The organism is Salidesulfovibrio brasiliensis JCM 12178 (assembly GCF_001311825.1).
Classification (GTDB): domain Bacteria; phylum Desulfobacterota; class Desulfovibrionia; order Desulfovibrionales; family Desulfovibrionaceae; genus Pseudodesulfovibrio; species Pseudodesulfovibrio brasiliensis.
In genome coordinates, this window is record NZ_BBCB01000002.1 from 1 (window position 1) to 56,945 (window position 56,945).

48 protein-coding genes, 2 tRNA genes and 6 pseudogenes (1 of these 56 running past the window's edge) are annotated in these 56,945 nt (G+C 57.8%); 25 read left to right on the forward strand and 31 right to left on the reverse strand.

The features are described from left to right. Positions 1–1,219, reverse strand: a 1,219-nt coding sequence (locus JCM12178_RS01175; RefSeq protein WP_054648316.1) for an aldehyde ferredoxin oxidoreductase N-terminal domain-containing protein, incomplete at its 3' end; no start/stop codon positions are given. A 185-nt stretch (positions 1,220–1,404) separates the two neighbouring features. On the opposite strand from JCM12178_RS01175, the gene JCM12178_RS01180 reads away from it, so the two are divergent. Together JCM12178_RS01180 and mtnA are read left to right on the forward strand one after the other, a co-directional pair. Continuing rightward, complete coding sequence (locus JCM12178_RS01180; RefSeq protein WP_054648160.1) at positions 1,405–1,920, forward strand: hypothetical protein; 516 nt, start codon at positions 1,405–1,407, stop codon at positions 1,918–1,920. Between the two features lie 115 nt (positions 1,921–2,035). Further along, positions 2,036–3,075: pseudogene (gene mtnA, locus JCM12178_RS01185) on the forward strand (S-methyl-5-thioribose-1-phosphate isomerase). 224 nt (positions 3,076–3,299) lie between these two features. Here mtnA and JCM12178_RS01190 read toward each other — a convergent pair. The 11 genes and pseudogenes from JCM12178_RS01190 to JCM12178_RS01235 all read right to left on the reverse strand — a co-directional run bounded on the left by JCM12178_RS01190 (position 3,300) and on the right by JCM12178_RS01235 (position 10,837). Continuing rightward, a pseudogene (locus JCM12178_RS01190) lies at positions 3,300–5,059 on the reverse strand (Na(+)/H(+) antiporter subunit D). Beyond that, positions 5,049–5,294 carry a hypothetical protein gene (locus JCM12178_RS01195; protein WP_054648161.1) on the reverse strand — a complete coding sequence of 82 codons (246 nt, stop codon included), beginning with the start codon at positions 5,292–5,294 and terminating at the stop codon, positions 5,049–5,051. Before JCM12178_RS01195 ends, JCM12178_RS01190 begins: the two are co-directional and overlap by 11 nt. Positions 5,295–5,308: 14 nt before the next feature. Then, positions 5,309–5,521 (reverse strand): hypothetical protein, encoded by a 213-nt coding sequence (locus JCM12178_RS19095; RefSeq protein ID WP_245628544.1) that lies wholly within the window; start codon positions 5,519–5,521, stop codon positions 5,309–5,311. A 62-nt stretch (positions 5,522–5,583) separates the two neighbouring features. Then, entirely contained in the window at positions 5,584–6,387 is an 804-nt protein-coding gene (locus JCM12178_RS19100) for a proton-conducting transporter transmembrane domain-containing protein (RefSeq protein WP_245628545.1), read from the reverse strand. Further along, entirely contained in the window at positions 6,350–6,784 is a 435-nt protein-coding gene (locus JCM12178_RS19105) for a proton-conducting transporter membrane subunit (protein ID WP_439646676.1), read from the reverse strand. The genes JCM12178_RS19100 and JCM12178_RS19105 overlap by 38 nt, the downstream gene beginning before the upstream one ends. Beyond that, positions 6,785–8,158, reverse strand: a complete 1,374-nt coding sequence (locus tag JCM12178_RS01205; protein WP_245628562.1) for a proton-conducting transporter transmembrane domain-containing protein — start codon at positions 8,156–8,158, stop codon at positions 6,785–6,787. A gap of 100 nt (positions 8,159–8,258) precedes the next feature. After that, positions 8,259–8,639, reverse strand: a complete 381-nt coding sequence (locus tag JCM12178_RS01210) for a cation:proton antiporter subunit C (protein ID WP_054648163.1) — start codon at positions 8,637–8,639, stop codon at positions 8,259–8,261. Continuing rightward, the gene (gene mbhE / locus JCM12178_RS01215; protein ID WP_054648164.1) at positions 8,640–9,401 is read right to left on the reverse strand and encodes a hydrogen gas-evolving membrane-bound hydrogenase subunit E; all 762 of its coding nucleotides are present in this window, start codon (positions 9,399–9,401) and stop codon (positions 8,640–8,642) included. Next, positions 9,398–9,970, reverse strand: a complete 573-nt coding sequence (locus tag JCM12178_RS19110) for a monovalent cation/H(+) antiporter subunit G (RefSeq protein WP_245628546.1) — start codon at positions 9,968–9,970, stop codon at positions 9,398–9,400. Before JCM12178_RS19110 ends, mbhE begins: the two co-directional genes overlap by 4 nt. A 3-nt stretch (positions 9,971–9,973) precedes the next feature. Next, the gene (locus JCM12178_RS01230) at positions 9,974–10,270 is read right to left on the reverse strand and encodes an MrpF/PhaF family protein (RefSeq protein WP_054648166.1); all 297 of its coding nucleotides are present in this window, start codon (positions 10,268–10,270) and stop codon (positions 9,974–9,976) included. A 6-nt stretch (positions 10,271–10,276) separates the two neighbouring features. Beyond that, entirely contained in the window at positions 10,277–10,837 is a 561-nt protein-coding gene (locus JCM12178_RS01235) for a Na+/H+ antiporter subunit E (protein WP_083465671.1), read from the reverse strand. A 333-nt stretch (positions 10,838–11,170) separates the two neighbouring features. Between JCM12178_RS01235 and JCM12178_RS01240 the strand changes: the two genes are divergently transcribed. Next, positions 11,171–12,952: an SLC13 family permease gene (locus tag JCM12178_RS01240; RefSeq protein WP_054648168.1), complete on the forward strand. Its 1,782-nt coding sequence runs from the start codon at positions 11,171–11,173 to the stop codon at positions 12,950–12,952. A gap of 433 nt (positions 12,953–13,385) precedes the next feature. Here JCM12178_RS01240 and JCM12178_RS19115 read toward each other — a convergent pair whose 3' ends face one another. Beyond that, positions 13,386–13,916, reverse strand: coding sequence for a YyaL domain-containing protein (locus tag JCM12178_RS19115; protein WP_054648169.1), 531 nt, complete (start codon positions 13,914–13,916; stop codon positions 13,386–13,388). Further along, positions 13,913–15,513: pseudogene (locus tag JCM12178_RS19120) on the reverse strand (thioredoxin domain-containing protein). Before JCM12178_RS19120 ends, JCM12178_RS19115 begins: the two are co-directional and overlap by 4 nt. Positions 15,514–15,753: 240 nt before the next feature. On the opposite strand from JCM12178_RS19120, the gene JCM12178_RS01255 reads away from it, so the two are divergent. The 4 genes from JCM12178_RS01255 (at position 15,754) to JCM12178_RS01270 (ending at position 19,605) form a co-directional block, all read left to right on the forward strand. After that, entirely contained in the window at positions 15,754–17,145 is a 1,392-nt protein-coding gene (locus JCM12178_RS01255) for a sugar porter family MFS transporter (protein WP_218185617.1), read from the forward strand. A gap of 219 nt (positions 17,146–17,364) precedes the next feature. Continuing rightward, entirely contained in the window at positions 17,365–18,855 is a 1,491-nt protein-coding gene (gene der, locus JCM12178_RS01260) for a ribosome biogenesis GTPase Der (RefSeq protein WP_054648171.1), read from the forward strand. Positions 18,856–18,934: 79 nt separating this feature from the next. Continuing rightward, positions 18,935–19,028, forward strand: a tRNA-Ser gene (locus JCM12178_RS01265). Positions 19,029–19,317: 289 nt separating this feature from the next. Then, positions 19,318–19,605, forward strand: a complete 288-nt coding sequence (locus JCM12178_RS01270; protein ID WP_054648172.1) for a hypothetical protein — start codon at positions 19,318–19,320, stop codon at positions 19,603–19,605. 97 nt (positions 19,606–19,702) lie between these two features. On the opposite strand, the gene JCM12178_RS01275 is transcribed toward JCM12178_RS01270, so the two are convergent. The 7 genes from JCM12178_RS01275 to JCM12178_RS01305 form a co-directional block, all read right to left on the reverse strand. Beyond that, on the reverse strand, positions 19,703–19,888 hold the full coding sequence (locus JCM12178_RS01275) for a hypothetical protein (RefSeq protein ID WP_054648173.1): 186 nt from the start codon (positions 19,886–19,888) through the stop codon (positions 19,703–19,705). Next, positions 19,885–20,274 (reverse strand): ATP-binding cassette domain-containing protein, encoded by a 390-nt coding sequence (locus JCM12178_RS01280; protein ID WP_054648174.1) that lies wholly within the window; start codon positions 20,272–20,274, stop codon positions 19,885–19,887. The genes JCM12178_RS01275 and JCM12178_RS01280 overlap by 4 nt, the downstream gene beginning before the upstream one ends. Next, positions 20,228–21,862, reverse strand: coding sequence for an ABC transporter transmembrane domain-containing protein (locus JCM12178_RS01285; RefSeq protein ID WP_172677051.1), 1,635 nt, complete (start codon positions 21,860–21,862; stop codon positions 20,228–20,230). The genes JCM12178_RS01280 and JCM12178_RS01285 overlap by 47 nt, the downstream gene beginning before the upstream one ends. Next, positions 21,775–22,560: a hypothetical protein gene (locus JCM12178_RS01290; protein ID WP_054648176.1), complete on the reverse strand. Its 786-nt coding sequence runs from the start codon at positions 22,558–22,560 to the stop codon at positions 21,775–21,777. The genes JCM12178_RS01285 and JCM12178_RS01290 overlap by 88 nt, the downstream gene beginning before the upstream one ends. A 2-nt stretch (positions 22,561–22,562) precedes the next feature. Continuing rightward, on the reverse strand, positions 22,563–24,737 hold the full coding sequence (locus JCM12178_RS01295; protein ID WP_218185618.1) for an NHLP family bacteriocin export ABC transporter peptidase/permease/ATPase subunit: 2,175 nt from the start codon (positions 24,735–24,737) through the stop codon (positions 22,563–22,565). Between the two features lie 6 nt (positions 24,738–24,743). Then, positions 24,744–26,006, reverse strand: coding sequence for an NHLP bacteriocin system secretion protein (locus tag JCM12178_RS01300; RefSeq protein ID WP_054648178.1), 1,263 nt, complete (start codon positions 26,004–26,006; stop codon positions 24,744–24,746). A gap of 69 nt (positions 26,007–26,075) precedes the next feature. After that, positions 26,076–26,516: a Nif11-like leader peptide family natural product precursor gene (locus JCM12178_RS01305; protein WP_054648179.1), complete on the reverse strand. Its 441-nt coding sequence runs from the start codon at positions 26,514–26,516 to the stop codon at positions 26,076–26,078. 225 nt (positions 26,517–26,741) lie between these two features. Between JCM12178_RS01305 and thiM the strand changes: the two genes are divergently transcribed. From thiM to JCM12178_RS01320, 3 genes and pseudogenes are all read left to right on the forward strand, one after another. After that, positions 26,742–27,497, forward strand: a complete 756-nt coding sequence (thiM, locus tag JCM12178_RS01310; RefSeq protein ID WP_369404441.1) for a hydroxyethylthiazole kinase — start codon at positions 26,742–26,744, stop codon at positions 27,495–27,497. Positions 27,498–27,540: 43 nt separating this feature from the next. Continuing rightward, positions 27,541–28,184: pseudogene (thiE, locus tag JCM12178_RS01315) on the forward strand (thiamine phosphate synthase). A 108-nt stretch (positions 28,185–28,292) separates the two neighbouring features. Then, on the forward strand, positions 28,293–29,300 hold the full coding sequence (locus JCM12178_RS01320) for a PilZ domain-containing protein (protein ID WP_054648318.1): 1,008 nt from the start codon (positions 28,293–28,295) through the stop codon (positions 29,298–29,300). On the opposite strand, the gene JCM12178_RS01325 is transcribed toward JCM12178_RS01320, so the two are convergent. After that, positions 29,297–29,734, reverse strand: a complete 438-nt coding sequence (locus JCM12178_RS01325) for a Fur family transcriptional regulator (protein ID WP_054648180.1) — start codon at positions 29,732–29,734, stop codon at positions 29,297–29,299. The genes JCM12178_RS01320 and JCM12178_RS01325 overlap by 4 nt on opposite strands. Before the next feature lie 133 nt (positions 29,735–29,867). Between JCM12178_RS01325 and JCM12178_RS01330 the strand changes: the two genes are divergently transcribed. Next, a tRNA-Ser gene (locus JCM12178_RS01330) sits at positions 29,868–29,959 on the forward strand. Between the two features lie 1,249 nt (positions 29,960–31,208). Here the strand turns inward: JCM12178_RS01330 and JCM12178_RS01335 are convergent. Then, positions 31,209–31,745, reverse strand: a complete 537-nt coding sequence (locus tag JCM12178_RS01335; RefSeq protein ID WP_054648181.1) for a ZIP family metal transporter — start codon at positions 31,743–31,745, stop codon at positions 31,209–31,211. Between the two features lie 29 nt (positions 31,746–31,774). Continuing rightward, the gene (locus tag JCM12178_RS18545; protein ID WP_054648182.1) at positions 31,775–31,999 is read right to left on the reverse strand and encodes a hypothetical protein; all 225 of its coding nucleotides are present in this window, start codon (positions 31,997–31,999) and stop codon (positions 31,775–31,777) included. 231 nt (positions 32,000–32,230) lie between these two features. Between JCM12178_RS18545 and JCM12178_RS01345 the strand changes: the two genes are divergently transcribed. Then, positions 32,231–33,388 carry an ABC transporter substrate-binding protein gene (locus tag JCM12178_RS01345; RefSeq protein ID WP_054648183.1) on the forward strand — a complete coding sequence of 386 codons (1,158 nt, stop codon included), beginning with the start codon at positions 32,231–32,233 and terminating at the stop codon, positions 33,386–33,388. A gap of 68 nt (positions 33,389–33,456) precedes the next feature. Here JCM12178_RS01345 and JCM12178_RS18915 read toward each other — a convergent pair whose 3' ends face one another. Beyond that, the gene (locus JCM12178_RS18915) at positions 33,457–34,098 is read right to left on the reverse strand and encodes a hypothetical protein (RefSeq protein ID WP_218185619.1); all 642 of its coding nucleotides are present in this window, start codon (positions 34,096–34,098) and stop codon (positions 33,457–33,459) included. Here JCM12178_RS18915 and JCM12178_RS01350 point away from each other — a divergent pair. Beyond that, on the forward strand, positions 34,081–35,421 hold the full coding sequence (locus JCM12178_RS01350; RefSeq protein WP_218185620.1) for a PAS domain-containing sensor histidine kinase: 1,341 nt from the start codon (positions 34,081–34,083) through the stop codon (positions 35,419–35,421). The two genes, JCM12178_RS18915 and JCM12178_RS01350, sit on opposite strands and share 18 nt — an antisense overlap. On the opposite strand, the gene JCM12178_RS01355 is transcribed toward JCM12178_RS01350, so the two are convergent. The 4 genes from JCM12178_RS01355 to JCM12178_RS01370 form a co-directional block, all read right to left on the reverse strand. Further along, positions 35,406–36,380, reverse strand: a complete 975-nt coding sequence (locus tag JCM12178_RS01355) for a 4Fe-4S binding protein (protein WP_054648185.1) — start codon at positions 36,378–36,380, stop codon at positions 35,406–35,408. The genes JCM12178_RS01350 and JCM12178_RS01355 overlap by 16 nt on opposite strands. A 520-nt stretch (positions 36,381–36,900) precedes the next feature. Continuing rightward, entirely contained in the window at positions 36,901–37,188 is a 288-nt protein-coding gene (locus JCM12178_RS01360) for a hypothetical protein (RefSeq protein ID WP_054648186.1), read from the reverse strand. A 269-nt stretch (positions 37,189–37,457) separates the two neighbouring features. Then, the gene (gene mazG, locus JCM12178_RS01365; protein ID WP_054648187.1) at positions 37,458–38,255 is read right to left on the reverse strand and encodes a nucleoside triphosphate pyrophosphohydrolase; all 798 of its coding nucleotides are present in this window, start codon (positions 38,253–38,255) and stop codon (positions 37,458–37,460) included. A gap of 11 nt (positions 38,256–38,266) precedes the next feature. Further along, on the reverse strand, positions 38,267–38,863 hold the full coding sequence (locus tag JCM12178_RS01370; RefSeq protein WP_054648188.1) for a CvpA family protein: 597 nt from the start codon (positions 38,861–38,863) through the stop codon (positions 38,267–38,269). Between the two features lie 190 nt (positions 38,864–39,053). Here JCM12178_RS01370 and rfbC point away from each other — a divergent pair, with 190 nt between their 5' ends. From rfbC to JCM12178_RS01415, 10 genes and pseudogenes are all read left to right on the forward strand, one after another. Then, a complete protein-coding gene (gene rfbC, locus JCM12178_RS01375; RefSeq protein ID WP_054648320.1) occupies positions 39,054–39,629 on the forward strand; it encodes a dTDP-4-dehydrorhamnose 3,5-epimerase in 576 nt (191 codons plus the stop codon). Next, positions 39,626–41,074, forward strand: coding sequence for a mannose-1-phosphate guanylyltransferase/mannose-6-phosphate isomerase (locus tag JCM12178_RS01380; RefSeq protein WP_054648189.1), 1,449 nt, complete (start codon positions 39,626–39,628; stop codon positions 41,072–41,074). Before rfbC ends, JCM12178_RS01380 begins: the two co-directional genes overlap by 4 nt. Before the next feature lie 157 nt (positions 41,075–41,231). Further along, positions 41,232–41,990: a cytochrome c3 family protein gene (locus tag JCM12178_RS01385; RefSeq protein ID WP_054648190.1), complete on the forward strand. Its 759-nt coding sequence runs from the start codon at positions 41,232–41,234 to the stop codon at positions 41,988–41,990. Positions 41,991–42,004: 14 nt separating this feature from the next. Then, complete coding sequence (locus JCM12178_RS19130) at positions 42,005–42,829, forward strand: molybdopterin-dependent oxidoreductase (RefSeq protein WP_245628549.1); 825 nt, start codon at positions 42,005–42,007, stop codon at positions 42,827–42,829. An 832-nt stretch (positions 42,830–43,661) separates the two neighbouring features. Then, on the forward strand, positions 43,662–44,030 hold the full coding sequence (locus JCM12178_RS19135) for a molybdopterin dinucleotide binding domain-containing protein (protein ID WP_245628550.1): 369 nt from the start codon (positions 43,662–43,664) through the stop codon (positions 44,028–44,030). A gap of 11 nt (positions 44,031–44,041) precedes the next feature. Then, positions 44,042–44,847: pseudogene (gene qrcC, locus JCM12178_RS01395) on the forward strand (menaquinone reductase iron-sulfur cluster-binding subunit QrcC). Positions 44,848–44,861: 14 nt separating this feature from the next. After that, positions 44,862–46,105, forward strand: a pseudogene (gene qrcD / locus JCM12178_RS01400) (menaquinone reductase integral membrane subunit QrcD). A gap of 226 nt (positions 46,106–46,331) precedes the next feature. After that, positions 46,332–47,012, forward strand: coding sequence for a CerR family C-terminal domain-containing protein (locus JCM12178_RS01405; protein WP_054648191.1), 681 nt, complete (start codon positions 46,332–46,334; stop codon positions 47,010–47,012). Next, complete coding sequence (locus JCM12178_RS01410; RefSeq protein ID WP_054648192.1) at positions 47,012–48,097, forward strand: efflux RND transporter periplasmic adaptor subunit; 1,086 nt, start codon at positions 47,012–47,014, stop codon at positions 48,095–48,097. The genes JCM12178_RS01405 and JCM12178_RS01410 overlap by 1 nt, the downstream gene beginning before the upstream one ends. A gap of 1 nt (position 48,098) precedes the next feature. After that, positions 48,099–51,185 (forward strand): efflux RND transporter permease subunit, encoded by a 3,087-nt coding sequence (locus JCM12178_RS01415; protein WP_054648193.1) that lies wholly within the window; start codon positions 48,099–48,101, stop codon positions 51,183–51,185. A gap of 79 nt (positions 51,186–51,264) precedes the next feature. Here the strand turns inward: JCM12178_RS01415 and JCM12178_RS01420 are convergent, their stop codons facing one another. Both JCM12178_RS01420 and JCM12178_RS01425 read right to left on the reverse strand, forming a co-directional pair. After that, complete coding sequence (locus JCM12178_RS01420; protein ID WP_054648194.1) at positions 51,265–52,233, reverse strand: YbgA family protein; 969 nt, start codon at positions 52,231–52,233, stop codon at positions 51,265–51,267. A 37-nt stretch (positions 52,234–52,270) separates the two neighbouring features. After that, positions 52,271–52,540 (reverse strand): FeoA family protein, encoded by a 270-nt coding sequence (locus JCM12178_RS01425; protein WP_054648195.1) that lies wholly within the window; start codon positions 52,538–52,540, stop codon positions 52,271–52,273. A gap of 216 nt (positions 52,541–52,756) precedes the next feature. On the opposite strand from JCM12178_RS01425, the gene carB reads away from it, so the two are divergent. Together carB and purF are read left to right on the forward strand one after the other, a co-directional pair. Then, entirely contained in the window at positions 52,757–55,990 is a 3,234-nt protein-coding gene (gene carB / locus JCM12178_RS01430; protein ID WP_054648196.1) for a carbamoyl-phosphate synthase large subunit, read from the forward strand. Positions 55,991–56,011: 21 nt separating this feature from the next. After that, on the forward strand, positions 56,012–56,945 hold the 5' portion of the coding sequence (gene purF, locus JCM12178_RS01435) for an amidophosphoribosyltransferase (protein WP_054648197.1). 491 nt of this gene lie beyond the right edge of the window; only the first 934 of its 1,425 coding nucleotides appear in the window; the start codon lies at positions 56,012–56,014; its stop codon lies beyond the right edge, outside the window.

Consider the following 56,945-nt stretch of genomic DNA (forward strand, 5'->3'; position numbering starts at 1 on the left):
CAACGCCGAACGCGCCGCCGGCGAAGTCCACGCCGTTGGCGATGATGCGGCCGAGGTGGTCGCCGGTGCCGACCTTGTTCAGCAGTTCGATGGCGGCTGCACCGTCACCCCAGGGGATGATGCCGCCTTCCATGGCGATGGCGATGGTGTTGCCCATCTCGATGGTGTCGATGCCCTTTTCGTCACAGATGCGGTCCATCTGTGCGATCTGGTCGATATCCTTGATAAGGCAGTTGGCGCCGAAGGCCCAGACGGTCTCGTATTCGAAACCGGAGGTCAGGTATTCGCCGTCCTTGTCGTTGTACTGCTGGGAGCACTGGATGATGCACCCTGCGTGGCAGCCTTCCTTGGTCTTGCCGCTGCGTGCCTCGATGGTCTCGGCGATTTTTTCGCCGGAGATGTCAGCGGCGGCTTCGAACTGGCCGGTGCGGAAGTTCTTGGTGGGCAGCGCGCCAGCTTCGTTGACGATGTTCACGAGGATGGCGGTGCCGAAGCCGGGCAGGCCCTGGCTGGTGACCGGGTGGCCCTGCAGTACGTCGACCCAGGTCTTGCGGGCGGCCTTGAAGGCGTCGGCGTTGGCCGGAGTGCTTTTTTCGTTGGCTGCCGGATCAAGGACGATGGCCTTGATCTTCTTGGAGCCCATGACCGCGCCCATGCCGCCACGGCCAGCGGAACGTGCCGGGCGCTTGTAGGGATCGGTGAACTGGATGGTGGAAGCCTTGCCGCAAAGCTCGCCGCCGGGACCGATCATGCCCGCAACGAGCTTGTCGCCGTATTCTTCGAGCAGTTTTTCGTGAGCCGGGTAGGTGCTCATGCCAGCGATGCCGGAGGCGTCCTTGAACTCCACGCCGTCCTTGGTGATGAACAGAGTCTGGAACGGGGCGTCGGCTTCGGGCTTGTCTTCAAGCACGATGGCCAGCAGGTCCAGCTTGGGCAGCTTGTGGGCGAACAGGCCACCGGAGTTGGATTCCTTGATGCCGCCGGTGAGCGGGGATTTGGACCCCACGGAAAGACGACCGGAGTTTGCAACCGTGGTGCCCGCGAGCACGCCGCCAGCGAAAACGAGCTTGTTTTCTGCGGACAGTGCGTGGCAGTCTGCAGGCACTTCCTTGTTGACGAGACGGGAAGTCAGGGCGCGGCCGCCGAGACCGGCGTATTCTCCCAGTTCCTCAAATTTGAATTCCTTGGTCCGAGTGTTGATTCTCAGAATGCGGGGCATGATGCACCTCATTTTTTGGAAGTTATATGTCACCGCGATGGCGGTGATGAACATCTGTTTGACAAAACGTCCATAGTATAGCCACTGTGAAGAAAATATGTCAAAGAAAACAGCTAATTATGCTCACTCGGACATAGTGCTTCCGAGGTAGGACTTGATTTGACGTGCCACATGATGAGGTAAGCATGCGAAAAAACGTACGTACCGTGATCGTTTCATCCGATGCGCCCGGACTTGGGACACTGCTGCAAAAGGGCGTGGGTGTTCGTGGCAGGGGGGGCGAGAGCGTCCGCCACTTTCTGGAGCGGGAGGTCGGGCTTGCACCGGAATACGTGGAACAGTCCGTGAGGACCATTTTTCTGAACTGCGCTCCGGCGGACGATATTGATGCGTTGACGGTGGCGGATGGCGACGTGCTGTCGCTCTCGGCGGCCATGCCGGGGCTTGTGGGAATCGCCATGGGCCGTAATACACTGGTAAGCGGTTTCCGTAGCGGCATCAGCGCCAAGCCGGGCGAGGTCCGGGAAGGTGACGCGCTGCTCACGGTCAAGATGTTCAACCTCGTGGCCCGCGACGCCGGGCCGGAGTTGCTGGGTCGCGGTGTATTCCTGAAGGCCGGACAGATTCGTGTGGCACTTGGGGAAAACGCCCCGGACAACCTGCCGGACGACGATGAAGAGGTTCTGCTCCAGACGCAGTGAGACACCTGCGTGACGCCGGGCGCAAAGCATTGACTCCCGGCCCCCCGGCAAGTACCTATGTCGGTGATTTTTCGCCGGACCCCGGCATATTTCCATCCGCATGAAAGGAGCCGACATGACCGAGCATATTCAGTATTCTCCGGAAAAAGACGCGTTGGTGCTGCTTGACCAGCGCTTTCTGCCGAACCGTGAAGACTGGTTCGACTGCAAGACCACTGACGACATCTGTTTCGCCCTCGTGGTGATGGTGGTGCGCGGCGCACCCGCCATCGGCGTGACCGCCGCCTACGGCTGCTACCTCGCAGGCCGTGAAGTGCAGGGCATGGACGGCGACTGGAAAGCCAACCTGAACGCCAAGCTCGATCAGATCGAGACGCCCGCCCCACCGCCGTCAACCTGCGCTGGGCCGTGCGCGAAATGCGCCGCATCTGGAACGAGGCCGGTGACGTCTCCCTGGACGAGTTGTGCTCGATCTGGCTTGAGCGCGCCAAAGAGATTCACGTCGGGGACATCGAGATGTGCAAGCTCATCGGCAAGTTCGGCGGCGAGCTCATCGACGAAGGCGACACCGTCATGACCCACTGCAACGCCGGTGCGCTGGCCACCGCGGGGTACGGCACCGCGCTGGGCGTCATCCGCGGAGCCGTGGATCAGGGCAAGAAGGTCAAGGTCATCGCCAACGAAACCCGCCCGTTTCTGCAGGGTGCGCGCCTGACCGCCTACGAACTGCATCGTGAAGGAATCGAGGTCAAAGTAGCCTGCGACAACGCCTGCGCCCTGCTCATGAAAAAAGGACTGGTGGACAAGGTCGTGGTCGGCGCAGACCGCATCACCGCCAACGGCGACGCCGTGAACAAGATCGGCACCTACGGCGTGGCCCTGCTGGCCAAGCACTTTGGCGTGCCCTTCTACGTGGCCGCCCCGGTCTACACCATCGACCCCGAGACCCCCACCGGTGATGACGTTCCCATCGAGGATCGCGATCCCAAGGAAGTCACCCACGTCGGCGACCACCAGATCACCCCGGACGATGTCGAAGTCTACAATCTCGCCTTCGATCCCACCCCCAACGAACTCATCGCGGGCATCGTGACCGAGGTCGGCGTACTCAGGCCGCCCTACAAGGAAGCGATAGCAAAGCTTTTTGAAAAGTAAGAAACAAGGCGGGGAGGCAAATGCTCCCCGCTTTTTTTTTGCCTCCGGTGGGCAGGGCGCTGCCCTGCACCCGGCAAAGGGGATAATCCCCTCAGCACTCCCTGACTGTCGTTTGCGAAAAGTGCAGATTAAAGCGTCACCAAAGTTAGAATGTGACCAAGGCACTGTTTGCGTAGGTGTGCATTCAACGAACTGGAACCGTTGCAACAAAATCCCAAGGCGGGCTAAAGAGCAAAGCTGACGACGAGTGCCAGAACCAGAATGATGGCCACCAGAGTCGCGCCTACAGCAACGGTGCCGGTAGCCACTGCCGAGCGTAGCTGCTTCTTGCCTTCCTCTCGGGATTCATCGCCCCAAGCCAATAGCGGACCGGCAAACCACACGGCAAGACGCTCCGGAAGATCCCTGCTCTGATTATCCAGTCGGGTCACAATGCCACCCACAAAATGAGCGGTTGCGGCATTCAACCTGTTAAAGAAACTGTCTGCACCCCGGTACAGCAGGTTACCGCCCTTGCGGTACAGCCAGTCCAGTTCCAGAGCTATGGTGTCCGTCCGCTTGAGCTGCTTCAGGAAGAGGAAAAAGACCAAGCCCGAGAACATGAGCAGTTGCATCTGCCCCACGACCTTGCTTGCCTTATACACGGTGAAGGCGGGGTCCATGGCAAAGGGCAGAACAGCGTAGAGCGGGTCCGGATATACGCCCAGAAAGATGCAAAGGAATGCCAGAATGCCCATGGCCGCGAGCATGTGCGGCGGTGCTTCCTTGGGACGCAACCCGCGATCCTTGTTGAAAAACACGAAGTACGGGAACTTGATGCCCGCATGCAGGAAGACGCCTGCCGAAGCAATTTCCAAGGCAGTCCAGGCCCATACCCACCCTTCGTCTCCGGCAGCCTGCAAAATAAGGGACTTGCTGGTGAATCCGCTGGTCAGCGGCAGGGAGGATATGGCTAATGCGCCTATGGTTCCCAGAACCATGGTCCATGGCATGGACTTCCACAGTCCGCCCAGTTCGGTGCATTTGCTTCGCCCGGTTTGGGCCAGAACGGCACCGGCCGACATCCACAGCAAGGCCTTGTAAATGATGTGACAGAAGGCGTGGGCAGCCGCGCCGTTGATGGCCATGGCCGTTCCGATACCCGCGGCCGTGACCATGAAGCCCACCTGGTTGGTGATGGAATAGGCGAGGATGCGCCGCATGTCGTTTTCCAACAGTGCGTAAATGATGCCGTAGATGACCATGACGCAGCCGATGAAAATGAGGATATCCCAGCCCGGGAAGCCGCGTAGCAGCGTGTAGACCGCAGTCTTGGTTGTATAGGCCGACAGAATGACGCCGCCGGTGACAGTCGACTCCGGGTAGCGTCGGAGAGCCAGCTGGAGAATGGCACGGCCGAGGCATTGACCAGTATGCCGCCAAGGACAAACCAAGCCGCCAAGGACTGCTCCGTGAAGGGCCCGAACGTCGCGCTGCCCGTGTTCTGGATGTGCAGCAGGATGCCAAGCAGGAGCAGCAGGCCACCGAACAAGTGGACCAGAATGTAGCGCATGCCTGCGTTGTAGGAGGCTTTGGTGTCTCTGGCCAAAATCAACATGGTTGAAGCCACGGCCATGATTTCCCAGTACACGTAGAGGGTGATGAGGTCTCCGGCAAAGACCGCACCCAAGGACGCTCCGATGTAAAAAAGGGCTGCCAGATGTTGACGAAGGTCGTCCAGCCTATAGGCAAAAAGGAAGGCCGCAAACGCGTTGATGGTGAATATGTAGCCGAAGACCCTGCTCAGGCCGTCAACGCGCAGGGGAGCCAGTTCGAGCCCCATGAACGTTGCGCTGCCGGAGCTGCCGGGTTCCAGACCGTGCACCACAAGCAACCCCAAGGCAGCTATGGCAAGCAGCACTTTGGTTCGATGCTTGGCAGGCAAAAGCGGCAGCAGCAACCCGCCCATCAGGAATGGAAGGACTGGGCTCAGACTACTTATCATAATAGTCTCCCGGTTTTTTCAGGAATTTGCCCATGCATTTTGCCAGGATGATGAGCCCTGCGCAGGAAGCAAAGCCCAGAATGGCGTAGAAGCCGAAAAATGATGCGAAGCGGAAAGGTGCCTTGGTCGGATACAGAAAGCCTGCAAGCACCGTGACGGCACAGCTTGCGTACAGCAGGATCCATAGGGTCCGCTTAACTGAGGGACGGCTGAAAAAGTCTGGTTGTTCAGGCATGGATTCTCACTCTCTTAGAACCGGGCGGCCATGGCGGCCAGGGTCGTCAGGGTTTCCTGATAAAAAAAGACGCCCACGGACAAGGCTGCAGTGCCCAGCAGTGGCACTAAGCACCAAGTCGGCGCCTCGCGTATGGGGCCAGCGTACTGCACTTCCTCAGGTGTGCAGAACCACGCCTTGTAAACAATGGGCAGAAAATACGCCGCATTTAACAGCGAGCTGATCACCAACACTCCGGCCAGTAACCAGTGGCCGCCCTGCAGGCTGCCATTGAGCAGAAGCCATTTACTCAGGAACCTCCGGTGGGAGGGACACCGATGATCGCCAGCGAGCCAATCAGAAAGGCGAGCATGGTCATGGGCATGCGGTGGCCGATACCGCCCATGCGGCTGATGTATTTTTCGCCCGTGGCCACGTAGATGGCTCCGGCGCAGAAGAACAGGGTGATCTTGCCAAAAGCGTGCATGGCGATATGCAGTATGCCGCCAGTGGCGGCCACGGCGTTGAGCATGCCGACGCCGAGTACGATGTAGGACAGCTGCCCGATAGTTGAAAAAGCCAGTCTGCGCTTGAGGCCGTCCTGAGTCAGGGCCGTAAAGGACGACACAAGCATGGTCACGGCGGCCAGACCTGTGATGATGGCCCCGAGTCCAAGAGAACTCAGGAAGTCCATGCCAAATACCTCGGTTACCACCCGAATCGCGCAGAACGCACCGACCTTGACCACGGCCACGGCATGCAACAATGCACTGACCGGCGTAGGGGCAACCATGGCCGCAGGGAGCCAGCCGTGGACAGGCATGAGCGCGGCCTTGGCAAAACCCAAAAGGAAGGCCACGAGAAGCACGGCCCCGGCAGAGGCTCCGACCTTGCCTGCCAACAACGGAGCGCCGCTGAAGTCCAAGGTCCCGGACAGCATGGCCGTGACCAGCAGCGCGGGCAGCGCCAGACCGATGGAGGTGGCGACAAGGTAGGTCAGGTATCTGCGAGCACCGGCTTTGGCCTCGTCGTTCTGGTGGTGACCGACCAGCGGATAGGTGGAAAAGGAAAGCAGTTCATAAAAAAGATACAACGTGAGGAGGTTGGCGGACATGGCCGCACCCATGGTGGCGAACAGCGAAATCGCAAAAAAACGCATAGAAGCGGGTTTGGTTCTGCTCCTGTTTGGACCGCATATACCCTATGGCATAGGCCGTGGTGATGATCCACAGCACCGAAGCCACCAGAGCGAACAGCATGCCTGCCGGGTCCATGCGCAGCGCGATGGGAGCGCCGGGCACGACAGGGAAAAGAACGATTTCAGGAGTGTTGCCCGCCAGCACGCCGGGGAGCATGAGCAAGATGGTGCCCAGAAGCAGAAACCCTGCAAAAAAGGTGAAGGCTTCGCGCACGTTGGGGCCGCGAGCACCCATAATGCCGGGAACGGCCACAAGGGGAGCCAGCAGTGCAATCAGTGGCAGTGTGGATTCAGGAATCAGCATGGTCTGCACCTACAGGACGCCCTTGAGCGCGGGCTGTATGATTTCTTGAATGATACCGCCTGTTGCCAGACCGATAGCCGGCAGCAGCAAGGCAATGAAACACAGCGGAGCCAACTGCTGCCAGTCCCCTGTATCCTGCACGGCGGCCACGGAAGGCTTGCGGAAGAACGCTCGCTCAAAGATTCTGAAGAACAGGAGGACGTTGACCAGACTGGACAGAATGAGTGATCCGGCAAACACCCAGTGTCCTGCTTCCAAAGCACCGCTTACCAAATACCACTTGCTGAAGAACCCGCAGAACGGAGGGACGCCGATCATGGAAAGGGCTCCGGCGACAAAGGCCAACATGGTTACGGGCATGGTTGTGAACATCCCGTCCATATCCTGAATGCGGCTGCTTCCTGTACGGGCAATGATAATGCCTACAGCCATGAAGAGCGTCAGGGTCATGGCCGCGTCTGCCAGAATGTGCAGGATGGTCCCGGTCATGGCCGTGCTGTTGCCAAGAAACGCTCCGCCCAGCATATAGCCAACCTCGGCCACAAGAATAAAGCAAAGCATGCGCCGCAGGTCCTGCTGCGCTATGGCCATGATCGCTCCGGCAATAATGGCGACACAGGCCAGCCAGACTACCATCGAAGAAAATCCCGACATGCCGGCAAGAAGGTTTTGAGGGAACACCGTGATCAGCATGCGGACGATCACGTAAGCCATGACTTTTGTCGTCAACGGGGCAAGCAGGCCGGAAGCGGCAGGGCTTGCGCTGGCATAGGCTGCAGGCAGCCACGCGTGGAAGGGAAAGACGGCCATTTTAACCCACAGTCCGAGCATGAGCACGGCAAATCCGGTCAGGGTGGTCGTGGACAATGGCAGGGCCGTCAGGATGCTCGCAATGTCAAGCATGTTGAGGGAGCCGCTCTCGATATAGAGGTATCCGACTCCCAGCAGGTAGAGGGACGCGCCCACAGACCCCACCAAAAGATAATTGAGGCTGGCAAAGGTTGCCCGGCGGCCTTCCATGGACAGCAGTGCGTAGCTGGACAGCGCCGCCACCTCGATGAAGACAAAGAGGTTGAATACGTCGCCAGTGGCCACGATACCCAGATGTCCGGCCGTGGCCAGAAGATACAGCCCGAGGAAGGCGGGGGTCTTACCCAGAGGCCACTTGCTTGGCGTGAAGCTGAAGGCGATCAGGTTAAGCAGCGCACCAACGGAAACCACGACCAGCATAAGGGCTGAGAGCGGATCTACCACCAGGCTGATGCCCCACGGTGGTGCCCAGCCACCCAGAAGATAAATTTGAGAGCCGGTAGTAAGCACCTGCGTGAGGAGAACAACTGCGCAGGCGGCGCTGGAGGCGAGCGCGCCGACTGCGATGGGCATCACATTCTTGCGGCCACCGCTCCGAACGCTCCATGCCAAAGCAACGGTCACAAAGGCACCAAACAAGGGAAAGAGTATTGTCAGAACTGGAAGTTGCATATCAGCGGCGCAGTTCCTTGAGGATTTCGTCTTCCTCTATGCTGTTAAAGTGCTTGTGTATTTTCTGAACGAGAGCCAAAGCCACACCCAACGTGGCCACGGAGACCACGATAGCCGTCAGCATGAGCACGTGCGGCAAGGGGTTGATATAGTCTGCGGGGCTGATGGTGGTCGCCCCCTTGGCAAGAATGGGAATCGTGGCCCCTTTCTTCGCGCCGATGGAGACGTACAGCAGCATTATCGAAGTCTGGAATATGCCCAGCCCGATGAGTTTTTTGATCAGGTTGGATTTGGCGGCCATGGCGTAGAGGCCGACCATCATGATAGCCACATAGGCTATGTAGTTGAAGTGGGATGCGAATACTTCACCAAGAGAATGCATCTAGAAGCCCTCCTGCACTGCTCCATGGGAAGACAGCAGTTTGAAAATCATGATCAGGGCGGCGGTGACGGTTAGGCCCACACCGGTCTCTATCAGCAGAATGGCAAAGGAGTGGCCCGTAGCCAGCGGCATGCCCAGAATGCCTGCCAGTCCGCCATAGTCCAGAAAATTCACTCCATTGGTCATGCATATCACTCCGATCCCGGCAAAGAGGAGCACGCCGGCCGCCGAAAGCAGATGGGTGGCCCGTTCGCTCATATGCTGCAGGGCTGTTCGCATGTCATGGGAGACGGCCAGCAGGATATACGCGGCGGCAAAGATGACTCCGCCCTGAAACCCGCCGCCGGGGCTGTAATGGCCGTGAGCCAAAACGTAGAGACCGAAAAGCTGGATCATCGGAATGAACGTGCGTGCAACGGTCTTGACCACCAAATCTTCCCCGGCGAGATCCAGAGGGATTTTAATTGACGGGGCCGGGTCAAGGCTTTCACGTGTGACGCGGGTCCGCAAAATGAAAAAGCAGGCCAAACCGGCCGTGAACACGACGATGGTCTCCAGCATGGTGTCAAAGGCCCGGTAGTTACCCAGTACGGCGGTCACAATGTTCGGCGTGGCCATTTCCTCCAGACTCTTTTCGATGAACCTTGCGGAAACATGCATGCTCGCCGGAGTCTGAGGGTCGCCCCACTTGGGGAAGTCCAGTGTGGTGGCGGCAAGCAAAAGGCCCGCAATGACCACAGCCGCCAAGGTAAGCTTCTTCAATCCTTTGTCCTCCGGGTTGTGCGAAACACTGCAGCCAGGAAAAAGGCCGTGCTGATACCGGCACCAATGGCGGCCTCGGTAAAGGCCACGTCCACTGCGCCCATGGCCAGCCACTGCAAGCACATCATGAAGCTGTAAACACCGAATAGAACCCCTGCGCCCAGCAGGTCACGGACGTTGATGGCTGCCACGGCGCAGGCAAAGATGACGAACAGTACCGCGAGCTTGATCTCCCAGATCATGGCGTTATCTCCTTGTGTCCCCTTTTCGCCACGGTGTGAGCCCGGCTCGAATACCGGCGTCCACCATGCGTGGGTGGCCGTGGGGCTGGCTATGAACACCAGGCCGACAATGAGCAGGATCTTGCCGCTCACGAACAGTTCGGCGGTTCCCATGGGGATTGCGTTGATTACGGCCAGTCCGAGCAGGAGGCAAAGGGAGCCGAGGGTATCCAGTTTACCGGCCATGTGCAGCCGAGTGTACACGTCCGGCAGTCGAAGAATGCCGATGGTGCCGCCCAGATCAAAAACCAGCCCTGTGAGAATGAGTATAACGGCGATTATTTCCATGGGTTACTCCTCGACACGAAGGTTGCTGTCCCGCTTGCGCATGCCCCGGGCCTGAAAATACCGCGAGGCGGTGAGCACGGCGATGAAGTTGAGCATGGCGTATGACAGAGCGATGTCCACGAACATGTCGATACGTCCAAAGATAAAGCCGATAAGCAGGATGAGGACGGTGGTCTTGGCACCGATGGCGTTCATGCCCATGAGCCGATCCAGCGTGCTGGGACCAACAATTGTCCTGTACAGGGACAACACCATGAGCATGACGAGAAAAACGCTGGTAAATAAAATGAGATGTTCCATAAAAGGTTACTCTCCGAATATGCGCCCGATTTTGCGTTCCATCTCGCCGGGCAGGTTTTCGGCGGACTCGCGGTCGATGGTGTGCACGCTGAACTCGCCTTTGCCATTGATGGTGACTGAAATGGTCCCGGGAGTCAGGGTGATGGAGTTGGCAAAAATGGTCAGGGCCATGGGATTACGCAGGCGGGTTTGCAAATAGACGATGTCGGGTTCTATGTGAGCCGTGATGTCCTTGCGGAAGACCAGCCTGAGCATAGCTACGTTGGCCTTGACGATTTCCATCATGAGCCAGGAAATGAATATGAAAATAGCCAGTATGGACAAGGGGCGCCAGCACCGATCCAGCTCGCTGGGGAAAAAGTCATAGGAAAGCCAGACGATGAAGGCGCTCGAGAGGACTCCCAAGCTCAGGTGGAAGGCGTCAAGCATTCCCGACAGCAAGACCCAGAGAGCAAAGAGAATCAAGAAACGGAAACATGTATCCAAAAGAAAGCCCGCAGGACGCTCTCGCCAGGATTTCTCACAGGCTTGCGCTGGCTGGTCAGGTGTCATTTTCTCAGTGCTCATGAATATCCATTGCCTTGTATCAGAATGAAGGATTGAAGGCTTCTCTACGAATAATGGGGAAGCATGACACTAATAACATGAAGTTTTTTTTTTGTGGCAATAAAAAACGGGTGATTATACTGCGGGATACCCGACAGGCGGAGCGCTAATCGCCCCCCCCAGGAGCTTATTTTTCAAACGTCTATAGGGGTTTTTTATGTGCAGTCATTACCGAGATATTTTGAGATGGTTGGGAATTGGAACACACAGAGAGTTTTGCAAGCATCTTCTTGACATTCTTGCATCATTGCCGGATGGTGTTACCATCGGAAAAGTAAAGCAATAGGACTTCACATGAATCCCGACGTCATTATTGTCAGCATCATTCTTCTCGTCGCCGTCGTTCTGCTTGTAAGCGAAAAGCTTCCGGTTGACCTGACTGGTCTGGGAATTGTCGTGGTCCTGATGGTGGCCGGACAGCTTACCCCGGTTCAGGCCGTTGCCGGTTTTGCCAATCCGGCCCCCCTTGCAGTGGGTGCGCTCTTTGTGGTCAGCCGTGGGTTGGTTCGCACGGGAGCGCTCAACTTCATTACAAGGACAACCATCAAATTTACTGCCGGGAGCCGGAAACGGCTACTTTTCGTCAGCCTGATACTGGTGGGAACCCTGTCTGCGTTCCTCAACAACACACCAGTGGTCATCCTGTTCATGTCCATAATCATAGCCGCATGCAGCCGATTCGGTTTTGCCCCGTCCAAGCTGCTCATTCCTTTGTCTTATATCTCCATCTTGGCGGGCACCTGTACGCTTATCGGTACTTCCACCAACATTTTGGTAAGTGACACGGCGCTCAGCCTCGGTGCTGCCCCCATCGGCATGTTCGAGCTCTCGGTACTGGGGGTGCCCATCGCCATTGCCGGGGCTGTTTTCATGTATTTTTTTGCCGACTATCTCCTGCCGGAGCACGCCTCGCCATTTGGGGACTCCGATAACAAGGCGGAGCTGTACCTGTCTGAATTGAAAATTTATCCGGACAGCCTGCTTGTGGGGGTAAATCCTGCTGAAGGCGTGCCGAACAAGTATGAATCCCTTAAGATTTATGAAGTTTTCCGAGGCGAGAACATCTATGATGTAAATCAGGATCAAATCACGCTTCAGGCTGATGACCGTATTCTGGTCAAAGGCTCAGCTGATGACCTGACTTCCATCCTTGAAAACAAGGATGCAGGTACACCCAGTTGCAGCGAACCACATTTCGACTGCCCTCATCTCAGCGACACACAGTTGGTGGAATTGCTGATCCCCTCCGGCTCCGGCGTTCGCGGCGTGACCCTGAACAACCTCTATCTGACCGACGACCTTGAAGCCAGTGTCATTGGTCTGCTGCGACGGCACTCTCATTACTCCTGGAGGGAAGCGCATTCCATGGTTCTTCGAGTGGGCGACGTGCTCCTTGTACAGCTCAAGCCTCATGCGTTTGAACGCATTCGCAAGGAAGAGGATTTCATCATCCTTAACGACGATGTTGTCCAAGACCTCGTCAATCGCCGCCGGGCACCGATGGCCATCGGCATATTCCTGCTGATGATAGCTGCCGTCGCATCGGGGTTGACCAACATACTGATAGGTGCTTTTGCAGGAGCCTTTGCCATGATCATCACCGGCTGCCTCAGCCTCAGGGAGGCATACAGGTCGGTGGACGTCAAAATCCTAATGCTCATCATCGGTACCATTGCATTGGGATTGGCCATGCAGAAGTCCGGGGCCGACATGGTCTACGCCAAGGCGTTTCTCGGCCTGTTCGCAGGAGCTGGCCCTCAGGTCATTCTGGCCGGATTCATTGTCCTCACCAGTCTTCTCTCCCACTTCCTTTCCAACAACTCCACGGCCGTACTCCTCGTCCCCGTGGGCATGGCTACGGCTGCAGCCTTGGGAGTGGACCCACGTCCGTTCATCATCGGTATCGCTTTTGGCGCCTCGGCCTGTTTCGCCACGCCCATCGGATATCAGACCAACCTCATAGTGTACGGTCCGGGCGGTTACACCTTCTTGGACTTCCTCCGGCTCGGTCTGCCCATGGTCATCATCTCCTGCGGCGCCGCCTCCTTGTTTATCCCAACGTTTTGGCCCTTCTAAACCTCAAACAAGCAGTGTCGCGATGGCTGTTGGGGAATCTAAAGATGGGTCTGTTTTGCTGGGGTCACTGAACAGCGTTTTTAAGGTGGACTGTTTTCAGGGCTACGTCGCTTGGCGGGTTCAATCCAGAGAGGAAGTCACTCTGGCTTTGGTCACGTTTGAGACAGCCCCACCGGCTCCTTCCCCCAGCAAAAGGTGGGTTTCACCGAGAGTTCATGCTTCGTAATGCTTATGGATGCTCATCCAAGAGTATCTCAAGGGCTGAAATGCTCCAGATTACAGCAAGGCGAGCCTTTTCCCACCTGCTTCCGTAGGGCACAAGCCGAACCATATGATAAGCACCTTTGCGAAGAATGGAGTGCTATTCAGTATGCATTTGGCAAGTTCGCACTAGCTGCGGTGATCGTCGACAGACACGAAGCCGCTCGAGGTCTCATGTGAGCATTGTCATGAGCCTTTGCGGATCGTCGGTCGGGGGTTCGCAGTGGTAGTCGCGGCACAGCCATGCTCCGGCAACGGCGTTGCGTTTGCCAAGCTCTGATTCGTAGTCCGTCGTGTCCGGTCTTTCCGTGTCGGTCTGCAGGAAGCGCACGATGAGGCCCGGATGGTATGCTTTGCTTGCCGTATCCAGCAGGGCCAGCGTTTCCGGCGCTTCTCTCGGGCCGACGATGGTGACGCTTGTGGGGGCGGCCTGCAGGGTTTCCAGCCCGGCGACCATGTGCGTCAGGGCGATGGGCTGGCCGTTCATGATGCCGGAGTGGGCTGCGGCGCACCGTTTGGCGGCTTCCTCGAAGTCGGGCCGTTCAAGCAGCCTGCCGAGGACCGTCAGGGAGTGCACAGCCACGGAGTTGCCGCAGGGGATGGCACCGTCATAGCTGTCCTTGTGGCGTATCAGCACCGTTTCCCCATCATCCGCACTCAGGAAGAAGCCGCCGGTATCGGAGTCCTCAAAGTGCCGTATCATGCTTCGGCGATTGATTCCGCGTGTTCAAGGTAGCGGGGGTCGAACGATGCTTCGTAAAGCTCGGAAAGCCCCCAGAGGAAGAACGCGTGGTCGTCCAGCGTGCCGGGGGCGTTGAGGTGCCCGTCGCGGTAGCCGTGGCGCACTCTGCCGTCTTCCTCGCGCAGGGTGCCGAGGATGAAGTCGGCGGCCTCGCGCGCGGCGATCAGACAATCGGATTCACCCAGAACCCTTGCCCCGCGGGCTAGCGCGGCGATCATCAGGCCGTTCATGTCGGTCAGCACTTTGTCGTCAAGGTGCGGGCGGGGGCGTTTCTCGCGGGCCTCGAAGAGCCGTTCGCGCAGCGCATCGACGTCTGGCGGTGCGGGCTTGCCGGATTCCAGCTCGTTCGGGATGTTTCGGCTGGTGTATTGGCGCGTGGCTTCGTCGCGGAAGTTGCCGCCGGTTCGGATGCCATAGTGTTCGCAGAACCGCTCGGTTTCCTGCGGCGAGAGCACTTCACCGATCTCGGCGGTGGTCCATGTGTGGAAGAGGCCTTCCTCGCCTTCGCTGTCCGCGTCTTCGGCAGTATGGAAGCCGCCTTGCGGGTCGCGCAGGTCTCGCAGGACGTAGGTGAAGATGCGGCGCGCGGTCTCGGCAAATTCGGGATCGCCGCTGGCTTGATATGCTTCGATATAAGCCATGGAGAGCATGGCCTGATCGTAGAGCATCTTCTCGAAATGGGGCAGCAGCCAGTGCTTGTCGGTGGAGTAGCGGTGGAAGCCGAAGCCCACATGATCCCAGATGCCGCCGCGGCGCATGGCTCGCAGGGTCTTCACGGCCATGTCGCGGGCATCGGCGCTGTCGTGTCGCCATGCATACTGCAGCAGGAAGAGGATATTCTGGGCGGAAGGGAATTTTGGGGCCTTGCCGAACCCGCCGGAGTCGGTGTCGAACATGCTCCCGAGTGCACCGTGGGCCAGCCGGGCGAGTCTGCCCGAGTCCGGCACATCGCCTGTTTCGGCGGATGGTTTCATTTCGGCCAGCGCCTCGGTGATTTTCTCGGATGAGTCGGTTACGCGTTCACGCTCGTGGTTCCATATCTCCATGATGCGCGGGATGAGTTCCGTGAGACCCATGCGCCCGCCCTTGGCGGTGGGAGGCAGGTAGGTGGCGGCGAAAAACGGTTTTTGTCCGCTGTCACCAGCACGTTGAGCGGCCAGCCGCCCGAGCCGGTGAGCATCTGGCAGACGTTCATATAGGTCGCATCCACGTCCGGGCGCTCTTCGCGGTCCACCTTTACGCATACGAACGCCTCGTTCAGCAAAGCGGCTATCTCTTCGTCCTCGAAGCTCTCGCGCTCCATGACGTGGCACCAGTGGCACGTTGAATAGCCGATGGACACGAGCACCGGCTTGTCTTCGCGCCGGGCCTTGTCAAAGGCTGCTTCTCCCCACGGAAGCCAGTCCACAGGGTTATATGCGTGTTGCAGCAGATACGGGCTCTTTTCCTGCGCGAGGGCGTTTTGCTTGGTCATGGAGCTCCTTTTCGGGCTTATTGCCAATCGTCGGTCTGGGATTTCAATTAGTGTCGGGTTGGCGTGAAAACGATGTTTTACCATACCATTTTACCCAGTATTTCATAATTGATGACTTTGTGCCTGTTGTCTACCCCCCTGAAAGCAGAAACGCGTTTTTGCCATATCACTCATGAAGGTGGTACTGATTGGCCGGGATTCCTTTTTTTTGTGGTTTGGAATGGGCTTTATGGGCGGACCCGTCGATGCCTAGGCAGTTCTTGGCAAAAGGGTGAAGCATACCGGTACTTCTCGGGATAACCTTTTTAAAGGGGAATGGTGCTGATGGCAGGCCAAAGTTCACGCAGCGAGGCAGGTATGGTGTATGTGGTCGTAATCTCCACTGTTTCGGCCCTGGCTGGACTTCTCTTCGGCTTTGATACCGGCGTGATAGCGGGCGCACTGGAACCTCTGGCGCATCATTTTGCCGTGCAGTCTGAATTCACCAAGGAGTTGATCGTCGCAGCCGTGACGCTTGGTGCCCTTGGTGGTGCGATTTGCAGCGGCAAGGCCTCTTCCCGGCTTGGCCGGAAGCATTCGATCATTCTATCGGCCCTGCTTTTCATTGCAGGAACACTTTGTACATCTCTGGCGCAGAGCGTTTTGATGGTCGTCGCCGGGCGGTTGGTCATGGGCTTTGCCGTTGGCCTGTCGGCAATGGTCGTGCCCATGTATTTGTCCGAGGTGTCGCCTCCCTCCATTCGCGGGGGCGTTGTCTTCACGTTTCAACTGGCAATTACCATCGGCATCTTCGCCGCATACGTCATCAACTCAATATACGCCGAGAACGAGAACTGGCGCTGGATGTTCGGCGTGGGAATCCTTCCGGCCCTGCTGTTGTTTTTCGGTATGCTCAGGCTGCCCGAGAGCCCCCGTTGGCTGGTGCTTAAAAACAGAACCGAGGAAGCGCGCAGGGTGCTGCTTAAAATAATGGCCGTTGAAAAGACCGAAGCGGCCCTGAACTCCATAAAGGAGAGCGTTCAACACCCGCAGGGCGGCCTCAGGGAGCTTTTCTCCAAGCGATTTCTGCCGCTGGTGGCAATCGCGTTTACGCTCTTCGTGCTGCAGCAACTCAGTGGCATCAATACGATATTCTATTACGCCCCCACCGTGTTCAAGGAAGCGGGTTTCAGTGATCCGGTGATGGTTTCATTGCTGCCCGCCTCGGTCAATGTCGCTTCGACCGTTCTTGGCATTTGGGTCGTGGACCGGCTTGGACGTCGGGGGCTGGCCTACATCGGCTTTGCGGGAATGGCTGTCTGTCTGATTCTGCTTGGTGCCGATCTCAATGGAATGGTAGGCGGTCACGGGCCGGAGCCGCTGGTGTCTCTGGTTTCCGTACTTTGCTACATTTTCTTTTTCGCCATCAGCCTTGGGGGAGTGCCTTATATCGTCATGTCGGAGCTGTTCCCCCTGACCCTTCGCAGCGTGGGCATGGCTACGGCTTCTTGTGCGAACTGGGGGTTCAACTTTCTGGTGTCGCTGACATTTCTCACGCTTTCATCGACGCTGGGCATGGGAACCACATTCTGGCTTTACGCCTGTTTCATGGTGCTGGGGCTGGTCTTCACCTATCTTTTTCTGCCGGAAACAAAAGGCCGTCGGCTGGAAGACATCGAGGCCAATCTTTATGCCGGAAAGAGGCCCCGGAATCTGGGTGATCCGGTACAGCAATGATTGTCTGATTGACGCTGTTAAAGATGGCATTGGCGATTTCGGAAAGGGCTGAGAACTGGATGAACGGACGACGTTTCATCCATACGGTATGTATTGGACTCGACATTGCAAACCAAGTAGGCTAAACAGCGCGCCGCATCCTTTGCGCTTTTCGCATCGGAGCGGCTCTAAACAATGCAATGAAAAGCCCCGTTGGTCGGGGCGTGAGGCACCCGGATTATGTTGGCTACTGTAGCGCTGGTCGGAAGACCGAACGTAGGAAAAAGCACCCTGTTCAACCGCCTTCTCAGGAAGACGGTGGCAATCACCCATGACCTTCCGGGCGTCACGCGCGACCGGATTTACGAAGAGTGCCGGATAAAGGGTGTGGATTTCGGTCTGGTGGACACCGGCGGCATGGTGCTCGAATCCGAGGCCACCCCCGAGCTCTCCAAGGACTTCGAGGACGAGATTTTCGAACAGGCCCGTGAGGCCATTCTGGAGGCCAACGCCATCGTGCTGGTGGTTGACGGAAAGCAGGGGATGACCCCGCTGGACGAGCAGGCCGCCGAATTTGTCCGCAAGAGCGGCAAGCCCATCCTGCTTTTGATCAACAAGGTCGATGGGTACGAGGTGGAAGCCGACATGATGGCCGAGTTCTATGCGCTCGGGTTCGATCAGCTGCCCGTTTCCGCCGCGCATGGGTACAACCTCAACGAGGTGCGTGACCGTGTGGCCGAACTGGTCCTCGACCTCGGGCTGCCCGCTCACGAGGAAGACGACATCGAGCGCGGCGTCCGCATTACCATGCTCGGTCGCCCCAACGCCGGGAAGTCCTCCATGGTCAACGCCATCATCGGCGAGAAGCGGCTGATCGTCAGCGACGTGGCCGGGACCACCCGCGACAGCATCGACGTGACCTTCGAGAAGGGCGGCAAGCGTTACACCTTTGTCGATACCGCCGGGGTGCGCCGCAGGACCAACATCACCGAGGAGCTGGAGCGTGTCAGCGTGCTGCGCGCCCTCAAGAACTCCCGGCGCTCTGACGTGACCGTGCTGGTCATCGACGGGACGGACAAGGTCTCGCGGCAGGACAAGCGGCTCATCGAGTTCCTGTCCCGCGAGAAGGTGCCGTTCATCGTGGCGGTCAACAAGGTGGACCTCATCGAACGTTCGCGTAACGACTACGTCATGCAGCTTTTCCGTCAGGAACTGCGCATCGTGCCGCACGTGCCGGTCATCATGACCTCCACGCTCAAGGGCATCGGCGTCGGCAAGCTTCTGCCGCTGGCCGAGAGCATCCGTGACGAGTGCAAGGTGCGCGTCGGTACGGGACAGCTCAACCGGGCTCTGGAAAAGGCCATCGAGCAGCACCAGCCGCCCGTGGTCAAGCGTCGCCGCCCCAAATTCTATTACATCACGCAGGCGGACGACGAGATTCCTACGTTCGTGTTTTTCGTCAACGATCACACCATCGTGAAGTCTTCCTACGTTCGCTATCTGGAGAACCAGCTCCGCAAACTGTTCCGCATCAAGCATGCCCCGGTGAACGTGGTCTGCCGCTCCAGCCACGAGAAGAAGGGCGGCGAGAAGCGTCGTGGCATGTCCGCCATCGGCAAGCGCGGACCGGGCAAGGGGCTGCGCTTTGGCGCCAAGACCCGCAAGCAGGAGCAGAAGAGCGAGACGGTTCTCAAGCAGCGTCACAAGAAGAAAAAGGAAGGGAAGGAATAAAAAAGCATTTCCCGTCCTTGACAGCAGAACCCGTGAGAGTGTATTTGCTTTTGCCTCGACGCACCGAGGCGTCACACGCGGAGAAGTGGCCGAGTTGGCTGAAGGCGCACGCCTGCTAAGCGTGTAACGGGCGTAAACCCCGTTCGAGAGTTCAAATCTCTCCTTCTCCGCCATATTTCATAAAAGGACCGATCCATCAGGATCGGTCCTTTTTTGTGCTTGCTCCCATGGAACTGTTGTCGAAAGACTCAATATGATCCTGATTATAACGGTCTGGACGTTGGGACTTGCTCCGTCTAGTCTTTTCAGTAAACCATGGGATTCTTCCGTACTGTGAACGAGTTGTGGGTGAATCCGTACGTGGTTTGTGGAGTGGAAACCGCAACCTGCTTTGGTTTTCTGGGCGGAATGACTGTGTATCAGTCTTTGTATGGTTTTGTGTTTCAAACATTGGAGTTTGTCATGAGCAAGAAGATTCAGCTTCCCGATGAGATTCTGGACGGAATCGCCGGCGGCGTGTTTACCATTGGCGGTCAGACGGTTTCCGATCTTTCCATTACTGATGAGGGCATGTCCATCACCTGTGCGGGGCAGACGTTCAAGCATACATGGTCTGAAAAGGAACGGAAGGAATTGAAGGACAATCCGACCGAATTCTCCATGTTCAAGGATGCTATGGCTCAAATACAGGGAAGTTCATCCAGCTGCGACTTGGAGGATGCGCTGAAGATGCTTGGCTTGGATATGTAGCTTGCTTTGGTATCCAGTGATTCAACTCAATGGAAATAGAAAGCCCCACCTGAGTGGGGCTTTTTCTTGAAGGGATGAACGATGTCAGAACGGTCGCTTAGGTCATTTGCCGTATGGCGAGATCGTGAAAGACCCCTTTAGCACTCATGAGCTCTTCATAGTTGCCTGATTCAACAACTTCGCCGTCCTTGAGGACGAGAATCACGTCCGCTTCCTGAATGGTGCTCAGTCGGTGGGCGATGACTATTCTGGTCACGGGCAGTTGGTTGAGTGACTGGGTCACGATCTCCTGTGTGCGGTTGTCCAGCGCACTCGTGGCTTCGTCGAAGAGCAGCACGTTGGGCCTGCGGGCCAGTGCGCGAGCGATGATAAGCCGCTGCTTCTGCCTCCGGAGAGCGTTGAGGCACCTTCGGAAATGACCGTATGCATTCCCATGGGCATTGCTTTGATGTCTTCCGCAAACCCTGCCATTTCCGCTGCCTGCCATGCGTCGTCCAGTGTCAGCGTCGAAGCTCCGATGATGTTGGTGAAGATGTCGCCGGGCATGAGGCCGCCGTTCTGGAGCACAACTCCCATCTGCTTGCGGACTTTTGCCGCGTCGACCTGCGAGATATCCTGATTCTCATAGAGGATGGAGCCGGATTCCGGTTTTTCGAAGCCCAGGAGCAACCGAAGCAGCGTTGTCTTGCCCGAGCCCGAAGCCGGTGATGGCCACAAACTGCCCCGGTTCAATCTTGAGGGAGACATTTTTGAGTATCAGTGGGCCGTCCGGATCATAACGGAAGTTCAGGTTGGCCATCTCGATGTTTCCCTTGATTTCTCCGGGATCGCCCGTAGCTTCGGCGCTTTCCGTTTCTTCCTTCAGGATCGGTTTGAGTCGCTCGAAGTAGGGCACTGCCTTAAAGATTTTCGTGGCCGCCGCGACCATGCCGAGTATGCCGCCCTGCAGCCCGCCGAACGCGGCCCAGAAGGCCATGAACGTGCCCATGTCCATGTCATTTTCACGTTCAAAGTAGATGACGCCGAGATAGATCAGCGCGGAGCCGATTGTGGCAAAGAGCGTGTTGAAGGCGGTAAACGCGTTGCCGACGCTGCTCAGCGTGTAGGAGATACGGCGTTGTTCGGCGAAATTCTCCGCCCACTGCATCAGCGCCCTGTCCTCGGCCCCGCTGGCGCGAAGCTTGGACACGCCGGTTATGAATTGGAGCGTCTGCCCGGAAATTCGTCCGGCCATACTGACGGCCTTGCGCTGGTAGTGAATCTGGATGATGGAGACGACCGCAGTCATTGCCGCTGAAATGAACACGATAAGAAGTGCCACGGTTGCCAGCTTCATATCGAAATAGAAAAGTTGGGCAAGGTAGATGAGCGAAAAGAGCGCGGAAAACATGGAGCTGAGGCTGGCTCCGGAGAGCATCTGCTGGACCGCGCCGAGTGCGTTGGCCCGCTGGGCAAGGTCGCCTGCGGTGTATTTTCGGAAAAAGCTGACAGGCAGTCGCAGCAACCGCTCCCATATGGCGGTTTCCAGATTGTGGTCCGCCCGGACCTTGGCCCTGAGCATGGAAATGGATTTGGCCGCCTCGAAAAGCAGCGACGTCATGGTAAAGCCGATCAGGATGGCCACGATCTGCATGAGCCTGTCTTTGTCCGCGCCGGGAATCACATCGTTGAAGATGGTTCTGGTCAGCAGTGGGGTGACAAGCCCGATAAGCCCGATCGTTGCGCCAAGTCCCGCAACCCATGCAAGGTCTTTTCGGCAGCCGCGCAGTCCGAAGGTCAGGATATCCCGCATGCCGAGCTTCTTGTCCGGCAATGGGCGGTAGAACGTGTAGGCGACCGGTTCCAGCTCTTCCAGCAGTTCTTTTGTGACCGGTGTTGTCTCGCCTGTTTCCGGAATGTGCAAGGAGTATGATCTGGCCGAGACGGGCAGCAGGGCCACCGGCTGCTTGTTTTTTCCCAGAAAACCGACCAGCGGGCCGCCATCCTGTTTGTGCCAGCCCTGTCGAAGAAGAACCCTGCGCGCCCTCATATTGGCGGATTCGGCTACCTCTTCCACCGTGTTCCCCGACACGGGGGTGGGGAGCTGTGAAAAATCAACCCCGAGTTTTCGGGCCACAACCGAGCAGGCTCGTACGAGGTTGTTTTCGGTGTCATGAATGCCGGACGCTTCTATGGAAGAGTCCATGATGGAAGCGAGCTTGAGGAGGCCACCACGAGTGACGCGGACATCGGCTGCGGTTTTTTCCCGCAAGGCCACCAGCTGTCTGCCGAGGCAAAGGCCGCCCCGAGGTTCAGGCAGTTCAGCGCCACATGATATCCGTAGTCGAAGGCTGGCCAGAAGCTGTCTGAGCCGAGCAGGTCTTCCGTGGAAAGCGACTCCAGCGACAGGTCGTTCAGGGCCTGAATCCAGCCTGCGGCGGGTAGCGGATACCACTGGCCCGCCTTGATGTCCTCCATGCCCATGAACAGCGTCTGGCCTTCGGATGTGTGTCGAATCCAGAGTGTTTCGTCTTTGGCGCGTGCGAGATCGAGCTGCGTCAGTTCATGATGCACGCCTTTATCCAGTTGGGTCTGTACGTCCGGGAGGCTTTCGGCGCTCCGGGCCAGTGCGGCTGAAAGGTCATTGAGATAGCCATTGACCAGTTTGGCAGCAAACACGGGATCAAGCTCGTCCACTACGCTTCGGCTAATGCGATAGGCCCGGGTACCGGGAGTGCCGACACAGAGCAGCGATGCGCCCGGATGCTTCGGGTGCCCGAATGCGGCACCACCTGCCTCCACGCTCAGGACCGGGGTGCGTTCGGACTCATTTTCGCCATCTTCCTGAAGAAATACGTCGATGCGGCCGCTGGCAACAAACCAGATGTCGCCACTTCCGGAGAGGGAGAAGGGCGAGTTGGCGTCCAGCGTGAGAGCAACGCCTTGTTCCGTGATGTATTGTTCCATGGAATTCATTGTCAGCTCTCAATCAGCCGCTTGTACGGGCCGTCTTCACGCATCATTTGTTCATGGGTGCCGCGCTGGACGATTTTCCCCTTGTCCATGACCACGATTTCGTCGCAGTTGCGGATGGTCGACAGTCGATGGGCCACGATGAGGCAGGAGCAGCCCCGCCTGCGGAGGTTGTCGTCGATTATCCGCTCTGTCTCCGCATCCAGCGCGCTGGTGGCCTCGTCGAGCACGAGGATGGACGGGGCCGTGGCGAGTGCCCGGGCAATCTCGAGGCGCTGGCGTTGTCCGCCGGAGAGGTTGGCCCCGTTTTCATCCAGCATGGAGGCATACCCGCCGGGCCGTGACGTGGCCATGTCGTGGATACAGGCGTCCTTTGCCGCGGCAATGACGCGGTCATCGGAAATGGTGGGGTTCCACATGGTGATGTTGTCGCGCAGGGTGCCCTGAAAAAGAACGACCTCCTGATCCACGAACGAGAAGGACTCAAGAAAGACCTCGCGGGGCGTTTGCCGAAGGGTGCGGCCGTCGAACAGGATTTCACCGTCCCACGGTTCAAGCAGTCCGCTGATAAGCTTTGCCACCGTGGATTTTCCCGAGCCTGATCCGCCAACGAGCGCAATACGCCTGCCCGGCGTGAGCGTGAGGTCAAAGTCCTCTATGAGCGGCGGCGAGAGCTTGGAGTAGCCGAAAGTGAGCCCTTTGACTTCCAGACGGCCCGAAAGGCGAATCTGGTCTTTGGAGGAGACTGTCTCCGTAGCCTCGGAGTCATAGAGCGGAGCCTCTTCGTATCGCATGACATCGTCCAGCCTGTTCATGTCGCCCTGCAGGGTCTGCAACTCGGTGCCGAGCTGTACGATGGCGTTGAACGGGGCGAGGAAGCTGGCTGTGAGCGACTGAAAGGCCACCAGCATGCCGATGGTCATCTCGCCGTTCATGACGCGCATGGCGCCGAGGCCGAGAATGGCCGCAGTGCTCAGGCCGGAAATCAGGCCCGGGATGGGCATGACGAGGCTGCTCCAGCGGTTCATTTCCTGAAGGGCGTTGCGGAATTTCGCTACCTGCCCTGACCAGCGGGCAAAGAAGTCCGATTCCGAGCTTGATGCCTTGATGCTCTCAATCAGCTGCAGGCCGCCAGTGGCCGTTCCGGATATCTTGCCTTTTTCCTGCAGGATGCGCTGTTGCAGGTCGGAGCGTTTTCTGTTCACCCATTTCAGCACGAAGATGTTGAGCAGGGCGAATACTATGGCAATCGCCGTGAGCAGCGGGTCATAGAGAACCATGATACAGGCGAAAAAAACGGCCGTGACGATCGAGATGCAGGTGGAGGCAAGCGTTCCGGTGAGCAATCCGGCCACAGTGTCGTTCAAGGCGATGCGGCTGCCGATCTCGCCCGCATAGCGCTGCGAGAAGAAATTCATGGGCAGTCGAAGAACATGCCGGAAGAATTTGGCCGAAGAGATGACCGCAAGTTTTGTCTGCTGGCGAAGCAGGGCCTGATCCTGCAGCCAGCCCAGAACGGCCCGCATCAGTGCGGTGAGGAGCATCCCGAAGATAAGGGGGCGGAGCCAGTCGTGACTGCCGCCGACAAGGATGTTGTCCACGAACACCTTGGAGAATATCGGGATGACCAGACCGGGGATCACCAGCGTCAGCCCGGCAACGACGGCAAAGGCCACTCCCTTCTCGCGCAGAGAAATGCGTTTGCCCAGTGAGCGGAGTACGCTGGGCTTGTCTCCGCCGGGTTTGAAATTCGGTCCGGGCTCGATGACCAGCGCAACCCCGGTGAAGGCTTGGTCGAATTCCTCATACGGCACAACCTTCGGGCCGGAGGCGGGGTCGTTTATGTATACCTTGTTGCCCTTAATGCCTTCCAGAACGACGAAGTGATTGAAATTCCAGAAAATGATTACTGGAAGTCGGACGGTTTTGATGTGGGCGGGCTCCATGCGGTAGCCCTCGGCGGTCATTCCGTAGGAACGGGCCGCGCGCAGCACGTTGCTTGCCTTGGAGCCGTCGCGGGTGACGCCGCAGTCCTCACGGAGCTTCTCCAGCGGGACGTACAGCCCGTAATGGCCGAGGACGATGCCGAGGGCCGCGGCACCGCACTCGAGGGCTTCCATCTGGATGACCGTGGGGGTCCTGACGCGCTTGTTTTTCCAGAGCGCTTTTTCACTAGCCACCTGGATTTACTCCCCGATTCCGAGCACGGTCTTCTTGAGATAGGGGATCAGCAGTGAGATTGGGCGCTGTTCCTCCACAACCACGTCGGCCTGACACATGGTGCCGGACTGGAGCTTGACCGGTGCTCCCTTGCCGGATGACCACTTGAAGCCGGAATGGGATTGCGGGTCCTTTACCAGCTTTGCCCGGACCTTGATGGGCGGCCCCTCGCGGGAGAGCATTTCCACGAGCTTTTCATTTTCTAGAAGGTGCATCATGCCTCTGGTGGAAGCGGGAAAGGCAGACACGCTGACTACTTCGCCAATGACCACCCCGTATTCCTCGCGTTTGGTCACGGACGGAGCCACGTGCATGGTCATGCCGGGCTTGATGCGTTTGCCCTGATCCGGACTGAAGTAGGCCGAAATGTAGAAGCTGTCGTCAGGAGAGTAAGTCTCCAGATTGAGCAGGGCTTCGCCTGTTCGCAGGAACGCTCCCGGAGCCTTGAACACCTCGTTGACGCGGCCTTTTTTGGGCGTAACGATGCTTTCGGCCAGTTCAAGCTTGTCCTTGAGGCTGTCAACCTCCTCTTCGGCATGGATGATTCTGCGCTCCACGTCGATCTGTTCCTTGCGCCGCTCGCTGGCCGCCTCGAAGGTTGTGGTCGGCAACGAGGCCAGTTGTTCCCGGTATTTTAAAACTTCCTGCAAGACCTGATTGTATTCGGCCTTGACGTCGAGATAGGTTTTTCGCGCTACGATTCCCTGTCCGACGAGCTTCTCGTGCTGGACAACCCGTTCGTGGAGGTCGTCCAGCCTCGTCTCGGCGAGTCGTATCGAATCCGTAAGGGTCTTTCGTTGCTGGGCTATGTGACGTGTCCGGGAAGCGTGGATGTCAGAGCCGAGCTGGTTGACGAACGCCCGCTCCTCTAGAAGGTGGTCCAACGTGCGCTGGGCTTCTTCCAACTGGTGTTGCAGTTCGGGCTGGTTGATGCGGGCCACGACCTGATCTTGCTCGACGGTCTCGTCCACACCCGCGAAGACCTCGACAATCTGTCCGTCACTCAGCGAGACAACGTCGAAAAGAGCGCCTTTTTCAACGAGGATTCCCTGTCCGGAGACCTTGGTGGGGATGGTCCCGAAGAATCCCCAGACAACGCCCATGCCCACCAAAAGCATGCAGGCCGCAAGGACGGCCCATCCCATGGGGGAGGTCACACGCATGACCTGATCCAGCTGCTCAGGAGAGGAGAGGCGGTCGAGCGCGACTTTTCTGAATATCTGCGACATGAGGAACTCGATTGCTGTCTAGGAGCGCATTATTGAGAATCACTGACCCGTGTGCCGAATGATGCCCGTTTAATCAAAGAGATCCTTGACGCCTCTGAGAATGTCGTCGGCACCATCAGCTATTTGGTCCCCGGCACTGATGAGATCATCGCCGCCACCGAGGGTGATGTCCACTTCACGTTCGGCCTCTTCCTTGGTCTCGCCATGCACGATTCTGCGTCCTGCGATGGCGATGGGACGTGCGATTTTCTTACACCCACCCCATATGCCTGAAATTGGGCCAGCCCCGACGACGCTGTCGAGCTCTTCTTCGCTGAGCTTGGTCATGCGAATCTGATTCGATTCCGGATTGTTGATGACCTCTCCCATTTCTTCAGGCGTGAAATCATATCCGGCGTCAGCGATGGTTTTGCGCAGCAGGTCATTGTCCTCGATGGAATTCATTTTAATGGTGAGTTCCGGGTCGTTGGCCATGTCGTTCATAAACCGGACAGCTTCCGTTTTGCTCATGGTCACCTCATTTGGTTGAGTCGGGTTTTTTATGGGAGCACAATACATAGAAATGTCGGATTACTGAACACCTTTATAATCGGTAATGCATCACGATTGAGCAAATCAAGTAGTGGTGGATGAGGCCTTGTCATGCATTGCTTATTGGGTTGTAGCGGTTGTCACCCGGGGACAAAAAAGGTAGACAATATCCTCTTCATGAACCTGAAAAACCATCCGAGAAGCATGAACGAATCCACCATTTGCAAGTCCTTCGAGGCCCTTCGTGAAACCACGCCGCTAGTGACGAACATCACCAACTATGTTGTCACCAACTCCACCGCCAATGCATTGCTGTCCATAGGCGCGTCACCCATCATGACGCACGCCGTGGAAGAGGTGGAGGAACTCATGGCTTTCAGCGGCGCGCTGGTCATAAACCTCGGCACCGTGGCCCGCACATACGCAGAGGCCATGCCCGTGGCATGGGCCGCCGCCAACCGCAACAACGTGCCCGTGGTGCTCGACCCCGTCGGGGCCGGGGCCACCAAGCTGCGGACCGAACTGCCTGCCGGGATGCTTGCCGAGTACAAGCCCGCCATCATTCGCGGCAACGCCTCGGAAATAATGACCCTTGCAGGGGAGGCAGGTTGCGCCAAGGGCGTGGACAGCACGCAGGGCGCGGAGGCAGCCGAAGACGCGGCAAAGGCGCTGGCGAAATTGCACGGCTGCGCAGTGGTGGTCAGCGGCGAGGTTGATCTTGTCACGGATGGAGAGCGCGTGGCGCGCATCCGGGGCGGCTCCGACATGATGCCGCTCGTCACCGGACTCGGCTGCACCTGTTCCGCCATCTGCGGTGCCTTTGCTGCGGTATGCGATACTCCCTTTGAAGCCGGAGTCGCGGGCATGACCGTCATGGCCGTGTGCGGCAAGCGGGCGGCTGATGCTGCCAAGGTCCGGGAACCCTGCAGCTCAACCTGTACGACGAGCTGTACACCCTGACTCCGGAGCGTCTCGCTGCGGACATGGACGTGAGCTTCGAATAATGCGCGCGCCCGACTACGGCGTCTATCTCGTGACCGACAGGGGGCTTTGTCTTGGCAGACCCCTTGAGGACGTGGTGCGCGAGGCGGTCTCAGGCGGTGTTACCGTGGTGCAGCTTCGGGAGAAGCATACGGACACTCGTGAGTTTGTGGAGCTTGCCCGTTCGTTGAAAAAGGAGCTGGAGCGACATGATGTTCCGCTGCTCATCAACGACCGCATCGACGTGGCGCTGGCCTGCGGCGCGGATGGAGTTCACGTGGGGCAGAGTGACATGCCGTACCCGGAGGCTCGCCGTCTCATGGGGCCGAAGGCATCATAGGCCTTTCCGTCGAGACCATGGAGCACGTGCGCGAGGCTGAAGCGTGGGACGTGGACTATCTGGGAGTCAGCCCCATTTTTTCAACCAGTACCAAGACGGACACCGGCAAGCCGTGGGGCCTTGACGGCCTGCGGCGGCTTCGTGACGCCACCCGGCACCGGCTGGTCGGTATCGGCGCGCTGAATGCTGACAACGCCGTTGATGTAGTGCGGGCCGGGGCGGACGGAATCGCCGTGGTTTCGGCGATCTGCTCGGCTTCGTCCCCTGCAGATGCGGCGGCAGAGCTCTTGCGAAAAGTTTCGGCCGCCCGCGCGGCTACCACTTGATTCCCTCTGCATAGCTCTCTATAGTCAGAAGATCGGGAAGGATTCAGGCTCGTTCCTTGCAAATTGGCGGGAACGGGCAATCGTTTCATCCTCCGACCGGGCGGTGACATGCTGGACGTATCGGTACAGCTGGACTACCTGCGGCAGATCCAGCGGTCTTTTGCACATGGTTCCCAGCGCTTCGATCTTATCGAAGTGTTTGGCACCATGTTGCTGTATGTCATGCCTGTTGTGGGTCTCTTTGCCGCATGGAGGTATCGCAGCTATCTGCAGTACCTTTTCATCCGTTTCATTTCCGTTTTCTTCAGAAGCAAGAGCCACGGTGACATCGAGGACTATCTCACCAACAAGGCCGTGATGCTTGAAGTGCATTTCCTTGATGGCGAGGGCATCGGGCGATTGCTCTGTCATGCGCGGATTTCATCCGTCTTCTCCGGGCGAATGTCACTGGATCTGGTTCGAGTGGAACCTTCGGCGCGAAAGCTGAAAGGCCAGCAGGTGCTTTGTCTGTGCAAGCCCTTTGTTTACAGTGGCCGTAAGATCAACTCTTTTGTGTCCTACATCTCCTTTGCAAAAAAACGCGGGGCAATGGTCAAGAAACTTGTGCTGCTTACACCGCTCAAGTACCGCTTCACCATACGGCGAAAGCATGCCCGGCAGAAGGTCACGCGGCAGGAGATGTTCCGCATCAAGGCATGGGACGGCAGGCGTCGCAACACGTTCTGGCAGCACAGGCCCGACATGCAGACCATCTCCAGAAGCAACCGTACTCCGGACAAGATGCATCTTCGCGTTGGTAATATTTCACCCGGCGGAATCCGGTTGTTCATCGAGAATCCCAAGCCGCCCGGACTGCCGCCGCTGACACAGGGGCAGACGCTGGTGCTTCGCATCAGCATCAAGCAGCCGGGCAGCAAAAAGTTCATGTACTTTACTGTGCTGGGCACCATTCGCAGCCGTTTCAAAGAGAAGAACGGTGCCGTTGGGCTGGGGATTCAGTTCACCGCGCTCGCCGAGAAGCATCCCGGCGAGGGAACCGGCTATACGTGGAGAAGCGTGAAGGACGAGGTTCTGCCGCTCAAGCAGTTCCTCGACAGGTTAGGGAGTAAACGTTAGGAGCGTTTCCTGCCGCATTTCGAGCAGAGGCCGTAAAGGTACATCTTGTGGTGCGACAGGGTGAAGCCGTGTTCTTTGGCGATGGCTTCCTGCCGTTTCTCGATGACGTCATCAAGAATCTCGATGTTTTTACCGCACCGCTCACAGATGAGGTGGTCGTGGTGCTCCTCTCCCCATGAGACTTCATAGCGGCTCACGCCGTCCGCAAAGTCGAGGGATTCGACAATACCCGCCTCCACAAGCAGCTTGAGCGTGCGGTAGACGGTTGCCTGTCCGATGGACGGGTCCACCTTTTTGACCTTGTCGTAGAGTTCTTCGGGCGAAAGGTGTTGTTTCTCGTCAATGAAGGTGTCGAGGATGAGTCGCCGCTGCGGCGTCATCTTGAGGTTCTTCTCACTCAGGTAGGTCGTGAAGGCGTCTTGCGGCGTTTTCATGCGATTTCGGTATGTTTTTTAAGGTGGATGAATATGCTTCTCAATACGGGATTACGCCATAAGGTGTCAATGCGTCTTGCAGTCGAAGCTTGACAGCAAGGCGTAAGTGCATAATATGGCGGCCTTGCAACGCGGCGGGATGTCCGAGTCCGGCTTATGGAGGCGGTCTTGAAAACCGTTGGCCCTTCACGGGGCCCGTGGGTTCGAATCCTACTCCCGCCGCCACGAAATCAAAAGGCTATCACCTTGAAGGTGATAGCCCTTTTTTTGTGAGCTGAAACGAAGAATGGAAATGGAAATTGTACTGGCAAGTATAAAGGTAAGGCGACAGAGGCTGGGGCGTCCCAGTCAGCCAACCCGGACGGGGATATGAGGAGCGCTCTCACCCGCCAAGGCTACAATTCAAGAACATAGAATAAAAGAGAACAAAGGCAAGCTTCATGACAGGCTTAGTGTTCCCCATGCCAAAACAATTATGATGCTTGGCATGGGGAGAAGGGCGGCCACGAGGACCGGCGGCGACCCCGGCTTGCCCAAGCCTCACCCTTTAAAAGGGTGAGGACGTCGCTCGGGTATTCTCCGCCCTTGTGAAAAGCATAGCTTCTAGAAAGAGGTGAGGTAAGTAGAAGGGAACCATGTTGCTTGGCAGCTGATGGGGCCCAAAAAAGAGTAGTAGAACCAAATAGTTGATTTCAATACTATCAGAGTATCTGTTCCAAAAAAGAACTGCGTTTTCATAAAACGCAGTTCTTTTTTTGTGAGTCGCCTGAGCGATGGGCGGCACCCCCCATCGACCCAAGCCCCAGAGGTCGGGGACGATTCTCAGGTCGACTCTCTGAAAAAATAGCATTCAAAAAGAAGAGGAGCAAGGGAGATAGCCGCAGACATCGAAGCGCCTCGGTCTGCCGACCCTGCCGGGAGTATGTGGGCGCTCCCACCCGACAAGAGACAATAATAGTGGCTATCCAGTTTGAAGACAGAGGTTAACTGCAGGCAGGCCAGCACAGTCAACTGAGTATAATCGTGGATGATAAAGGAAAAATGAGGCGAGCTCGGGCAGTGGTTACTATCTCGGCATCGGCCTGTATTCTGTTGCACGCCGCCATCGGGGGCACCTTAGGTAAAAAAGGTACTGCTGAATTGTGGAAGAAATATGCGGAGCATCTTGCTGAGAGGCATTAAGATAACAGGCTGGAAGCCCTAGAGAGGGAGCGGAGTACTGTAGCGGAAGTCTAAAACTGGGCAGAGGCTGGAGCGTCCCAGTCAGCCAACCCGGACGGGAGTATGAGGAGCGCTCTCACCCGCCAAGATTACAAACGAAATGTAGGATTGAATGCATGGAAAGGCAAGCGAAAAGGAAGAAGCAGAGGGCTCGAATTCGTTGGATCCTTTCGGCGTGACGGCGCTATACGGTTGGGATAGTTGTCGCTATATATCCATTTCTGCGGCCCTTACCACTGTACTTTAACTCTTCTCACCCCCCATGCGCCTCGCCCATTAACAGGCGGACGCCGACGGTCAGGGCGAATCCGGCCAGCATGGCAAAGAAGCCTCGGTGATTTTTGCATTGCACCAGCAGGGGGTTGTCGCGCAGGCCGTGGGTTGTGCTCAGGTAGAGGAATACGCCTGAGGCGGCCGCGAGGATGAATCCCTTTACTTCCAGCATTTCGTGGGCGCTCAAGTACTCCTGTGCGTTCTCTCCGACAATGATGCCGAGCGGCGTGGAAAAGGCGAAGAACGTGTAGAGCGCGATGGTGCGGAACCTGCCGAGCGTGCTGCGGACCATTTTGACTGCCAGCGCGAATCCGGCCGTACCCTTGTGCGCGATGATGGCCAGAAAGACCATTACCGCCTGCGCCGTTCCGCTCACGCCGAGCGCTGTGCCGAGCAGGAAGGACGGAATGGCGATCATCACCGTCATGATGACCGGAATGACCGGACTGGTCAGGCCGTCGTCCCTTTGACCCTTGGCCGAAAGCTCTTCTTCCCGGTGCTCCATGAACAGAAGCAACAGAAATGCCGAGGCCGCGACTACCGGCGTCAGCGGAATGGGTGCGTGCGGGTAGCGCGCCCAAGTAGATGAATGGAGCTTGGCAGCATCATCACCAGCGACAGGGCCAGAAAGACGCCGCAGGCGAACGGCTTGCCGAGGGGAAAGCCGTCGTTGCGCCGGGCTTCTTCCGGCCGGGAAAGCGGCAGCCAGCCTCCGGCGAGCGTCACCAGCAGGATCGAAATCAGCGAAAACCATTGAAATTGGGTGAGCATAGTTCTTCCGTTTTGTCTCGGAGCCGTAACCCCTGCTCCGGATAGTGTCTAACCATAATATATTCCTCGACCCGTTAAAAGAGTTAGCGCGTCCAGCGTATTCTTTTTCATGGAATTCGATGCGTTGCTGAAAAGTAACCTGAGAAGAGATTATAACTTTGGCATTGGGAGCGATTCTCGGTTATGGTGTAAACTAGTCTAATTTATCAAATCCGTGGGTAGGGAATGGCTATGTTTATGATTCTGTGCAGAATGCTCGTGCGAACGGGGGCTGTCGCGTTGGTATTGCTCATGCTGATGGGCGGAAGTGTTTTTGCTGCAGAAGGGCCGATCCTCATTGGCTCCATCTTTGCGCATACCGGCAAGGCAGCCGAAGAGAACACCCCGAATTATCTCATGGCTCGCATGGCCGCACAGTCCATAAACAAGTCCGGGGGAGTCCTCGGAAGGAGGATTCGCCTGATAGAGCTGGATAATCAAAGCTCAGTGCTTGGCGCGCGTCAGGCTGCCGTCGATGCGGTGAACGCCGGAGTCGTGGCAGTTGTCGGCCCATCTTGGAGCAGCCACGCCATGGCCATGGCGCCTATTTTCCAGAAGGCGGGCATCCCCATGGTCGGCGCGACTACGACATCGCCAAAGGTCACACAGGTAGGCGATTTCATTTTCAGGGCTTGTTATACCGACAAGACGCAGGCTTCTGCTCTGGCGCGGTTTGCCTATGAGGACCTTGGTGCGCGCCGGGTCTCCATGCTGGTCGTGGCCGGGGACGTATTCAGCGAGGGCATCGCTGACTTTTTTAAACAGGATTTCGAAGAGATGGGCGGTCGTGTCGTCAATCGATACCCGTATCTTCTCAGCTCCATGGATTTCGGAAAGCAACTGGCCTCGGTTGAGACTGATAAAGTCGATCTGTTGTTGGTGCCGGGGTTTGCAAGGGATTCGGGGTTAATCATCATGCAGGCCCGGAAAATGGGGCTGACAATCCCTATACTCGGGGGAGACGGATGGGCAGCGCTTGAGCAGTATCCATATGTGGATGAACTCAAGGGGGATAACTATTTTTCCTCTCACTGGCATCCGGATACGGATACGCCGGAGAGCAGGAGCTTCGTCCGTCTGATGAAAAAGGAATTGGGCGACAACGTCCTGAACCTGATCGATTCCGGAAACCCGGTGGCATACGACGCGCTGCAACTGTTGGCGGAAGCCATTCGCAGGGCCGGAAGTGCAGAGCCGAAGGACATCCGTGATTCGCTGGCCACTCTCAAGGATTTCAAGGCTGTCACCGGAACGATTTCGTACGCCGGATCGCGTGATCCCGTGAAGCCGGTCGTGCTCCTTCGTATTGAAAACCATAGCGTCCAATTCGTGAAAACCGTGCGCCCCTAGTTATGAAGAAGACCCTTTCCAGCAGGCTGAGCGAATCCGTCTTCATCACGATGCTTGTCGTGACAGGGCTATTTCTTGCTGTTGGTATTCCCATACAGTTGCATCAGAACGAGAGCAGCAGGAACATGGTCTGCTTCGTGCTCGATACGCTGGTGAGCAGAGATCATGACAGCCTCGCCAATGAGTTGTTCGAGCGTCGTTTCTCGGCAGTTGAGTTGAGGCTGATGGAAGTCAGCCGTGTGGAAAGCATCAAGCGGGTGACGCTCTATGACAAGGACGGCAAGCGGTTGACGAACGAGCCGGGCGACGTTGACAGTCCGGCTTCTATTTCCGTGAAGAATCGTCAGGCTGAAGGGGAGCGGTACCATGCTTTCGAGGACGGCGATGTGCTGGTCTTTACCCGTCCTGTGCGTGCTCTGGGAGAACCTATCGGATGGATAGAGATTGTTTACGACATGACGCGGGTTCACCAGCAAACCATTTTTTTCTATACGTTTTTCGGCACGCTGCTCCTGCTTACTCTGGCGTGCATGTATGTTTTCCTTCGGCGTCGGATGCAGCGTTTTGTCTTTCATCCGCTGCAGCGTTTGATGGATGTCATGGAAAGCGTCCGCGTTGGGAAAAGGCTTCCCCGCCCAGACATGACCAATGAGACCGAGGAGATCGGCAATCTCATGGATACGTTCTGGAATATGTCCGAACGACTGCACCGTTCATACGCCGACCTTGATGAAAAGAACGTGCAGCTCATGCAGCTTCTGGAAGAAGCCGCGAGCAATGCCGAAGCGCTGGGAGAAAGCGAGGCCAGGTTCCGGGCCATTGTCGATCAGGCTCCGGTGGGAATAATGCTTTTTGACAATGACGGGGCTGTCATCAGCACCAACCAGTTTTTTGCAGACATGATGGGCGCGCCGGGCATAGAGGCGATTGTCGGGCTCAATATGCTTAAGGATATGCCCATGGAGGCGGTACAGCGCTGCGTCAGGCAAGCGATCGACGCAGATGAGAGCAGGTATGAAGACTACTACACTTCGGTATCCGGCGGAAAGCGGCTCTATATACGTGCAAGGCTCAAACGTTTTACGGATAAGTTGCTTTGTGGCGTATTCGAGGACCTTTCGGAGCAAAAGCTCATGCTGGATGCGCTGGCGCAGAGCGAGGCCAGCCTTGCGGAGCTTAACAGGGGGTTGGAGGAGACTGTGGAGGTCCGAACGCGTGACCTCGCGCTCAAGGCTGCAGAGCTTGAGAAGGCCAATGAGCGCCTTCGGGAACTAGATACGCTCAAAACCTCCTTCCTGTCCGCCGTTTCTCATGAACTCCGAACGCCGCTGACGTCCATACTCGGGTTTGCCAAAGTGACGGGAAAAAGTTTTTCCAAAAATTTCATGGCACTTGACGCCTGTGAGGATGAATTGCGCGAGAAGGGGCAGATCATTGAGCGGAATCTCAGGATCATCGGTAGCGAGGGTGGTCGCCTGTCCAGACTGGTGAACGACCTGCTAGACCTGGCGCGTATTGAGTCTGGCAGGATGTCGTGGAATGACAGCATGCTCGATCCTTCCGAGGTCATCCTGCAGGCGGCGGAGGCTTCTTCCGTGGATTTCGAGGAGAGCGGCGTGTCGCTTGAGGTGAACCTTCCTGACGAGTCTTTGCCGGTCTGGATGGACGCGGACAAGTTGATGCAGGTTGTCCGAAACCTGCTGCACAACGCGGTAAAATTCACCGGTGAGGGCAATGTCTCGATCACCCTTGAAGCCTGCCCAGACGATTCGCAGGTTGAGCTGCGGGTTGAAGATACTGGTGCGGGCATTCCCGAGTCTGAACTGGAGGCCGTTTTTGAGCGGTTCCATCAGGTCGAGCAGGCCGAGTCGGATAAGGGAAAGCCGCAGGGCTCCGGCCTCGGGCTGGCCATCTCCCGTCAGATAATCGAACACTACGACGGGAGAATCTGGGTGGAGTCCGAAGAAGGGCGGGGCGCGGTGTTCCGCATCCGGCTTCCCTTGGCCGGCGAGTCGGATCACCCCCGACCGTAAAGCATTTTTGCCATCTGTTCCGGCAGGCCGCTATCCCAGTGGCCCGTCATCTCCGCCGCGACATATGCCCCGAGAAGCACGGTCACCGCGCCGATGGCGATGGTCCAGTAAGGCACCCTGAAGGTTCCCGCCCTGACGCTCATGCACCCTTTGACCGGACACGCTCCCACGCATTCGGTGCAGCCGATGCATTCCGGCGTTGTGACGGTGTTCTTTTCATCGACTTTGATCCCCACAGGGCATGCCTTGGCGCATTGCCCGCAGTTGACGCAGCTTTCTTCGTCCCTTGCGATGTTGACCGGGCTCAGGAATGAGAAGAGGCCCAGCAGAGCGCCGTAGGGGCAGAGGTAGCGGCACCAGAAGTTGCGGATGACGATGCTCATGACCAGCAGGCCACAGAGGACCGCCACCGCCGTTGCGCTCGGATTGATGAAAAAATCAAGCATTCGTGCGTCGGCCGTCAGGTTGTACGGGGACTGCAGGAACTGGTTGATGGCTGTGAGCGGCATGGCGATGAGCGTGGTGTAGAGGAAGAAGCCGAGCAACAGGTATTTGACCCCGGTCAGCGGCAGGTCAAGCCAGCGTGGAGGGTTGAGGCCGAGCCCGATGCGTCTGCCGATGGATTCGAGCAGGGACGAGATGAAGCCGACCGGGCAGATATACCCGCAGAAGCCCTTTCTGAAGAGCCAGGCCATGAATAGGGCGGCCACGAAGATGGTCAGCCCGGCGGGATGGATGGGATCCCATTCGGATGTGAGCACGAACCGCTTGAGTCCCATGAGCGCGCTGATGGGCAGAAATCCTTCCACCGATGCGGGCCGGGGAATATACGGGCCGTTGTCGCGGGCCCATTGAACAAAGGTGTAGAATCGCCAGCCGATGAACAGGCAGTAGGCGGTGAAGGAAAACTGGACCAGTCGGCGAACGGTCTTGGGTGGAAAGAGGATCGGTTGGCTCATGGCGAAAGGACGTGGCAGAAAGAACGACGTCCGTCAACAATGTGCAAGGAATGGCAGTGGATTTGGTTGTTTTTGCATCAGATTGTCGGGGAGCCGACAGGAATGTCTCGATTTTAAAACAGCAGCTTCCTGCGCACATGGTTCAATCATTGTTCAAGAAAGCGAAAAGCCCCTGCCGAAGCAGGGGCGTTGTCTTTATCTCGTCTCTAACTGTCGTGGTCCTCTTCCTGATTTTCCGTCCGGGTATCGTCCCACGGCCGGTCACCGTTGCAGGTGTTACCGATGCAGGACAGGCACGGTCCGGGGTAATCCATGTTGGGCATAATTCCTCCTTGCGTTGGAGGTTGGACCTGAATAGGGGAGTTTCCCTGTCCCCTTTCTCGCTTCTGTCAAAGATCTTACTTAGAAAATAGGTCGTCATGTCAACCTGTCAATATGATAATGAAAATTATTTTCATAAAAGATGCCGACAAAAGCCCCCGGTCAGGGGGCCTTTGTGACTCGCGTCCAAACCGGCGTGTCAGCCGATTTTGTTGGTAATGGCGCCAACTGGGTTGTACGCCGCGCTGAGAACGCTCTTCTGGAAGTCATAGCTTTGGCTGCTCCGGTCCATGCCGGTGCCGCCGGAGTTCATGTAATCCAGTGTCTTGGAGACGACCGCCGCGCCGAAGGTCTGTTTGTCGAACGGGGCAGCGGAAGCGGCTCCACCATAGTTGTTCATGTAGTCCAATGTCTTGGAGACGACCTGAGCTCCGAACAACTGCTTGTCCTGGCTGAGGCCGAGGCCGCCGTCAATCATCATGCTCATGGCGCAACCTCCTTGGCCGCAGGCCGGAATGGACGCTTATCCGTATAATCGGTAAAAAGAGTGATATCTTTAGGGTCGAGTTGAAAAAAAGGAGCACAACGTGTCGAACTGGATTTTTATTGCCGCCGGTGTGGTGGCCGGAGCTGCCGCTGCTTGGGGCATAGCGCGCAAAATGAAAGACGGCTGCACCCCGTGAATCCTCCTCTACGGAGGACTCGGCGCGGGATTCGCCGTCTACTGGATAGTGAAGAAACTGGCGGGGTAGCGGGTCAGCTCTGTTTGACCTCGTCCCAGAGGGCGTTCATGGCGTCCATGTCAAGCGAGGAGAAATCAAGGCCGCGTTTTTCAGCAAGGCGCTCCATGGCGTTGAAGCGGGTGAGAAACTTCTGGTTGGCAAAATCCAGCGCGGCATTGGCCTTGATGCCCTTGCGGCGGCCGAGCTCCACCAGCGTGAATATGAGGTCGCCGAACTCCTTTTCAGATTCCATGGCGTCTCCGGAATCCAGAGCCTGTCGCCATTCGTGCCATTCGGATTCATATTGGGCCTCTACGGCCTCGTCGCTGTCCCAGGTAAAGCCGTTTCGCGCGGCCTTGGAGTTGATCCGGTAGGCCCGCAGAAGCGGGGGCAGTCCTTTGGGCAGTGAGTCGAACACCCCCTTGCTGCCTTCCTCGGCCTTTTCGGCCTTCTTGGTCTTTTCCCAGTTGTCCCAGAGTTCCTGAATGTTGTCGAAATTCCTGTCGGAAAAAACGTGTGGATGCCTGCGGATCATTTTAGCGGCGTTGTGCTTGAGCGAGTCCTGCATGGTGAAATGGCCGTCGCGCTCGAAAAGGGTGCTCATGAACATGAGGATGAAGAGCACGTCGCCCATCTCTTCCATGGTCTCGCGCATGTTTCCCGCACGGATGCCTTCGATGAGTTCGAAAGTCTCCTCTGCAAGATAGTCGCACAGGCTTGTCGGGGTCTGTTCCTTGTCCCAAGGGCACCCGTCCGGTCCGAGCAGCGCCTCGATGACGTCGAAAAGTTCCGCCAGCGCCTCGGCTTTCGTAGTCTTGTCGGTATTGGTCATGCCGTCTCCGCTTAAATGCTGGCAGCTTCAGGGTTCTCGACGGTGTCTTCGATGAGTCCGTCAGGCTCGGGATGGTCCGGCATAATCTTGGGTGCCTTGTCGGATTCCGGTACGGTCAGCCCGCGTTTACGCAGGGTTTCCTTGAGTGAATCCGGGGCATGGTGCATTACGAATGCCAGCACCGGCTCTGCTTTGGGGACGAAGAGGGACTCCTTCATGAAGTCCGAATCCTTGAAAAACGAGCCGAGAACCATAAGCGTCAGCAGGATGACGACCGTTCCTTCCACAAGACCGAATGCCAACCCGGCCAGCCGGTCGGCCCAGCCCAGCAGGGCGATCTCAAGCATTTCCCGAATCAACCTCGCGATGAGCCAGCAGACGATGAGCACACCGAGGAAGACCAGCACGTAGCTGATGCCCCTGATGGTGGCCTCGTTGTTGATGTATACACCGAGGTGGGGCGCCAGCACGCCGTGATACCGGGACGCCAGCGTGAAGGCGAGAATGATGGACACCAGTGAGATGGCCTCTCGCACGATGCCGCGGAAAAAGCCTCGGGTGGTAAAGATCACAAGAATTATGAGGAAAAGTATGTCCAGGAAGTTCATGGTTCCGTCCGGCGGATTTGAAGGGTCCTACGCGTTCCGGAATCATTAACAGAGGCCTCCGCGAATGTGAACACGACATGTGATTTTTCATGAAACTGGCGTTCCTGCGGGCATGCGGGGTTGTTATCCGTCCTGAACTCGGATATTTGTCACGAAGTGTTCACCCTAGTATGAAGAGGACCGCCCGTTGCTGAACGTCATTGACACAGGACTGCCCGGACTGCTGCTTCTCGAACCTCGTGTTTTCGAGGATGAGCGTGGTTTTTTCCTTGAGTCCTACAATAGGGAACGCTTTCGTGAAGCGGGCATTGACTGCGATTTCCTGCAGGACAATCACGCTTTTTCAAGGGATTCCGGAGTGTTGAGGGGGTTTCATTTTCAGGCGCCGCCCGCCGCGCAGTCCAAGCTGGTCTGGGTAGTTGCGGGCAAGGTGCTCGACGTGGTGGTCGACCTCCGTGTGGGTTCGCCCACGTACGGCAAAACCAGCGCCGTGGAACTCAGCGGTGACAACCGCCGCAGGCTCTACGTGCCGAAGGGCTTCGGCCATGCCTACGCGGTGTTGGAGCCGGACACCCATTTCATGTACAAGGTGGATGCTCTTTATGCTCCTGAATCCGAGGGTGGCATAGCATGGGATGATCCCGACCTTGGCATAGACTGGAAAGGCGTGTTCGGCCCGGATGGCCCGATCCTCTCTGACAAGGACCGCCAGCTGCCCCGTCTGTCTGATTTTCAATCCCCATTTCGTTTCACGGAGGATGCATGACCGAAGAAGTCGCTCAAAACGAGACTCCGCAGCAAGTGCCCGACTGTCACGCCATCATCCTTGCTGGTGGTTCGGGTACGCGTTTGTGGCCGCTTTCCAGAAACCTGCTCCCCAAGCAGCTCATGGCACTTGATGGTGAGCAGACGCTTCTGCAGCGGACCGTGGAGCGGGTTGCTTCGATCTTCCCCGTCGAAAACATCTGGATCGTCACCAATGAGGATCATGTTTTCGAGGTCAGGAAACAGGCTTCTTCCGTGAGTGCCGGGCTTGAGGCGCAGGTGCTTGCCGAGCCGTTGGGCCGCAACACCTTGCCCGCCATCATGCTGGCGCTGGAGAAAGTGCTGGATCGGGACGAGGGGGCCTGCGCCGCAGTGTTCCCGTCCGACCATCTCATCAGCGACAACGATGCCTGGGCCGATGCGGTGGATACCGCTCGTGGTCTGGCCGAAGAGGGGCGTTTCGTCACCTTTGGCGTGAAGGCCGACAAGCCGGAAACCGGTTACGGGTATATCACCGTCGGCAAGGAGATCGGTCCCAATGCGTTCAAGGTCGAAGGGTTCGTGGAAAAGCCGGACCTTGAGACCGCCGAGCGTTTTGTGGCTGATGGCAGCCATCTCTGGAACAGCGGTATGTTCCTTTTCGGATGCCGCCAGTTCCTCAAGGCGGTGGCGCAGTACCAGCCGGAGTTGTGGAATTGGTGGCTGGACAGAGAGGTCATGCCGCTCGTGCAGGGATACGGAAAGCTCCCGGATGTTTCCGTTGACTATGGCATTGTCGAGCATATCGACAATATCGCCGTGGTATCTTCCGAGTTCGGCTGGGATGACCTGGGCAGTTGGGAGGCCATGTACCGGCTCGGTGACAAGGACGAGCACGGCAACGTGGTGCAGGGCGACGTCCTTGCGATGGACTGCGAGAACAGTCTGCTGATATCCAAGGGAGGCAAGCTGGCCGTGGTCGGTCTTCGCGACATGATCATGGTCCAGACGAGGGACGCGACCCTGGCCTGTCCGCTGCCGCAGGTGCAGCGTGTCAAGGAGCTTGTGGACAGCCTTCGCAAGGAGGGCAGCCAGCTCGTTGAAAGCCACCCCATGGTCTTCAGGCCGTGGGGCAGCTACATTGTCCTTGAAGAAGGGCATAACTACAAGATCAAGCGTCTTGTGGTGAATCCGGGGGCCAACCTGAGTTCGCAGATGCATCACCATCGCAGCGAACATTGGGTGGTCATCAAGGGGACCGCCAGAGTGGAGATCGACAACGAGCCCCGGCTGCTCGTCGAGAACCAGACGGCGGATATTCCGAAGGCGTCGCAGCACCGGCTGGCGAATCCCGGCAAGGTACCGCTTGAAATCATTGAGATTCAAAGCGGTCCGTACCTTGAAGAGGATGACATAGTCCGGTTTGACGACGTCTACGGGCGCGTGAAGAAGTCCGGTAGCGTCTAAGGGGGCGCTGGGGCTTGAAATTCTAAGCATTTTTGGCGCTCGAGAGATAGTGAAAATTTTCATATTCTCTTGACACACAAAAGATGTGTGCCTTATGGATGCTTAGTTCATTTGTGCGTTTTTTTCACAAAAACATTAGGAGTGATGGGGCGAGGTTATGGAGGAAAGAAAAGCATCGAAACGGTGTGGAGGCGTCCTTCCGTTCTTCATCGGCTTCCTTCTCAGCTGCATCATCGGTTGGGCTGTGATTCCGCCGCTGTTCTACCAAGAGGTAGAGCAGCCGCTGCGTTTCAGCCACCAGGTGCACGTAGAGGGACAGGGCATGTACTGTGACAGCTGTCACTACTTCAGGGAAGACGGTTCCTATGCCGGATTCCCTTCCATCCAGCAGTGTGCTGAATGTCACTACGTCGATGATCCCGAGTATGTGATGGAAGCCATTGTCGAGCAGGTCGGCGAAGACTACGAAGCCGTCCTCGATCTGCCCGAAGAGGAAATGCCGGAAGCTCTGGTTGAGCTGGTGATGAGCGGAGAAGAGCGCGACCGCAAGGCCGAGCTCGACTATCTGGTCAAGTTCGCCATTCCCGGCAAGGAAATTCCGTGGCTGAACTACCAGTATCAGCCGGACAACGTTTTCTTCTCTCACGCGGCACACCAGAATCTGGTCATCGCCGATCTCAAGGAAATGGAAATCGATCTGGACGGCGTTACCGTCTCCAAGATCGAAGAGATCGAAGAGTCGGATCAGAACTGCGATCTGTGTCACTTGAAGGGAATCGCCACCAACGACACGCCGCCGCCGTTTGAGCGGAACATCATCAGTGGTTACAGCAAGATGACCATGAAGATGTGGCAGTGCGAGCGTTGCCACGCCCAGATGGGTCAGGTGAACGCCTGTTACGTATGTCATAAATAATGAGGGGTGCTGCAATGGGTTTTGATCGCAGAGCATTTATCCAGCTGATCACTGGAGGCACCGTCGGCATCCTCTTCACGCCGGTGGTGTGGAAACTTCTTGATGACGTGTCCATCTGGACGCAGAACTGGCCGTGGATTCCCACGCTCAAATACGGCGAGAAGCTCGACAAGCCCGCCGTTTCGAAAATCTGTAACTCCGGTTGCGCCGTGAACGTTCGCACGGTGGCAGGCAAGCCGTACGCCACCGAAGGCAACGCGGACAACCTGCTCAGTCAGGGCGGCATCTGCCCCATGTGCGCCAACGGCGTGCAGCTGATGCGCAGTCCCAACCGGATCAAGGCTCCCATGCTGAAGGGTGCCGACGGTCAGTACAAGGCCATCCCCTGGGATGAAGCCATGGACATGCTGGCCGGAAAGATCGGTGCCGCAGGGAGCAAGGTCGCCTTCATCTCCGGCGACTCCACCGGTACCGCCAACGAAGTCTACTCCGCCTTCCTGAGGGGGCTCGGCAGTGAAGACTTCTTCAAGCTTCCCGGTTCCGAACAGGCCGCAAGCCGCGCCTGGAACGGACTGATGGGCGGCACCGGACAGATCGGCTACGATCTGCCGAACGCCGATCTGGCGCTGCTCGTCGGCGCCGACGCCCTGGAGTCCTGGGGCCCACGGTCTGGAACCAGAAGGCATTCTCCGATTCGCATCGCGTGGGTGAAGCCCCGACCTGCAAGTACATCTTCGCCGGTCCGGCCCAGACCCGCACCGCTTCCGTTTGCGACAAGTGGGTGCCCGTGGCCGCGGAAGGTGAGGCTGCCTTCATGCTGGGCGTTGCCTACAACCTGATGCAGGCTGGCAGGACCTTCGACGCCCCGGACTTCGGCATGTTCAAGTCCATGGTCATGAAGGACTTCAAGCCTTCCAAGGTCGAGGCCGCCGTCAAGGTGCCCGCCGACTACATGGCCTACGCCGCCAAGGAACTGCTTTCCGCCTCCAAGCCGGTTGTCGTTCCTTCCGGAACCTCGGTTGCCTCGCACGCCGCAGCCTTCGCCCTGAACCTGCTGCTTGGCAGGCTCAACGAAGAAGGCGGAATGGTCGCAGTAGCCGATACCCCGCTGGTAGTGAGCGGAGCCATGACCCGGGCCGAGGCCAACGACAAGGACCTGATCGGCTGGCTCTCCAAGGGTGCCACCCCTTCAGTGCTCATCGTGGCCGAAGCCAACCCGGTTTACTCGCTTCCCATGGAAGTCAAGGCAGACTTCATGGTCAGCATCGCCACGTACAATAACGAGACCACGGCGCAGGCCGACCTCGTCCTGCCCGCCGCGCATCCCTATGAACGCTTCGACGACCTGCAGACTCCCTACGGCGTGTCCAAAGGCGTCTATACCGCAAGCGTTCCGGTCGCCAAACCCGAGTTGGATGTGAAGGCTCCCGCCGAAATCATTCTGGCTCTGGCAGACGCGGTTGGTAACGGCCTCGGGGCCGAAACCTTCGATGAAATCATCGCCGCCAAGGCCGAGGCCATCGCCGCTGAATGGGATGAGTACGAAGGCATTCCGGCTCACGAAATGGACGGTAATGCTGAACAGGCAGGTCTGGTCATGGCAGCCGACGCGCTTGCCAAGCTGCCGCTCCGGTTCGCGGCACCGGTGCCGTCGCTCTTGCCCCGTACACCATGCTCACCGTCGGCACGGACCGTCAGGCCACCACGCCTAACGCTCCCTGCGTCATCAGCAACAACCAGCTCATCGGCGACATGATGGTCGTCATGATGAACTCCGCCACCGCCCGCAAGCTCGGCGTGGGGCAGGGCTCCAAGGTGAAGCTGGCCGGTGGCGGCGGCGAAGCCAAGGCTCTGGTCCATATCTACGAAGGCGTTGTGCCCGGTGCGGTTTCCGCTCCGCTCGGCATGGGCCACACCGTTGGTGACGAGTTCTCGAAAGGCAAGGGTGATAACGTCTACAAGATCCTCACGGTGACTTCTGAGGCCGCCACCGGCGCGTCCGTCTGGAACGGTTCCACCGTGAACGTCACCAAAATGTAGGGGGAACCGTCATGCAGACAAAAGAATTCAGAATCAAATGGGGCATGGTCATCGACATCGACAAGTGCACGGGCTGCGGCGCGTGCATGGTCGGCTGTCAGGTGGAAAACAACATCGCCCCGATGACCAAGAAAGACCCGTATAACTACCTTCAGGCAATCACCAAGGACAGGGACGACGCTTCCAACAAGCTGCGCACCATGACCTGGATGAATGTCTACGAACTGACCAACGGGGAAAAGTTCCCCAACCACGAAGTGGCCTACCTGCCGCGTCCGTGCATGCAGTGCGGCAACCCGGCATGTGTTCCCGTCTGTCCGGTCATCGCCACCGACAAGAACGAGGAAGGCGGCATCGTCAGCCAGATTTACCCGCGCTGCATCGGCTGCAGGTACTGCATGGCTGCGTGCCCGTACCACGCTCGTTACTTCAACTGGTGGGACCCGCTTTGGCCCGAAGGCATGGACAAGGTGCTCAGCCCCGAAGCGTCCGTGCGTCCCCGTGGTGTCGTCGAGAAGTGCAACTTCTGCCACACCCGCTTCATGACCGCCAAGGAAGAGGCCCGTATCAACGGGGAAGATCCCGAAAACCTGGCCGAGGACGCCTACATCCCGGCATGTGCGAGATCTGTCCGTCCGGTGCCATCACCTTCGGCGATCTGAACAATCCGGAACACAAAGTTCACCAACTGTCCAAGGATCCCAACGCATTCCGTCTGCTTGAAAAGCTCGGCCTCGATCCGCAGGTCTACTACATGAGCAAGCGCGAATGGGTCCGTAAGCAGGGTGACAACTATGCCGCCAAGGCCAAGCACTAGGAGGGAGGTCACCAATGGATAGCAAACTCTTCCCTGAAGGCGTTCAGCGCTGCTCCTTTGGCAAGTTTGCCGTGTGGATGCTCTTCATCACGGCGTTCTTCCTCTGGGGCCTGTATGCTGCAGTGCTGGTGCTCTACAACGGCATCGGTACCACCGGTCTCGACAACTACTTCGGGTTCGGCCTCTGGATCACCTTTGACCTCGCGGTCATCGCCCTCGGCGCAGGTGCATTCTTCACGGGCTTCCTGAAGTACATCCTGAAGATCAAGCAGCTTGAAAAGATCATCAACCTCACGGTCATCGTGGGCTTCATCTGCTACTCCGGCGCCATGCTGGTCCTCACGCTGGACATCGGCCAGCCCGGCCGCGCATGGTTCGGTTACTGGCACCCGAACGTCCACTCCATGCTGACCGAAGTTATCTTCTGCATCACCTGTTACTGCACCGTCCTGATCATCGAGTACATCCCGCTGATCCTCGAGCAGAAGCAGCTGAACAAGATTCCGTTCATTCACGCACTGGCTCACAACTTCCACGTGAACATGGCCCTCTTCGCGGGTATCGGCACCTTCCTGTCCACGTTCCACCAGGGTTCCCTCGGTGGCATGTACGGCGTGCTGATCGGTCGTCCCTACGCCTTCCGCGATGGCTTCTTCATCTGGCCCTGGACGTTCTTCCTGTTCGTCATTTCCGCGGTTGCATCCGGTCCGGTATTCACCGTTCTCGTCTGCACCCTCATGGAAAAACTGACTGGCAAGAAGCTCGTCGAGTACAAGGTCAAAGCCCTGATGGGCAAAATCGCCGGCACCATGCTTTGTGTTTACATGGTCTTCAAGATTCTGGACACCTACGCCTGGGCCACCGGCTATCTGCCTCCGTCGGCCTGACCTTCGACCAGATGTTCTACGGTGTTGCATACGGCAAGTGGATGCTCTTCACCGAGATCATCCTGTGCGGTGTGGTCCCGGCCATCATGCTGATCGTTCCCTCGATCCGCAATCGTCCGGCCCTGCTGTACACCGCAGCGATTCTGGACTGCATCGGCGTGACCATCAACCGTTACGTCTTCACCGTCCAGACCATCGCCTTCCCGGCCATGCCGTTCGACAAGTGGGTCGTCTACTACCCGAACTGGGTGGAGTGGGCCTCCTCGATCATGATCGTGGCTTACGGCTTCATCGTCCTGAGCCTGTCGTACCGCTACCTGCCGGTCTTCCCGCAGGAAGTGAAGCTCAATTACGGCAAGGCTGACGCCTAGTCCGTAAAAGCATACGGTATCCAAGGCCCGGAGCTTCTGCTCCGGGCCTTTTTCTATGCTTTCTGCGAAAGTACTCTGGTGCCAGTCGCAGCCTGCTTTGTGACCACTTCGTGAAATGTGAAAATTATATTGAACGAACGTTTGACTTGGATGTTTGGCTGGGGTATTGGTTGCTCCTTCAACAAAGCGGGCCGCTAAAGCGACCGAGTTGATACAGGAGCTTAGAATGGAACGGGAACGAATACGAAGCAGAAGAGAACAGGGTGAAGAAACCCGCAAGGTGCTTCTTGAAGTCGGGGCGCGGCTTTTTGGGACAACGGGGTTCCATGGCGTCAGCATGCGTCAGCTTGTCAGCGAGGCAGGCGTCAACCTCAGTACAGTCAATTACCACTTCGGCAGCAAAGCCGGGCTCTACCGCGCCATAATCGAGACAATTATTGCGGTCCAGCCGGAGATATTTCCTGCTGAGGAGTATGTCCTCACGCGACTGAAGGATGCCGACAATGACCCCGTCAAGCAGGCCGAATGCGTTAAATGGTATGTGGGCCGTATGGTACGCGGCCTCATCGGTAACCCGGACCACGTCTGGCCCGCGTTCATCATTTCCCGCGAGCTGGCCCAGCCTTCCGAGGAGTTTGCTTTTCTTCTCGACGAGTTTTTCAACCCTTCGTTCCACTCTCTCCGGGCGCTGGTATCCGGTGTGCTTCCTGAAGGCACTGAACCCGAGGAGGTTGTCATCACCGTGCATGGCATCATCGGCATGCTGGTCAAATTTCTGGAAGGGCGCGACCTCATCACGCAAAGGCTCGGCTGGGACGGCTACGGCCCTGCCGAAGTTGAAAAGCTGGCGTCAGTGTTAAGTAAAAGAGCGGCGGGCTATCTCGGCCTGCCCATGGAGAGTGTATAATGAAACGTATCGCATGTTGCCTGTTCCTTTTTGCCATCCTCGTCGGTTGCAACGGCAAGCCTGCAGCGGTCGAGGAGCCTGTCCGTCCGGTCAAGACGGCTGTGGTTCAGTCCGGTGGAGTGGGCAAGCTTTGGTCGTTTGCCGGGACGGCAGAGGATGCGCTTGAAACAGATCTTTCTTTTCGCGTGGGCGGCAAGATTGTTGATTTCCCCGGCAACCAGATCGGGAAGAAGTTCAGCAAGGGTGAGGTGATCGCCCGGCTTGACCCTTCCGATTACGAGCTTGAACTGCGGCAGGCCAAGGCCAATATGGAGCAGATTCGCGCGTCTTACATCCGCGCGGAGGCGGATGTGAAGCGAATCCGCCAGCTTTATGACCGCAAGGTGATTTCGAAAAGCGAACTCGATCAGGCCGAGGCGGATTTCCAGTCCAATAAGGCCCAGCTCAGCGCTTCGGCAAAAAAACTGGACATCGCCCGCAAGCAACTGACCTACACGGTCCTTGAGGCTCCGTTCAACGGTTGGATCGGTAGCGTCATGGCTGACATTCATCAGAACGTTTCATCCGGTCAGGCCGTTGTTTCCTTCAATGCCGGGCGTCAGATGAAAATGTACGTCTCGGTTCCGGACATTCTCATCACGCACGTTAACGAGGGCGACGAGGTCGAAGTCAGCTTTGACGCTATCCCCGGTAAGATCATGAAGGGCAGGGTGATGGAGGTCGGCGTACAGTCCACCAAGGGGTCCACTTACCCGGTCAAGGTCTATCTCGACAACTCCGAAAAGCTCGTGCGCAGCGGTATGTCCGGTACTGTGAGTTTCAAGGGCAAGAACACGGAGCAGGCCAACGTGTATGTTCCCGCTGCAGCGGTTGTCGGAGAGGTTGATGGAACCCGTAGCGTTTGGGTGGTTAACCCGAAGGATGACACCGTTTCCAAGCAAAGGGTCGCCATCGGCGAGCTTACAGACCGTGGAATTGAAGTGCTTGAGGGGCTGAAGGAAGGGGATGTCGTTGTTACCCGCGGTGTTCATTCCCTTCACGAAGGGTTGAAGGTTCGTTATCAGCGCAGCGGCGAGGAGGCATAGCGTGAATCTCGCCAAGTGGTGCATCGAAAACAACCGGACCTCCATAGCCCTGTTTCTGTTGATTGCGCTGGGTGGGGTCCTGACGTTTTTCAACATCGCAAAGGATGAAGACCCGGACTTTACCATCCGGCAGGCGCTTGTCATGACGCAGTTCCCCGGTGCCTCTCCCCAGCGGGTGGAGGAGCTCGTCACCGACAAGTTGGAAGAAGAAATCCGGGAAATAAGCGATGTGAAGGTTGTCAGGTCACAATCAATGACCGGCCTGTCCATTATCGAAGTGGAACTGTTTGATCGCGTCAAAGAGGTAGAGCCGGTCTGGCAGCAGCTTCGCAATAAAGTTGACGATGCCGGGCCGAATCTGCCCGCCGAGGCTGCAACGCCCATGGTCAATGACGAGTTCGGCGATGTGTTCGGCATAGTCATCGCGCTGACCGGGGACGGCTTTTCCTACCGCGAACTCAAGGATACGGCCGATGACCTTCGCGACCAACTGCTCAAGGTCGAGGACGTGGGCAAGGTCGAGCTGTGGGGCACGCAGGCAGAGCGTATTTTCGTGGAATTCTCCAACTCCCGCATGGCTGCGGCAGGAGTGAGTCCGTTCGCTCTGGCGCAGATCATCGACCACCAGAACACCATTCAGCCAAGCGGCTCCGCCAAGGTGGGGCCTGAGCGCATCGTTATTGAGCCCACCGGCGAATTCAAGGATGTGGGCGACATCTATTCTCTGTCCATGCGTGCTGCTGGCGACAAGGGGTCAACACGTCTGGCCGACGTGGCGACCATAAAGAGGGACTACGTGGATCCGCCCACGACCATGACCCGTTACAATGGCGAGCGGTGCGTTTTCCTCGCTGTATCCATGGCCGACGGCGGAAAAATAACCGATCTCGGCGGTCGCATCACCAAGCGGCTCGAAGCGTTGCAGTCCACGCTCTACCACGGTCTCGAAACAGAGATCCTCGTGTTTCAGCCCGAATACGTGGATGTCGCCATCACTGACTTCATGATAAACCTTCTGGAATCATTCGTGTTCGTTGTCGTCGTGATCCTGTTGTTCGCGGGGCTGCGTACCGGGCTCATCGCCGGGTCGCTGGTGCCCATGGCCATGCTCGGTTGCATCGGCCTGATGCCGTACTTTGATGTCGCCCTGCAACGCATCTCCATTGCTTCATTGATTATTTCACTCGGGATTCTGGTAGACAACGGTGTGGTGGTCTCGGAGGCGATTCTTGTGCGGCTGGCGTCGGGAGAGGAACGGCTTAAAGCGGTGATAGAGGCTGTGAGAGAGCTGTGGATGCCGCTTCTGGCCGCATCGCTGACCACGGTATTCGCGTTCCTGCCCATTCCGCTGGCGGAGAACGCCACCGGCGAATTCTGCTTCTCCCTGTTCGTGGTCGTTTCCCTCACGCTTCTATGCTCATGGGGGTTGTCCATGAGTATGGTGCCAATGATGTGTTACTACTTTCTCAAACCCAAAGTGACGATCCAGACCTATACCAGTCGCCTGTATGTGGCCTATCGGAAATTCCTGCTGGCCTGCCTGCGGCACCGTCCGGCGTTTCTGGTGGCCGTGCTTCTGTGTTGTGCGGTGGCAATATGGGGCTTCAAGTTCGTGCCCAAGATGTTCTTTCCGCCCAACGAGCGCGCCCAGTTCACCATCGACTTCTGGCAGCCATATGGAACTGACATCACGGCCACGGCCGATCGTGCCGGGCGTCTGGAAGACATTCTCCTTGCTGACGAGGGCGTGGACAGCGTTGGAACCTTTGTGGGCCACGGTGGACCCCGCTGGTACCTGCCGCTTAACCTTGAGCAGAAAAACGACAACCTCGCTACGTTCATCGTGAACACCGTCAGCGTCGAGGCCGTGGACAAGGTCATTGACCGCACCCGGACGGCCCTGATGAATGAGTTTCCCGACGCGGACTTCAGCCTCAAGAAGCTCATGAACGGCCCGCCTGTGGGGGCGCCGCTGCAGATTCGTCTTTCCGGTCCGGATATCCGCACGCTTTACAGACTGCGTGACCGCATCGCCGCCATTGTGGAGTCCAAGGCGGGTGTGACCCGCGTATGGGACGACTGGGGCCAGTGGACCAAGAAGATGAAGGTCAAGGTCGATCAGGAAAAGGCGCGCGAAGCGGGCCTGTCCAGCTTTGACGTGGCCGTGAGTTTGCAGACCAGCATGAGCGGACTGCGTGCCTCCGAATACCGCGACGGGGATACGGTCATTCCCATCCTGCTTCGTAACAACGAGGTCAGCGGCCAGTTGGAGCGTCTGGATGGTCTGAACGTCTATTCCTATGACACGGGCAAGAGCGTGCCGCTCAGCCAGATCGCCACCACCAAGCTGGACTGGCAGCCTTCGGACATCCGGCGCAGGGACCAGACGCGGACCATGACCATCAAGGCCGATGTGGCGGAAGGATTCTTTGCGCTCTCCATTCTTGGCGAGGTCAGGCCCGAGGTCGAGAAACTCATGAGCGGTTCCGACTGGCCTCTCGGGTATACCGTCGAGTACGGTGGCGAGTTCGAGAAGAGCGTGGAGTCGCAGGAGGCCATCAACGCCAACATGCCGCTCGCCATGGGGTTGCTGGTGCTGGTCTTGATCTTCCAGTTCAACTCCGTGCGCCGTCCGCTCATCATCCTGCTGACCCTGCCGCCCATGATGTGCGGCATTACCGCCGGGATGCTTGCCACCAACGCACCGTTCGGCTTCATGCCCATGCTCGGCATGATCTCGCTCCTCGGCATCATCGTGAATAACGCGATCATGCTCATAGACAGGATCGAGATACAGCGGAGCAGGGGGATTCCGACCAGAGACAGCATCGTGCTGGCGGCCATGGAGCGCGCGCGGCCCATCATAATGACTGCCACAACGACCATCATCGGCATGGTGCCGCTCTCGTTGCAGGGCGGGGAGATGTGGCGGCCCATGGCCAACTGCATCATGTCCGGGCTGGCCGTCGCCACCATCCTTACGCTGGTGCTCTGCCCCGTGCTCTATTCCCTGTTCTTCAGGCAGAAGTACAAGGAGTTCGTCTGGGACCCGGATGTGGTCCGGCAGGGCAGCGACATATCTGCCTGAGGATAGTTAGAGAACCTGAAAGAAAAAGCCTCCGCATCGTAGAACGGTGCGGAGGCTTTGCTGTTGTGGCTGTCTGTATTCAAACCTGATTGCGCAACTTGAGCTCCAGCGGATGCGGATGCATGTAGACCTGTTGCTGCAGGTATTCGTTATCATACTTGCGGACATAGTGGTTCAGGAGTGTTACCGGCACTATGAGCGGAACGAGGCCGTTCCTGTAAGCGTCAATGATCTCGACACATTCCTGTTTTTCATCCGGTGTGAGCTGGCGTTTGAAGTAGCCCATGACGTGCTGCAGCACGTTGGAGTGCTTCTTGGGCGTGGCCTTGAGCTGCATTGCGCTGAAAAGCTCTTCGCCGTACTGGGCGATGGCGTCTTCCAGAGGCTGCTCTTTGGCGTGGGCCACGAGCTTGCCGAGGCGGCGGTAGGCTTCCACATTGTGCGACATGAGCAAGAGCTTGTGCCGGGTGTGAAAGTCCACGAGCGCGCCCACGGTCTGCGGCCCGGAGAGCAGCTCCAGCCAGCGGTTGAAGGTGAACAGGCGCGAAATGAAATTCTCGCGGATGACCGCGTCGTGCAGGCGGCCGTCATCCTCGACGGGTAACATGGGAAAGCGCTGCATGAAGCGGGCGGCAAAGAACCCCACACCGTTGTAGCGCGGCTGGCCGCCTTCGGGCGGATAGACCTTGACCTGCCGCATGCCGCTGGAAGGGGATTTGGCCTTGAAGATGAACGCGCAGATTGGTTCTTCGGTCAGTGCGTCCAGTTTTTTTGCGCTCCACGAATCCATTCGCTCGGACCAGTCTTCTCCGGATTCGCGGCCCACGAGTCTCGGGTTGTCGAGGTCGCCCACCAGTCGGACAGGTTCGCGTGGAATGCCCATGCCTGTTCCCACTTCCGGGCAGACCGGCAGGAAATCCACAAAATTGGCCAGAGTGTCGCAGATGTAGCGGTCACGCTGATGCCCGCCGTTGTAACGTACGTTTTCGCCCAGCAGGCAGGCGCTGATGCCGACAAGCGGGCGTGGAGTCGAGTTATTGGTATTCATATCCGCATTGTACTGTAAATGCGGAAAAAGGGAAGGGTTATCCGCTTGCGCTGACGCACTTGCAGATGGGGCAGCCGCGTTCTCCGTCGAGCGCGAGAATCTTTTCGCACTCGCCGTGGCCCATCACGACTTCGCAGCCGCGCACGCGGATACGCTTGGGTCCGCCGCCGTCGGAGAGAATCTCCACGGGGCATCCCGGCGTCAGGCCGAGCGCAAGCATCCTCGAACGGGCCTTGCACCCGCCGCAGATTTCGGAAACGGTGACCGTTGAACCGGCCGGATAATCAGTCAGTGGCTTTGGTGTCATGCTGTTTTGTCCCTCTTGGTGAGACTGAAAATAATTATCAGCCTCCATCTTGTCAACGGCAAATGTGGGGCGATTTTGAAAAGACTTTGTCGGGCTTCCGCAGAGGAGGGGACGATTGACCGTTGCGTTTCAAGGCATAAGACGATATGAAACGCGCACCCGCCCGACGGGGTGCGGTCCCGCCAGTGACAAACCTTCAACCACTTTGGTGAGTCCATGCCCAAACGTACCGACCTGAAGAAGATCATGCTTATAGGCTCCGGACCGATCGTTATCGGTCAGGCCTGCGAATTCGACTATTCCGGAACCCAGGCCCTCAAGGCCCTCAAGGAAGAGGGGTACGAGGTCGTTCTGGTGAACTCCAACCCGGCGTCCATCATGACGGACCCCGAGCTAGCCGACCGAACATACATTGAGCCTATCGAGCCTGAAACCGTTGCACGAATCATCCGAAAGGAAAGGCCGGACGCATTGCTGCCCACCCTTGGTGGACAGACCGGACTGAACACCGCTCTCGGTGTCGCCGAGATGGGCGTTCTTGAGGAATGTGGCGTCGAGCTGATCGGTGCCGACCTCGAAGCGATCCAGAAGGCCGAGAGCCGTGAACTTTTCCGCAAGGCCATGGAGAACATCGGCCTGCACGTGCCCCAGAGCGGCATTGCCCGAACCGTCGAGCAAGTCCGCGAGATCGGGCAACGCCTCAGCTTCCCCATAATCATCCGTCCCGCTTTCACCCTTGGTGGAACCGGCGGCGGCGTAGCCTACAACATGGAAGAACTGGTGGACATCGCCTCGCAGGGCATTGCCGCCAGCATGCAGAGCGAGGTCATGCTCGAGGAGTCTATCCTCGGCTGGAAAGAATACGAGCTGGAGGTCATGCGCGACCGCAACGACAACTGCGTGATCATCTGCTCCATCGAAAACCTCGACCCCATGGGCGTGCATACCGGCGACTCCGTTACCGTGGCACCCGCCCAGACGCTCACTGACGACGAATACCAGAAGATGCGCGACGCCTCGCTGGCGATCATGCGCGAGATCGGCGTCGAGACCGGCGGCTCCAACGTGCAGTTCGCGGTCAACCCGGAAAACGGCGACCTCATCGTCATCGAGATGAACCCGCGCGTGTCCCGTTCCTCCGCGCTGGCGTCCAAGGCCACCGGCTTCCCCATCGCCAAGATCGCCGCAAAGCTCGCCGTGGGCTATACGCTGGACGAGATTCCCAACGACATCACCCGCGAGACCATGGCCAGCTTCGAGCCGGCCATCGACTACTGCGTGATCAAGATACCCCGTTTCACCTTCGAGAAGTTCCCCGGTGCCGAGGACTACCTGACCACGGCCATGAAGTCCGTGGGTGAAACCATGGCCATTGGCCGCACGTTCAAGGAAGCGCTTCAGAAAGGCCTGCGTTCGCTGGAGACCGGTCACGTCGGACTTGGCAAACGCTTCGAGCACTGCGACATTGACCGCGAGGAACTGCTCGGCCTGTTGCGCAAGCCCAACTCCCAGCGGATTTTTGCGGTTCGCAACGCGCTTCGCTGCGGCATGACGCTGGAGGAAGTGCAGGAAGCCACTTGGATCGACCCCTGGTTCCTCGGCCAGTTCGTGGACCTTCTCGACATGGAAAAGCGCCTTGTCGAGTTCGGCCTCAAGGAAGGGCTTGAGACGGACAACCCGGAACTGCCGGAACTTCTGCGCAAGGCCAAGGAATACGGCTACTCCGATGTGCAGCTCGCCGCCATGTGGAAACGCTCCGAGGATTCCATCCGCAGCCTGCGCAACAAACTGGGCATTCGGCCCACGTACTATCTCGTTGATACCTGCGCGGCAGAATTCGAGGCCTATACTCCTTACTATTATTCCACCTATGAGACAGGAGACGAAATCCGGCCCGCCGAAGGCAAGAAAATCGTCATTCTCGGCGGCGGCCCCAACCGTATCGGGCAGGGCATCGAATTCGACTACTGCTGCTGCCACTCCTCGTTCATGCTTAGGGAGCTTGGCATCAAATCCATCATGGTCAACTCCAACCCGGAGACGGTGTCCACCGACTACGACACCTCCGACCGCCTGTACTTCGAGCCGCTGACTTTCGAGGATGTGATGAACATCATCGACTTCGAGCAGCCTGACGGCGTTATCGTGCAGTTCGGCGGCCAGACCCCGCTGAACCTCGCCATCCGTCTCATGAACGCCGGGGTGCCCCTTATAGGCACCTCCCCGGACGCCATCGACCGCGCCGAAGACCGGGAACGCTTCAAGCAGCTCCTCAACAAGCTGCATCTCAAACAGCCGCCGAACGGTACGGCCATGAGTATGGTCGAGGCGCGCGAGATCGCCGAAAAGCTCGACTTCCCGCTGGTTCTTCGCCCGTCCTACGTTCTTGGCGGACGCGGCATGGACATCGTCTATGGCATGGAAGACTTCGAGCGCTACTTCCGCGAGTCCGCGCTGGTTTCTCCCGAGCACCCGACCCTCATCGACAAGTTCCTTGAATACGCTGTCGAAGTCGACGTGGACGCGCTCTGCGACGGCGAGGAGGTGTACATCGGCGGCGTGATGGAGCACATCGAGGAGGCGGGCATCCACTCCGGCGACTCCGCTTCGGTCCTGCCCCCGTACAGCCTCTCGCCCGAGCTGGTGCGTGAGATTGAACGCCAGACCCGGGCCATGGCCCTTGAACTCGGCGTGGTCGGCCTGATGAACGTGCAGTACGCCATCAAGGATGACGAGGTGTACGTCATCGAAGTCAACCCGAGGGCTTCGCGCACGGTTCCCTTCGTGTCCAAGGCCACGGCCGTTCCCATGGCCAAGCTCGCCACCCGCGTGATGATGGGCGAAAAGCTCAAGGACCTGAAGCCGCGCGAGATGCGCAAGAAGGGACACATTTCCATCAAGGAGTCCGTGTTCCCGTTCAACCGCTTCCCCAACGTGGACGTGCTGCTGGGACCCGAGATGCGTTCCACCGGCGAGGTCATGGGCATCGACGAGAGCTTCGGGCTGGCCTACATGAAGTCGCAGCTTGCGGCGGGCCAGAAGTTGCCCACGGGCGGCAGCGTGTTCGTCTCGGTCAACGACTGGGACAAGAACAAGGTCGTCCTGACCATCAAGGACTTCGCGGCCATGGGCTTCACCATCGTGGCCACCGGCGGAACCGCCGATTTCCTTGAAGAGAAGGGCATCGAGGTCAAGCGGGTCTACAAGGTCCATGAGGACCAGCGCCCGCACGTGCTCGACCTCATCAAGAACGGCGAAATCGATCTGGTCATCAACACGCCTTCCGGCAAGAAGACGGTGGGCGACTCCAAAATGATCCGACAGGCGACGCTGCTCTACAACATACCCTACACCACGACGGTGTCCGGCGCGCGGGCGGTGGCTCAGGCCATCTACGAGCTCCGCGAAACCGGCCTCGTGGTCAAAAGCATTCAGGAATACTACGGCTAACCGGCCGGGAGACGTTCGATCATGAAGAAAGAGTATTGTGGACTGTTCGGTATCTACGGCCATCATGAAGCCGCGCGCATGACCTACTTCGGTCTGTACGCCATGCAGCACCGGGGGCAGGAGTCCGCGGGCATCGTGACATGGGACGGCATGAAGATTCGCGAGCAGAAGGGCATGGGCCTTGTGCCCGACGTCTTCAACGAGCGGCACATCGGCAAGGAGCTCAAGGGCGACATCGCCATGGGCCACATCCGTTACTCCACCACGGGCGCCTCCCTCATTCGGAATGCTCAGCCGTTCATCGTGCGCCACGGCAACCTGCGTCTGGCCGTGGCCCACAACGGCAACCTCGTGAACACCTTTGAACTGCGCCGCGAGCTTGAGGAGCAGGGCAGCATCTTCCAGACCACCATGGACACGGAAGTGTTCGTGCACCTTATCATCAAGAACCTCAACGGTTCCGGCAGCGTTGAAGAGGCCGTCAAGAAGGCCTGCCAGAAGATCAAGGGCGCGTATTCCATGCTGGTGATGGCCAACGACAAGCTCATCGCGGTCAAGGACCCCAACGGGTTCCGGCCGCTGGCCCTCGGCAGGCTCGGCGACAAGTATGTTCTGGCCTCCGAGACCTGCGCGTTCGACCTCATTGAGGCCGAATACCTGCGCCCCATCTCTCCTGGTGAAATGGTCGTGATTCAGGACAACAAGATATCCTGTCATCAGGTCATGGAACCGGGCGCCAAAAAGCAGTGCATCTTCGAGCTCATCTACTTTGCCCGCCCCGACTCCTATGTCTTCGGCGAAGTGGTTTACGAGCGTCGCAAGGAGATGGGCAAGGTGCTGGCCCGCGAAGCTCCGGTGGACGCCGACATCGTCATGCCGTTCCCGGATTCGGGGAACTATGCGGCTGTCGGCTATTCGCAGGAATCCGGCCTGCCGCTGGAGCTGGTCATGATCC

What these genes read in the sequence shown, in the direction of transcription:
- JCM12178_RS01425 (WP_054648195.1), bottom strand. Translation starts at nt 52,540, where the DNA reads ATGACACCAAAGCCACTGACTGATTATCCGGCCGGTTCAACGGTCACC.
- JCM12178_RS19135 (WP_245628550.1), top strand. Translation starts at nt 43,662, where the DNA reads ATGCTCACCGTCGGCACGGACCGTCAGGCCACCACGCCTAACGCTCCC.
- JCM12178_RS01180 (WP_054648160.1), top strand. Translation starts at nt 1,405, where the DNA reads ATGCGAAAAAACGTACGTACCGTGATCGTTTCATCCGATGCGCCCGGA.
- JCM12178_RS01410 (WP_054648192.1), top strand. Translation starts at nt 47,012, where the DNA reads ATGAAACGTATCGCATGTTGCCTGTTCCTTTTTGCCATCCTCGTCGGT.
- JCM12178_RS01345 (WP_054648183.1), top strand. Translation starts at nt 32,231, where the DNA reads ATGTTTATGATTCTGTGCAGAATGCTCGTGCGAACGGGGGCTGTCGCG.
- JCM12178_RS01240 (WP_054648168.1), top strand. Translation starts at nt 11,171, where the DNA reads ATGAATCCCGACGTCATTATTGTCAGCATCATTCTTCTCGTCGCCGTC.
- JCM12178_RS18545 (WP_054648182.1), bottom strand. Translation starts at nt 31,999, where the DNA reads ATGCTCACCCAATTTCAATGGTTTTCGCTGATTTCGATCCTGCTGGTG.
- JCM12178_RS01420 (WP_054648194.1), bottom strand. Translation starts at nt 52,233, where the DNA reads ATGAATACCAATAACTCGACTCCACGCCCGCTTGTCGGCATCAGCGCC.
- JCM12178_RS19100 (WP_245628545.1), bottom strand. Translation starts at nt 6,387, where the DNA reads ATGTCCGCCAACCTCCTCACGTTGTATCTTTTTTATGAACTGCTTTCC.
- JCM12178_RS01195 (WP_054648161.1), bottom strand. Translation starts at nt 5,294, where the DNA reads ATGCCTGAACAACCAGACTTTTTCAGCCGTCCCTCAGTTAAGCGGACC.
- JCM12178_RS01355 (WP_054648185.1), bottom strand. Translation starts at nt 36,380, where the DNA reads ATGAGCCAACCGATCCTCTTTCCACCCAAGACCGTTCGCCGACTGGTC.
- JCM12178_RS01210 (WP_054648163.1), bottom strand. Translation starts at nt 8,639, where the DNA reads ATGCATTCTCTTGGTGAAGTATTCGCATCCCACTTCAACTACATAGCC.
- JCM12178_RS01255 (WP_218185617.1), top strand. Translation starts at nt 15,754, where the DNA reads ATGGCAGGCCAAAGTTCACGCAGCGAGGCAGGTATGGTGTATGTGGTC.
- mazG (WP_054648187.1), bottom strand. Translation starts at nt 38,255, where the DNA reads ATGACCAATACCGACAAGACTACGAAAGCCGAGGCGCTGGCGGAACTT.
- JCM12178_RS01405 (WP_054648191.1), top strand. Translation starts at nt 46,332, where the DNA reads ATGGAACGGGAACGAATACGAAGCAGAAGAGAACAGGGTGAAGAAACC.
- JCM12178_RS01360 (WP_054648186.1), bottom strand. Translation starts at nt 37,188, where the DNA reads ATGAGCATGATGATTGACGGCGGCCTCGGCCTCAGCCAGGACAAGCAG.
- JCM12178_RS01235 (WP_083465671.1), bottom strand. Translation starts at nt 10,837, where the DNA reads ATGAGCACTGAGAAAATGACACCTGACCAGCCAGCGCAAGCCTGTGAG.
- JCM12178_RS19130 (WP_245628549.1), top strand. Translation starts at nt 42,005, where the DNA reads ATGGGTTTTGATCGCAGAGCATTTATCCAGCTGATCACTGGAGGCACC.
- JCM12178_RS01305 (WP_054648179.1), bottom strand. Translation starts at nt 26,516, where the DNA reads ATGAGCAAAACGGAAGCTGTCCGGTTTATGAACGACATGGCCAACGAC.
- JCM12178_RS01380 (WP_054648189.1), top strand. Translation starts at nt 39,626, where the DNA reads ATGACCGAAGAAGTCGCTCAAAACGAGACTCCGCAGCAAGTGCCCGAC.
- JCM12178_RS01350 (WP_218185620.1), top strand. Translation starts at nt 34,081, where the DNA reads ATGTCCGAACGACTGCACCGTTCATACGCCGACCTTGATGAAAAGAAC.
- JCM12178_RS01325 (WP_054648180.1), bottom strand. Translation starts at nt 29,734, where the DNA reads ATGAAAACGCCGCAAGACGCCTTCACGACCTACCTGAGTGAGAAGAAC.
- der (WP_054648171.1), top strand. Translation starts at nt 17,365, where the DNA reads ATGTTGGCTACTGTAGCGCTGGTCGGAAGACCGAACGTAGGAAAAAGC.
- JCM12178_RS01300 (WP_054648178.1), bottom strand. Translation starts at nt 26,006, where the DNA reads ATGTCGCAGATATTCAGAAAAGTCGCGCTCGACCGCCTCTCCTCTCCT.
- thiM (WP_369404441.1), top strand. Translation starts at nt 26,742, where the DNA reads ATGAACGAATCCACCATTTGCAAGTCCTTCGAGGCCCTTCGTGAAACC.
- JCM12178_RS19115 (WP_054648169.1), bottom strand. Translation starts at nt 13,916, where the DNA reads ATGATACGGCACTTTGAGGACTCCGATACCGGCGGCTTCTTCCTGAGT.
- JCM12178_RS01270 (WP_054648172.1), top strand. Translation starts at nt 19,318, where the DNA reads ATGAGCAAGAAGATTCAGCTTCCCGATGAGATTCTGGACGGAATCGCC.
- JCM12178_RS01290 (WP_054648176.1), bottom strand. Translation starts at nt 22,560, where the DNA reads ATGAATTCCATGGAACAATACATCACGGAACAAGGCGTTGCTCTCACG.
- JCM12178_RS01385 (WP_054648190.1), top strand. Translation starts at nt 41,232, where the DNA reads ATGGAGGAAAGAAAAGCATCGAAACGGTGTGGAGGCGTCCTTCCGTTC.
- carB (WP_054648196.1), top strand. Translation starts at nt 52,757, where the DNA reads ATGCCCAAACGTACCGACCTGAAGAAGATCATGCTTATAGGCTCCGGA.
- JCM12178_RS01230 (WP_054648166.1), bottom strand. Translation starts at nt 10,270, where the DNA reads ATGGAACATCTCATTTTATTTACCAGCGTTTTTCTCGTCATGCTCATG.
- JCM12178_RS19110 (WP_245628546.1), bottom strand. Translation starts at nt 9,970, where the DNA reads ATGGAAATAATCGCCGTTATACTCATTCTCACAGGGCTGGTTTTTGAT.
- JCM12178_RS01205 (WP_245628562.1), bottom strand. Translation starts at nt 8,158, where the DNA reads ATGCCCATCGCAGTCGGCGCGCTCGCCTCCAGCGCCGCCTGCGCAGTT.
- JCM12178_RS01370 (WP_054648188.1), bottom strand. Translation starts at nt 38,863, where the DNA reads ATGAACTTCCTGGACATACTTTTCCTCATAATTCTTGTGATCTTTACC.
- JCM12178_RS01320 (WP_054648318.1), top strand. Translation starts at nt 28,293, where the DNA reads ATGCTGGACGTATCGGTACAGCTGGACTACCTGCGGCAGATCCAGCGG.